At 59.5% G+C, this 44,934-nt stretch carries 42 protein-coding genes; 21 read left to right on the top strand and 21 right to left on the bottom strand.

Annotated elements, in window-relative coordinates; all coding sequences use genetic code 11:
• Positions 1-2: 2 nt before the first annotated feature.
• The 8 genes from fabD to VJV58_RS12760 all read left to right on the top strand — a co-directional run bounded on the left by fabD (position 3) and on the right by VJV58_RS12760 (position 7,220).
• The gene (gene fabD, locus VJV58_RS12795) at positions 3-872 is read left to right on the top strand and encodes an ACP S-malonyltransferase (protein ID WP_324137716.1); all 870 of its coding nucleotides are present in this window, start codon (positions 3-5) and stop codon (positions 870-872) included.
• A gap of 15 nt (positions 873-887) precedes the next feature.
• On the top strand, positions 888-1,625 hold the full coding sequence (gene fabG, locus VJV58_RS12790; protein WP_324137715.1) for a 3-oxoacyl-[acyl-carrier-protein] reductase: 738 nt from the start codon (positions 888-890) through the stop codon (positions 1,623-1,625).
• 296 nt (positions 1,626-1,921) lie between these two features.
• Positions 1,922-2,161, top strand: a complete 240-nt coding sequence (locus VJV58_RS12785; protein ID WP_006610957.1) for an acyl carrier protein — start codon at positions 1,922-1,924, stop codon at positions 2,159-2,161.
• Positions 2,162-2,258: 97 nt separating this feature from the next.
• A complete protein-coding gene (gene fabF / locus VJV58_RS12780) occupies positions 2,259-3,530 on the top strand; it encodes a beta-ketoacyl-ACP synthase II (RefSeq protein WP_324137713.1) in 1,272 nt (423 codons plus the stop codon).
• A 119-nt stretch (positions 3,531-3,649) separates the two neighbouring features.
• Complete coding sequence (gene mltG / locus VJV58_RS12775; protein WP_324137712.1) at positions 3,650-4,906, top strand: endolytic transglycosylase MltG; 1,257 nt, start codon at positions 3,650-3,652, stop codon at positions 4,904-4,906.
• A gap of 141 nt (positions 4,907-5,047) precedes the next feature.
• Positions 5,048-5,935 carry a YicC/YloC family endoribonuclease gene (locus VJV58_RS12770; protein ID WP_324137711.1) on the top strand — a complete coding sequence of 296 codons (888 nt, stop codon included), beginning with the start codon at positions 5,048-5,050 and terminating at the stop codon, positions 5,933-5,935.
• Between the two features lie 2 nt (positions 5,936-5,937).
• A complete protein-coding gene (gene gmk / locus VJV58_RS12765; RefSeq protein WP_324137710.1) occupies positions 5,938-6,597 on the top strand; it encodes a guanylate kinase in 660 nt (219 codons plus the stop codon).
• 338 nt (positions 6,598-6,935) lie between these two features.
• Complete coding sequence (locus tag VJV58_RS12760; RefSeq protein WP_324137709.1) at positions 6,936-7,220, top strand: hypothetical protein; 285 nt, start codon at positions 6,936-6,938, stop codon at positions 7,218-7,220.
• A gap of 467 nt (positions 7,221-7,687) precedes the next feature.
• Here the strand turns inward: VJV58_RS12760 and VJV58_RS12755 are convergent, their stop codons facing one another.
• From VJV58_RS12755 to lptF, 8 genes are all read right to left on the bottom strand, one after another.
• The gene (locus VJV58_RS12755; RefSeq protein WP_324137708.1) at positions 7,688-8,908 is read right to left on the bottom strand and encodes an ABC transporter substrate-binding protein; all 1,221 of its coding nucleotides are present in this window, start codon (positions 8,906-8,908) and stop codon (positions 7,688-7,690) included.
• Between the two features lie 72 nt (positions 8,909-8,980).
• A complete protein-coding gene (locus tag VJV58_RS12750; protein ID WP_324137707.1) occupies positions 8,981-10,039 on the bottom strand; it encodes an alcohol dehydrogenase in 1,059 nt (352 codons plus the stop codon).
• An 11-nt stretch (positions 10,040-10,050) separates the two neighbouring features.
• Positions 10,051-10,917 (bottom strand): 16S rRNA (adenine(1518)-N(6)/adenine(1519)-N(6))-dimethyltransferase RsmA, encoded by an 867-nt coding sequence (gene rsmA, locus VJV58_RS12745; RefSeq protein WP_324137706.1) that lies wholly within the window; start codon positions 10,915-10,917, stop codon positions 10,051-10,053.
• Complete coding sequence (pdxA, locus tag VJV58_RS12740; RefSeq protein ID WP_324137705.1) at positions 10,914-11,918, bottom strand: 4-hydroxythreonine-4-phosphate dehydrogenase PdxA; 1,005 nt, start codon at positions 11,916-11,918, stop codon at positions 10,914-10,916. The genes rsmA and pdxA overlap by 4 nt, the downstream gene beginning before the upstream one ends.
• Before the next feature lie 3 nt (positions 11,919-11,921).
• Entirely contained in the window at positions 11,922-12,857 is a 936-nt protein-coding gene (locus VJV58_RS12735; protein ID WP_414641487.1) for a SurA N-terminal domain-containing protein, read from the bottom strand.
• 93 nt (positions 12,858-12,950) lie between these two features.
• Complete coding sequence (locus VJV58_RS12730) at positions 12,951-15,431, bottom strand: LPS-assembly protein LptD (RefSeq protein WP_414641486.1); 2,481 nt, start codon at positions 15,429-15,431, stop codon at positions 12,951-12,953.
• Positions 15,431-16,528 carry an LPS export ABC transporter permease LptG gene (gene lptG, locus VJV58_RS12725; protein ID WP_324137704.1) on the bottom strand — a complete coding sequence of 366 codons (1,098 nt, stop codon included), beginning with the start codon at positions 16,526-16,528 and terminating at the stop codon, positions 15,431-15,433. Before lptG ends, VJV58_RS12730 begins: the two co-directional genes overlap by 1 nt.
• Positions 16,525-17,694, bottom strand: coding sequence for an LPS export ABC transporter permease LptF (gene lptF, locus VJV58_RS12720; protein ID WP_324137703.1), 1,170 nt, complete (start codon positions 17,692-17,694; stop codon positions 16,525-16,527). The genes lptG and lptF overlap by 4 nt, the downstream gene beginning before the upstream one ends.
• 333 nt (positions 17,695-18,027) lie before the next feature.
• On the opposite strand from lptF, the gene VJV58_RS12715 reads away from it, so the two are divergent.
• The 3 genes from VJV58_RS12715 (at position 18,028) to VJV58_RS12705 (ending at position 20,660) form a co-directional block, all read left to right on the top strand.
• Positions 18,028-19,530 (top strand): leucyl aminopeptidase, encoded by a 1,503-nt coding sequence (locus VJV58_RS12715; protein ID WP_324137702.1) that lies wholly within the window; start codon positions 18,028-18,030, stop codon positions 19,528-19,530.
• On the top strand, positions 19,527-19,979 hold the full coding sequence (locus tag VJV58_RS12710) for a DNA polymerase III subunit chi (RefSeq protein WP_324137701.1): 453 nt from the start codon (positions 19,527-19,529) through the stop codon (positions 19,977-19,979). The genes VJV58_RS12715 and VJV58_RS12710 overlap by 4 nt, the downstream gene beginning before the upstream one ends.
• 123 nt (positions 19,980-20,102) lie before the next feature.
• Entirely contained in the window at positions 20,103-20,660 is a 558-nt protein-coding gene (locus VJV58_RS12705) for a hypothetical protein (RefSeq protein ID WP_324137700.1), read from the top strand.
• A 141-nt stretch (positions 20,661-20,801) separates the two neighbouring features.
• On the opposite strand, the gene VJV58_RS12700 is transcribed toward VJV58_RS12705, so the two are convergent.
• Both VJV58_RS12700 and VJV58_RS12695 read right to left on the bottom strand, forming a co-directional pair.
• Positions 20,802-22,667: an ABC-F family ATP-binding cassette domain-containing protein gene (locus VJV58_RS12700; protein ID WP_324137699.1), complete on the bottom strand. Its 1,866-nt coding sequence runs from the start codon at positions 22,665-22,667 to the stop codon at positions 20,802-20,804.
• Positions 22,668-23,121: 454 nt separating this feature from the next.
• Positions 23,122-23,370, bottom strand: coding sequence for a sulfur globule protein precursor (locus tag VJV58_RS12695; protein ID WP_324137698.1), 249 nt, complete (start codon positions 23,368-23,370; stop codon positions 23,122-23,124).
• 279 nt (positions 23,371-23,649) lie between these two features.
• Between VJV58_RS12695 and ndk the strand changes: the two genes are divergently transcribed.
• Both ndk and VJV58_RS12685 read left to right on the top strand, forming a co-directional pair.
• Entirely contained in the window at positions 23,650-24,072 is a 423-nt protein-coding gene (gene ndk / locus VJV58_RS12690) for a nucleoside-diphosphate kinase (RefSeq protein ID WP_324137697.1), read from the top strand.
• Between the two features lie 60 nt (positions 24,073-24,132).
• Positions 24,133-24,954 carry a YjbE family putative metal transport protein gene (locus VJV58_RS12685; protein WP_324137696.1) on the top strand — a complete coding sequence of 274 codons (822 nt, stop codon included), beginning with the start codon at positions 24,133-24,135 and terminating at the stop codon, positions 24,952-24,954.
• Between the two features lie 21 nt (positions 24,955-24,975).
• Here the strand turns inward: VJV58_RS12685 and ppx are convergent, their stop codons facing one another.
• The 4 genes from ppx to VJV58_RS12665 form a co-directional block, all read right to left on the bottom strand.
• Complete coding sequence (gene ppx, locus VJV58_RS12680; protein WP_324137695.1) at positions 24,976-26,478, bottom strand: exopolyphosphatase; 1,503 nt, start codon at positions 26,476-26,478, stop codon at positions 24,976-24,978.
• A 12-nt stretch (positions 26,479-26,490) separates the two neighbouring features.
• Entirely contained in the window at positions 26,491-28,689 is a 2,199-nt protein-coding gene (locus tag VJV58_RS12675; RefSeq protein ID WP_324137694.1) for an RNA degradosome polyphosphate kinase, read from the bottom strand.
• Between the two features lie 141 nt (positions 28,690-28,830).
• On the bottom strand, positions 28,831-29,508 hold the full coding sequence (locus VJV58_RS12670) for a DnaA ATPase domain-containing protein (protein WP_324137693.1): 678 nt from the start codon (positions 29,506-29,508) through the stop codon (positions 28,831-28,833).
• Between the two features lie 36 nt (positions 29,509-29,544).
• Positions 29,545-30,087: a CDP-alcohol phosphatidyltransferase family protein gene (locus VJV58_RS12665; RefSeq protein WP_324137692.1), complete on the bottom strand. Its 543-nt coding sequence runs from the start codon at positions 30,085-30,087 to the stop codon at positions 29,545-29,547.
• A gap of 143 nt (positions 30,088-30,230) precedes the next feature.
• On the opposite strand from VJV58_RS12665, the gene purM reads away from it, so the two are divergent.
• From purM to VJV58_RS12650, 3 genes are read left to right on the top strand one after another with little or no spacing between them, the layout of a single operon-like run.
• A complete protein-coding gene (purM, locus tag VJV58_RS12660) occupies positions 30,231-31,304 on the top strand; it encodes a phosphoribosylformylglycinamidine cyclo-ligase (RefSeq protein ID WP_324137691.1) in 1,074 nt (357 codons plus the stop codon).
• A 4-nt stretch (positions 31,305-31,308) separates the two neighbouring features.
• Positions 31,309-31,959, top strand: a complete 651-nt coding sequence (purN, locus tag VJV58_RS12655) for a phosphoribosylglycinamide formyltransferase (protein WP_324137690.1) — start codon at positions 31,309-31,311, stop codon at positions 31,957-31,959.
• 25 nt (positions 31,960-31,984) lie between these two features.
• Entirely contained in the window at positions 31,985-32,914 is a 930-nt protein-coding gene (locus tag VJV58_RS12650) for a 2-dehydropantoate 2-reductase (protein WP_324137689.1), read from the top strand.
• Positions 32,915-32,997: 83 nt separating this feature from the next.
• Here VJV58_RS12650 and VJV58_RS12645 read toward each other — a convergent pair whose 3' ends face one another.
• The 3 genes from VJV58_RS12645 to VJV58_RS12635 form a co-directional block, all read right to left on the bottom strand.
• The gene (locus VJV58_RS12645) at positions 32,998-33,201 is read right to left on the bottom strand and encodes a cold-shock protein (protein WP_324137688.1); all 204 of its coding nucleotides are present in this window, start codon (positions 33,199-33,201) and stop codon (positions 32,998-33,000) included.
• A gap of 324 nt (positions 33,202-33,525) precedes the next feature.
• Complete coding sequence (gene rnd, locus VJV58_RS12640; protein ID WP_324137687.1) at positions 33,526-34,674, bottom strand: ribonuclease D; 1,149 nt, start codon at positions 34,672-34,674, stop codon at positions 33,526-33,528.
• A gap of 179 nt (positions 34,675-34,853) precedes the next feature.
• Positions 34,854-36,332, bottom strand: coding sequence for a protein adenylyltransferase SelO (locus VJV58_RS12635; RefSeq protein WP_324137686.1), 1,479 nt, complete (start codon positions 36,330-36,332; stop codon positions 34,854-34,856).
• 217 nt (positions 36,333-36,549) lie between these two features.
• Between VJV58_RS12635 and aspS the strand changes: the two genes are divergently transcribed.
• The 3 genes from aspS (at position 36,550) to VJV58_RS12620 (ending at position 41,251) form a co-directional block, all read left to right on the top strand.
• The gene (aspS, locus tag VJV58_RS12630; protein ID WP_324137685.1) at positions 36,550-38,322 is read left to right on the top strand and encodes an aspartate--tRNA ligase; all 1,773 of its coding nucleotides are present in this window, start codon (positions 36,550-36,552) and stop codon (positions 38,320-38,322) included.
• A 51-nt stretch (positions 38,323-38,373) separates the two neighbouring features.
• On the top strand, positions 38,374-40,683 hold the full coding sequence (locus tag VJV58_RS12625; protein WP_324137684.1) for an NADP-dependent malic enzyme: 2,310 nt from the start codon (positions 38,374-38,376) through the stop codon (positions 40,681-40,683).
• A 115-nt stretch (positions 40,684-40,798) separates the two neighbouring features.
• Positions 40,799-41,251 carry a DoxX family protein gene (locus tag VJV58_RS12620; protein WP_324137683.1) on the top strand — a complete coding sequence of 151 codons (453 nt, stop codon included), beginning with the start codon at positions 40,799-40,801 and terminating at the stop codon, positions 41,249-41,251.
• On the opposite strand, the gene VJV58_RS12615 is transcribed toward VJV58_RS12620, so the two are convergent.
• Together VJV58_RS12615 and VJV58_RS12610 are read right to left on the bottom strand one after the other, a co-directional pair.
• Complete coding sequence (locus tag VJV58_RS12615) at positions 41,236-41,805, bottom strand: dihydrofolate reductase (RefSeq protein WP_324137682.1); 570 nt, start codon at positions 41,803-41,805, stop codon at positions 41,236-41,238. The genes VJV58_RS12620 and VJV58_RS12615 overlap by 16 nt on opposite strands.
• 15 nt (positions 41,806-41,820) lie before the next feature.
• On the bottom strand, positions 41,821-42,759 hold the full coding sequence (locus VJV58_RS12610) for a polysaccharide deacetylase family protein (RefSeq protein ID WP_324137681.1): 939 nt from the start codon (positions 42,757-42,759) through the stop codon (positions 41,821-41,823).
• A gap of 277 nt (positions 42,760-43,036) precedes the next feature.
• On the opposite strand from VJV58_RS12610, the gene VJV58_RS12605 reads away from it, so the two are divergent.
• Positions 43,037-43,582: a CreA family protein gene (locus VJV58_RS12605; protein ID WP_414641485.1), complete on the top strand. Its 546-nt coding sequence runs from the start codon at positions 43,037-43,039 to the stop codon at positions 43,580-43,582.
• Positions 43,583-43,633: 51 nt separating this feature from the next.
• Here VJV58_RS12605 and VJV58_RS12600 read toward each other — a convergent pair whose 3' ends face one another.
• Positions 43,634-43,909, bottom strand: a complete 276-nt coding sequence (locus tag VJV58_RS12600) for a DUF6719 family protein (protein WP_324137680.1) — start codon at positions 43,907-43,909, stop codon at positions 43,634-43,636.
• The gene (locus tag VJV58_RS12595) at positions 43,906-44,058 is read right to left on the bottom strand and encodes a hypothetical protein (protein ID WP_324137679.1); all 153 of its coding nucleotides are present in this window, start codon (positions 44,056-44,058) and stop codon (positions 43,906-43,908) included. The genes VJV58_RS12600 and VJV58_RS12595 overlap by 4 nt, the downstream gene beginning before the upstream one ends.
• Before the next feature lie 99 nt (positions 44,059-44,157).
• Here VJV58_RS12595 and VJV58_RS12590 point away from each other — a divergent pair.
• Positions 44,158-44,934 (top strand): ArgE/DapE family deacylase (locus tag VJV58_RS12590; RefSeq protein WP_324137678.1); only part of this gene is annotated, 777 nt, incomplete at its 3' end.

Genomic DNA, 44,934 nt, shown 5'->3' with positions numbered 1-44,934 from the left:
CCGTGTTTGAAGAAGTTGATGCGGCGCTCGGGGAGAAACTGACCGATATCATCTGGAACGGGCCGGCAGAGGCCCTGCAGCTTACCGAAAACGCCCAACCGGCGCTGATGGCGGTTTCGCTGGCGAGCCTGCGCGCGCTGGAGACCGAGGCCGGCTTTTCAGTCAGGCGGGATGCGGCCTTCGTGGCGGGGCATTCGCTGGGCGAGTACTCGGCGTTGGCTGCGGCCGGCAGCCTCAACATCTCTGATACCGCGCGGCTGTTGCGCATCCGCGGACTTGCCATGCAGAAGGCAGTGCCAGTGGGCGTCGGCGCTATGGCGGCTCTTCTCGGCCTTGATTTTGAGGCTGCGGTAGCGGTCGCAAACGAGGCCGCGCAGGGGCAGGTCTGCCAGGCCGCCAACGACAATGGTGGGGGCCAAGTCGTCGTTTCCGGCGACAAAGCCGCGGTGGAACGCGCGCTCGAAATCGCCAAATCCAAGGGCGCTAAGCGCGCCATGTTGCTGCCGGTCTCTGCACCGTTCCACTGCCGGCTCATGCAACCGGCGGCGGAGGTGATGGCCAGTGCACTCGCCAATGTCACCATCAGACAACCGGCTTCGCCGCTGGTTGCAAACGTGGTGGCGTCCTCAATTTCCGATCCGGACGAGATTCGCCGTCGGTTGATCGAGCAGGTCACCGGCACCGTGCGCTGGCGCGAATCGATAACCTACATGGCAAGTCATGGGGTCACTCGCTTTTTCGAAATTGGTTCTGGCAAAGTGCTGAGCGGGCTCGTGAAGCGCATAGCCGAAGGAGCGGTCGGCATTGCGGTTGGCGGCCCGAATGATCTGGCTGCTGCCAGGGATGCGCTCGCCGCGATGCAGTCGGCCTGAGCGAGGGGGACGATGATGTTCGATCTGACTGGCAGGATGGCGCTCGTAACCGGCGCGACCGGCGGAATCGGCGGCGCCATCGCCGAAGCGCTGCATGCCCAGGGAGCGACCGTCGCCATTTCCGGGACGCGCCGAGAGGCGCTCGACACACTCGCGGGCAAGTTGGCTGAGCGGGTTCACGTGCTCCCTTGCAATCTCTCCGAGGCTGACGAGGTTGAGGCACTGGTGCCGTCGGCGGAAAAAGCGATGGGGCAGGTCGATATTCTCGTCGCGAATGCCGGCATCACACGGGACAATCTGTTCGTTCAGTTGCGCGACGAAGACTGGGATGAGGTCATCAATGTGAATCTGACCGCGACATTCCGGCTGGCGCGAGCTGCGACGAAGCTGATGATGCGCAAGCGCTTCGGCCGTATTATCGCAATCACCTCTGTCGTTGGCGTCACCGGAAATCCGGGACAAGGCAACTACACCGCTTCCAAAGCTGGACTGATCGGCATGATCAAGACGCTCGGGGCGGAATACGCCAAGCGCAATGTCACCGCGAACTGCATCGCGCCTGGATTCATCAAGACACCGATGACGGATGCGCTGAACGATAAGCAGCGGGAAACCATCCTCTCCAAGGTTCCTGCAGGGCGGCTTGGAACAGCACAGGAAATCGCGGCCGCGGCCGTTTATCTCAGTTCAAATGAAGCCGCATATGTCACGGGCCAGACAATTCACGTCAATGGCGGCATGGCCATGATTTGAGCTCACCGCCCGCCGTTTTTGGCGCGCTGAGACGTGGTTTCGGACCGTGGATCGACCATTATGGTCAAGGATGGGGAAGTATGATAACCGAACCCACCACTGGAGGGGCAAAGAACGCCTTGCAGGATTTTGAAACCCTGTATATTGGCGGTGCTGAGCCTGCGTCATTCGCCGGGTCTTGTCGGGCCTGACAAGGCAAAATCAGATTATGCGATTGCGAAGGAAAGTTTACCGGCCAGGATGGCTCGTATCGTCTTGGGGAACGGGTCTAATGGGCACAAGCACGAGGTTAAACGATGAGTGAGATTGGCGAGCGAGTTAAGAAGATCGTGGTCGAGCACCTTGGTGTTGAGCCCGAAAAAGTGGTCGACAATGCGAGCTTCATTGATGACCTCGGCGCCGATAGCCTCGATACCGTCGAGCTCGTGATGGCCTTTGAAGAAGAGTTCGGGTGCGAAATTCCGGATGACGCCGCGGAGACCATTTTAACGGTCGGGGACGCGACAAAATTTCTCGAGAAAAACGCGAAGAGCTGACGCCCCGCCCGGTGCTGACCGAGCCGGACGGACCCTCGGCAAGCGGTCCACTGGTTCGTAGTTGTGGTGCCGAGAATACCGGGCTGGAGTGCAGGATATGAGGCGGGTTGTCGTCACGGGCCTCGGCATGGTTTCGCCGCTCGGCTGTGGCGTCGAGCCGACCTGGAAGCGCATCCTCAACAGCGAGAGCGGCGCCCGGAAAATCGATACGTTTGACGTCTCCGACCTCACCAGCCAAATAGCCTGCCTGATTCCGCGCGGAGACGGCAGCGACGGCACGTTCAATCCAGATCAATGGATGGAGCCAAAGGATCAGCGCAAGGTCGACGACTTCATCATTTTCGCGATGTGTGCGGCACGCGAAGCACTCAACGACGCCAATTGGCATCCATCCACCGAAGAGGATCGCTGTGCCACCGGTACGATGATTGGTTCGGGGATTGGTGGCCTTTCGGGTATCGCAGATACCGCGCTCCTTTTGAACGAACGCGGACCCCGCAAGGTATCGCCTTTCTTCATTCCCGGGCGGCTTATCAATCTCGCTTCGGGCTACGTCTCCATCGCGCACGGTCTCAAAGGTCCGAACCATGCTGTGGTGACGGCGTGTTCGACCGGCGCACATGCGATCGGCGATGCCAGCCGGCTGATCGCGCTCGGCGACGCGGAGGTGATGGTGGCCGGCGGAACTGAGTCGCCGATTTGTCGCCTGTCGATGGCGGGGTTTTGCGCTTCACGTGCGCTGTCCACCGGCTTCAACGACACTCCGGAAAGAGCCTCTCGTCCCTACGACCGGGATCGCGATGGATTCGTCATGGGCGAGGGTGCCGGCATCGTGGTGCTTGAGGAATACGAGCATGCGAAGCGGCGCGGGGCACGAATCTATGCCGAAGTGATCGGATATGGATTGTCGGGCGATGCGTATCACATCACCTCGCCGAGTCCCGATGGTGACGGAGCGTTCCGCAGCATGAATGCCGCAATGAAGCGGGCTGGCATCGGTTCCTCAGAGATCGACTACATCAATGCGCACGGAACTTCGACGCAGGTAGGCGACGAAATCGAACTCGGCGCAGTGGAGCGACTATTGGGCAACGCCGCTTCCAAGGTTTCGATGTCATCAACCAAATCGTCCACCGGTCATCTGCTCGGCGCCGCCGGCGCAGTCGAGACGATATTCAGCATCCTGGCCATTCGCGATAACATCGCACCACCAACGATAAATCTTGAAAACCCGTCGGTGGAAACGGCCATCGATCTGGTACCATTGACGCCGCGCAAGCGCGAGATCAACATCGCGCTATCGAATTCATTCGGATTCGGCGGCACCAATGCTTCGGTGATCATGCAGCGCGTGGCTAACGGACGCTAATCGACGAGAGTCCACCGTTTCGCCGTATTCGGTGCTAAATCCTAGCCTTGGGCGTACACTACAGGTCGTTCGGCAGCCTCGCTGGCCGCGATACACCGACAGGATCTCAGGTTGCACTGATGAGTGAGAGGCCGCCCATTTCGCCACGCAGCCCGCGCGCCGCGCTGGAGCCTGAGCAGGTTCCGCCGCCGCCAAAACGATCGCAGCGCGCCCGCAACACGTGGGTGGTGGTAGGCAATGCCGTAATCACTCTTGTGCTTATGGTCATGATCGGTGTCGGTGGCGCGTACATTTACGGCAGGCAGAAGATTGAAGCTCCCGGCCCGTTGAAGGAAGAAAAAATCGTCAATATTCCTGCTCGAGCCGGAATGACCGATATAGCCGACGCGCTGCAACGTGAAGGCGTGATCGATAGCAACAGGTGGGCATTCATCGGGGCCGTATTTGCCTTGAAGGCGCGTTCGGAACTCAAGCCCGGCGAGTACCTGTTTCAGAAGAACGCCAGTTTGCGCGACGTCATCGGCACCATCGTCGAAGGCAAGGTGGTGCAGCACGCGGTCACTATTCCCGAAGGTCTGACTTCCGAACAGATCGTGGCCCGGCTGTCGGATAATGACATCTTCTCGGGCTCCGTTCGTGAAATCCCACGCGAAGGCACGATGCTGCCGGAAACGTACAAATTCCCGCGGGGCACCAGCCGCGAACAGGTGATTGCACGGATGCAACAGGCGCAGAAGCGCGCGATTGCGGAAATCTGGGAGCGCCGAAGCCCAGACCTTCCGATCAAGAGCCCGGAACAACTGGTCACGCTCGCCTCGATCGTAGAGAAGGAAACTGGCAAATCGGATGAACGCAGCCGGGTTGCTGCAGTGTTCGTCAACCGGCTGCGGCAAAAAATAAAGCTGCAGTCGGATCCAACGATCATCTATGGATTGGTCGGCGGCAAGGGCACGCTTGGGCGGCCGATCAAGCGCAGTGAGATCCAGCAGCCATCGCCGTACAATACTTATGTGGTTGATGGCCTTCCGCCCGGGCCAATTGCCAATCCAGGCCGCGCCTCGCTGGAAGCCGCCGCCAATCCGGCCCGTACTCGCGATCTGTTCTTTGTCGCGGATGGCACCGGCGGCCACGCATTTAGTGATACTTACGACCAGCACCAGAAGAATGTTGCCAAGCTGCGCGCGATCGAAAAACAGATTCAGAACGATACCGTCGAGCCGGCCGACGAGCCGCCGGCCGCGAGCGCGCCCGCCGATACCAACCCCACAGCCACGACCACGAAACCGGTACCGTCGAAGAAGCCGGCTCGTGTGACCCCGGCGCCCCGGCAGGGGGCTGCGGAATCGATCATCTCCGCGCCGGTGGTTCAGCGCTAGCCGGCTGCCAACGTGACGGCAAGAATCCCACCTGATTCGAGCCCGTTCCGTTCGCGAAACCGGTATCCACGCTTGCGCAATACGCGATAAAGTCGCGCACGTTGTTTGCGAATCTCATTTAGGGGCGGAGAAAATCACGCGATGGCGTTGTCGAGCATGACCGGTTTTGCACGAAGCCATGGTGCCAGCGGGCCATACGCGTTCGAATGGGAATTGAAATCGGTCAACGCCAAGGGATTCGATCTGCGCATGCGCCTGCCGCCCGGATGGGACGAACTCGAACTGTTCGCCAAGAAGCGCGCGGGCGAGGTGCTATCGCGCGGAACCGTGTACGCCAATTTGAATGTCAGGCGCAGCAATCCCCTCTCAGTGGTCCGTATTAACGAAGAGGTTCTGGCATCGATCGTCAAAGTGGCAGGCGTGTTGGCCGGCAAGATTGATGCGGTGGCGCCGAGCATTGACGGGCTGCTGGGCATCAAGGGGGTTATCGAGGTCGTTGAGCCTGAAAGTAACCAGGATGAGGATAACGCCGCGAAGGCGGCCGCGGGGGCGGCATTCGATCAGGCGCTTCTAGACCTGGTCGAGATGCGCCAGCGGGAGGGAGTGACGCTTGGGCAAATCCTGTCCCAGCGAATGGATGAGATGGAGCGCCTGGCCACGAAGGCTGAGGCTGCTCCCGGTCGCAAGCCCGAGGCGATCAAGGCCAGGCTGGTCGACCAAATCGCGACATTGCTGGAAGCCTCCGACCGCTTCGATGCTGACCGACTCAATCAGGAAGCGCTTCTGATTGCCGCCAAAGCCGACATTCGCGAAGAGCTCGATCGCATCGCATCGCACATCTCGCAGGCGCGCGAGATGATCGCCAAGGGCGGCCCGATCGGGCGCCGGTTGGATTTTCTGGCGCAGGAATTCAACCGTGAGGTCAACACCTGTTGCTCGAAATCAAACGATGTCGAACTGACCAACACCGGCCTTGCGATGAAAAACGTGGTCGAGCAATTCCGCGAACAGGTCCAGAATCTGGAGTGATGATGAAGGCTGGCGGCCACGGCTTCGATGGAGTTGAGCGGCGCGGACTCATGTTCGTGCTGTCATCACCGTCGGGCGCGGGAAAGACCACGCTGTCGCGTATGCTGGTAGCAGAGACGCCTGCGTTGCAAATGTCGGTCTCGGCGACGACGCGACCGAAGCGGCCGGGTGAGGTCGAGGGCAAGGACTATTATTTCGTCAGCCAAGGCCGGTTCGACGAGATGATTGCCCACAGCGAACTTCTCGAGTGGGCGACTGTTTTTGAAAACCGCTATGGCACGCCGCGTGCGCCGGTCGAGGCCGCTTTGTCGGCGGGCCATGACGTGTTGTTCGATATCGATTGGCAGGGCACTCAGCAACTGCGCAGTCGCTCGCCGAGCGATGTCGTCAGCGTGTTTATCCTGCCGCCCTCGGCGCAGGCGCTCGAACAGCGGCTCCACACTCGTGCACAGGATTCCGATGAAGTGATTCGCAGCCGCATGAAGAAGGCGGGTGATGAAATGAGCCATTTTGACGCGTACGATTACATCATCGTCAACGACAACATTGGAATGGCATTCGAAGCGGTCAAATCCATACTTCGCGCCGAGCAACTGAAGCGCGAACGGCAGATAGGCCTGTCAGGCTTCGTTCGCGGGTTGCAGCAGCAGCTGGAAACTTGAGGCTCGATCAGCTTGGAGCACGCCCGGTGAGCTGCGAGAACGCCTCCGCAATTCTCCTGTTTGTTTCAGCGCGGTCGGGATCGCGTTCAATACCGCCTCGGCGCGAGGGCAAATGCGCATCCGATCTGTCAGAAATCGCGAAGCGGGCGTCATCGCTGCGCTCCCAGTTGATCGCTCGTCGCACTCGGGGTTGTCTTCCCGCGGCTCCGAACTTCAGAACGATACTGGCGATGATGGCCGCAAGCGCCGATGCGGCCGCGATAGCACCTAGCAGCATCGGAATCGACCTGGATTGATCGTGCGGCGCCCGTTCCACGGGAGTGGGCGGCGTCTCCGCAATGGCGGGCATTGGAGCCGCCGCCGAGTTTGAGGCCAGCCTGGGAGCGGGACTGTCCGTCCTCGTTGCGCTCACTGTGTTCTGCGTTTCCGCTGCAGCGACCCGCGAAGTTACAGCGGAGGGATCGGGCCAGCGGGAGCCCACGACCGATGGCTGCTGCACCAGTGCATCCGCCGGAGCAGGTTGGCGCGGCTCGGCCGCCGACGCCTCAGCCTGCATCGCCGCGACTGGCGCATCGGTCCGGATCGGCGGTTCGACCCGTGATTGCGGGGATAATTCGGCGTGAGCGTCGGCGATAGAACGTTGCGGCGCAGTCTCGGCTTGGGGTCCGCTGCTCCTTGCCGATCGGAAGGAGCGCGCGTGGCTCAGGGATGCCTTTTCGCCTTGTTCACGGACATACCAGCAGTGACGCTTTGTGGCTCGATCGATGCGATAGTACCAATGGCTTCCATCACTAACTGGCGCGTTTGGAGCGGAAAGGCAGTCATCTGCCGCGGGGACCGCGCCTAGCGGTACGGGTGCAAGGGTGCCCGCGAGAATACTGGCGAATACTGCTGACACAAATTTCGCGGCTCGGTTTGACATGTGCGGCTCCGGTGATGCGCGAGGCGTTACGCTCCAAACTTCCGAGAAAAGTTGGGTCGCAATGAGCCGCAATTCCGGAGAGCATGAGGCTTAATTCGGGCTCGCTTTTACGGCGAGCCGGCTCATGACGTGATGGAATCAGGGACGGCCGCTGTCGTTCGGGTTAAGTCAGTCGCTTGCAAGCACGTCGCTGAACAGCACGTATCTCGACCCGTCAAAGCGCACCAAGCGCATCTGCTTGATCGGGCGCAGGTCGGTCGGGGTCGTCTTCAGGCGGATGCCCGGCAACAGCAGAGGCAACTCCATATCCAGATGCGACGCATGCTTCATGATGTTTTCGCGGGTGAGATTGTCGCCGCACTGCTTCAGTAGCTGCACCACCGCATAACCGATGTTATAGCCGTACGGCGCGTAGTAGTCGCTCTTGCTGATGCGAGGGTTATACTTGTCCATCCATACGTTCCAGGCTTTCATTGCCGGATCGTCTTTCCACTGAGGGTCGGCCGGATCTTTTTGATAAGCTGCGGAGATGATGCCTTTTGCCGCGTCAAATCCCGCAGGCTTGATCGCCCCGGCAATCGAAGAGCCGATGCTCACCACGATTTCCTGCGGATGCCAATCGATGTCGTAAGCCTTTCGAATGGCCTGCGCCGAAAATTTCGGGATCGTGATAATGAAAAATACGTCGGCGCCGGACGACTTCAGGGTGACCACCTGCGAATCCACTGTGGGATCGGTGGTGTTGTAGGTCTGGGTCGATACGATCATGCTCGAGGCCTTTTCGCCGAGCCCCCGTTTGAAGCCGAGCAAATAATCGCGACCGAGATCGTCGTTCTGCGCCAATATCCCGATCTTCGCATCGGGCTTCACGGACAGAATGTATTTGGCGTAGATTTCGCCTTCCGACGCATAATGCGGCGTCCAGCTCATGGTCCATGGGTAGTGTTCCGGATCATTAAAGACCGTCGCACCTGAACCAACGAAGAGATGAGGCACCTCTTTCTGGTTGATGTATTTGACGACGGCCATATTCGGCGCCGTGCCTACTGGATTGACCAGAAACAGCACCTCGTCGCTTTCGATCAGACGCCTGATTTGTTCGACCGTTTTCGACGGGCTGTATGCGTCGTCGAGACTGATGAAATTGATCTTGCGGCCGTTAACCCCGCCTTGTTCGTTGATCATCGTGAAATAGGCGGTGGCGGAAACCGCGCCAGCCGAATAGGCCGAGGCGGGGCCGCTATAAGGCGTCGTCGTCCCGATCTTGATTTCGGTATCGGACGCGCCTGGGCTGTATTTCTTTTGCGCCAGCGCCGGAGCGTTGAAGACCAGAGCGCACGCCAATAGCGCGGCAGTAGCAAGAGTCGAACGGTTGCCCGAGAAAGCCATCGATGTCCTCCCAACTAAGCGAGGCTTACTTGGCGCTCTACCTCTTTTGTCGAGGCTTACGAGTGCTGTGCCTCAATTCTTCAGAACCACGCGGCCCACGACTTTTCCAGCCCGCAATTGGTCTATCCATTTTTGTACGTCCGCCATTGGTTCCTCTGTCATGGGCGTCGGCTTGATCTTGCCGGCACGGGCCAGCGCCATCAGCTCGTAAGCCTCTGCGAGTGTTCCAACCATAAAGCCTTCAATAGTCATCCGCTTGTAGATCCATTGTACCATCGGCAGGCTGAAATTGCCGCCCATCAAGCCCGATACGACGATCTTGCCGCCACGCGCGAGCACGGAAACCGCGAACGCCATGGACTTCTCATTACCCGCGAAGTCGACGATCTCGTCGAATCCACCTTCGGTTTCCTTGATGATCCGTTTGGCGATGTCGGGCTCGGCCGGATCGTAGGCGAAGTCTGCGCCATTCTTAAGCGCCGCCTCCCGCGCGGCCTCGCTCAGATCCGCTACAGAAATCTTTTGCTTGAACATGGCCTGCGCGAAGGCCAGACCCATCATGCCGACACCACCGAGCCCGATCAGCAGGAGGTTACGCTGGCGAGGCCGATCAACCAGTCGCTTCAGGGCTCCGTAGGCGGTCACGCCGGAGCACATCAGCGTCGCCGCCTGGTTGACCGGCAGGGGATCATAGTCGAGCAGGTATTTTGCGTCGGGCACAAGCACGTGGCTGGCGAAGCCGCCATCGATGGCGACTCCGAGAAAACGTTGCTTGAGGCAAAGATTTTCGTCGCCATTGGCACAGTCGCGACATTGACCACACCCGATCCAAGGAAACACCGCTTTCTTCGCCCCGATCAGATCTTTTGGGACATCCGGTCCGACCTCCTCGACGATCCCGGCGATCTCGTGCCCAAGCGTGAACGGCAACGTCATCCCCCGAGTTGTGTCTAGTCGCTTGCCGCCGCCGAGGTCGGCATAGCCGTCCTGGATGTGCAGGTCGGAATGACACAGGCCACAACGCTCGATGCGGACGAGAACCTCCGTGCCTTGCGGCTTAGGTGTTTCGACGATGGTTTCGCACAATGGCGCGTCGAACTTGACCAATGATTGGCGTCGCATCAGCGCCATACTGCGTCTCCTCAAGTAATGTTCGGTTTTGTTTTCCGTATATCGGTCAATTCACGCGCCATAGCAACGAAGCCACTGACCGGAATGGTCTCGGCGCGTCGGGTCGGATCGACATCCGCGGCGGCAGCCAGCCGGGTGGCGTCGACTGCAAGCGATTTGAGGCTTTGCCGGAGCATTTTTCGACGCTGGCCGAATGCCGCCGCAGCGACCTGCTCGAGCGCACGGCGATCGCAGGGCTGCGGAGCCAGGCGGGGAATCAGTCGCACCACAGACGAGGTCACCTTTGGTTGTGGCACAAAGGCGCTTGGAGAAATGTCGAACAAAATCTTTGTTTCAGTGCGCCAATTCGCGAGAACCGCAAGCCGCCCATAAGCTTCCTCCTTCTCGCGCGCAACGATGCGCTCGGCCACCTCGCGCTGAAACATCAGCACCATCATATCGTACCAGGGCGGCCACGGCTCGATCGAAAGCCAGTCAACCAGCAGCGCCGTGGCGACGTTGTAAGGGAGGTTCGCAACGATCCTGGCTTTGATGCCACCGAGCATCGGTGCTGGATCGAAAGTCTGAGCGTCCGCACATACGATTTGCAGCCGTCCAGGATATCGTTTCGAGATAGCTTCGAGTGCCGGAAGGGCCCGCTGATCGCGCTCGACCGCGATCACGCGGCGCGCGCCGAGGGCCAGCAGCGCGCGCGTGAGCCCACCGGGACCCGGGCCGACCTCCACGATGGTGGCATCTTCCAGAGGACCTGCCGCACGCGCAATTCGCGCGGTGAGATTGAGGTCGAGCAAAAAGTTCTGACCGAGCGATTTTCGCGCGGATAGAGCGTGCTCGCGAATGACATCGCGCAGCGGAGGTAGATCGTCGATTGCGCTCATGCCGGCAGTGTCGCCGCCATCCGGGCCGCCAGCCGCAACGCAGCGATCAGGCTGGATGGATTGGCGCGGCCGGTACCCGCAATATCAAAAGCCGTTCCATGGTCCGGCGATGTGCGAATGAACGGCAGTCCCAACGTTACATTGACGGCCTCGTCAAATGCCACCGTTTTGACAGGGATCAGCGCCTGATCGTGATACATGCAGATCGCGCAGTCGTACGTCTTGCGCGCGGCCTCGTGGAACATGGTATCCGCCGGCAGCGGTCCGCGGATATTGATGCCTTCGCTGCGCAGAGTTTTAACGGCCGGCGCCACGATGGTCTGGTCCTCACTCCCGAGCGAGCCGTCCTCGCCGGCGTGGGGATTAAGTCCGGAAGCGACGAGCCTGGGATTGACGAACCCAAATCTGGCTTTCAGATCCGCAACCACGATACGGGCTGTGGTCACGATCAAATCGCTCGAGAGCTGCGAGATGGCTTCACGCAGCGGAAGATGGATGGTCACGGGTACGACGGCGAGAGCAGGGGACCACAGCATCATGACCGGCTGGGGCACGCGCCTCCCAACCGCAGCAAGTTCTGCGAGAAACTCCGTATGTCCAGGATGCCGGAAGCCGGCGCGGTATAGAATGTTCTTTGCAATCGGATTGGTGACTACGGCAGCGGCCCGCCCAGCGGCTATATCCTCTACGGCCAGACGGATTGAGGCTATCGCCGCATCTGCACTGGTGCTGTCCGGACGGCCAGGCTCGGCCGTAGCACGGTAGCCAGTGTCAACGACCGGCAGCGCATCTGCGAAAGCAGCAACCGCATCTTCAGGCCGTACATTGGCAGTTTTGATATCCACCCCGATCGCTTTCGCTCGACGATCCAGGAAATCCCGATCTCCGAGGAGGTAAAAGGGTGGAAGCTTCAGTTCTTTCCGACGCAGCCACGCGGCGAGGGTGATGTCAGGCCCTATACCTGCGGGTTCGCCTGAAGTCAGGGCAAGCGGCTTTGCCATGCGTCAGCGGTATTCGATCATCGCGGCTTTGCGAATTTCGTTCAAATACCATTTCGACTTGGCCTCGAATTTCTGCGAGTACATCTTCTCGCGGACTTCCCTTTTCTTGGGTGTATCGACCGTCGTCGGATTGCGGCCGCAAAGCGCAACCATCTCGATACCCTGTTTGGTGACCTCGGGCGCGGTCAAATGTCCGATCGGGGTCTTGTCGAGCAGCTCCCGTAGAACTGGGGGTATGTCGGCCGAGGTCTTGGTCACGGTCTCGCGTATCGCAGCGTTTGGCATCGACTTGAAGAAAGCATTCGCCTCCGCGCAGCTTTGCACCCGGTTTCGCAGCGCTTCAGCCTCTTTCTGCCTTGCCTCAATTGCAGCTGGCGCAGATCCTCGCGGGACAACCAGAACGATCGGCTGCATCTTATATTCGAAGGCGGCGCCCTGCTGCTTGTCGTCGGCTCCATCCACCTTAACTGCCGCCGCGACATCCTTCTCGCCGACTTGAAGGCTTTCCTTATATCGTCCACGCACCAAACTCGTCCAAACCATGTCAGCCTTGATGCGAGCCTTCAGCGTGTCAGGCCGAATGCCCTGGGCTTCGAGGGATTTGGTCAGTTGGTCCGGCGTGATGCGCATTCTCTCGCTCATCGACGCATAGGATTGATCGATGTCGGAGCCCGTCGGGTCCACACCGAATTTTTTCGCTTCCTTGATCTTCAGTTTTTCGTCGATCAGTTCGTTGATCACCTGCTGCCGGTCCGCAACCTTGTGAGTGGTCAAATAGTTCAACTTGCTGCGCTGTTCGATATCAAAGCTGGTGATGGGATCACCATTGACCATCACGGCGACGGATTGAGCCTGCGACGTCGAGGCGCAGATCATCAATGCTAGTGCGGCTACACAGCTTTGGATCAGACGAGAGATCAGAGGAGAGACGGTCGTCATGGTCATATTCGCATTATCAACGGGATCGAATTGCAACGTTAAAGGAAATCTATCTTCAGCAGCGGCCTTCAACAATTAGCCTGATCGGAAGTGCTACTGAAGCGCGGGGCCGGCCGCAGCGCTGGAGGAGTTCGCAAGCGTCCGCAATCCGATCTGCAGCATAAAGGCGTGGCTGAGGACCGGCGGCGTTGTGCCCGCAGCGTAGTTGTAGGAGGTGACGTAGTTAGCCGCCAGCACGAAGCAATCGTCCACATATCCTGCACCGACGATGTACTGATTGACCTTGTTCGCTTCGAGATCCCATCGCGCAGCTCCCGTGACTACCCAGTTGGCCGCCAGCTTCATCGAGGCGCTACCCAATAGTCCTTCGCGGCGGGTAAGATAACCCAACTCCGGCTGCTGGGCGTAGTTGCCGTACAGCATGCTGACCGACCACCGATCAAAAGCTGCGCGGCCTTCAGCCTCAAAACGGTTGACGTTAAGTGTCGCCTCGTCGAGCCTAGTGCGAACGCTGAAACTATACGTGCGGTTGGGCGAGTAATTGACCCTAGCGACGTAGTCGGATCGCGTATTCTGCAGGCCGGAATCAAGACCGGTGTTGGTCATGTCTGCGACCGCGAATGAATTCAGGCCAAACAGTTGATAGGACTGTCCGAACAGCACATTGACGGCACCGCCGCGGTCGAATTGCGTAGTCGCCTGCACGCCAACATTGGCGCGACCGCCGCCCTCGACCCGATCGTAGCCCGAGAACTTGTCGACGCTGAATAGATTGCTGGCATCGAACACCATGCTTTGCGCGTCTTCATTCGGAAGCTTGCCGGCATAGGATTCGTTCGGACGAATGATGACCTGTGCAATCGGTTCGACCGTCGTCGTGCCCCACGGTTGAACGTTGATAAAGGGGTATCGGTATTCGAGGCCGACCGTCGGCATCGCACGCAAGGCTTGGGTGTCGCCTACCGGGAGGAAGTTGGAAACGCCCGGCTGGTTCGAGATCGAGGAGTCAATCGCATCCGCGCGGATGCTCGCAAATGGCGTCCAGATTTGTCCGGCGGAATCGGTAAACGAGCGCCGCCACTGTGCCTCGGCCGTCAGCCGCGTGTAAGTGCCGGGCATTCCCCGAAGCAGGCATTGCGAGGGTAGGCGGGCCAGCGGATCGGCGGAAGCCGTCATGCACAGACTTCCGGTATTCGCTAATGTCGTGATCGGGTCGAAGGCCGCCGTCTGGCGCGTCAGACTCGTAAAATTCGTTTTGTAGCTGAACTCTCCGCCGAAGATCGGATTGTTCAGGACGTTCGAATAATCAAGTACCGGATGTATCACGGGCACCTGGGCCTGGTTACCGGAATAGCTCAAATAATAAATCGTGCGGAGGTCGAAGAAGCTGCGGTTGCCCACGCCCGTGAGGTAAAGCTGGGAGATGGCTTCCGTCGGCAGCGTGAGGAACGAGCCGAGCGGATCTCTGTATTGAGCAAGCCTGTAATCGGAGAAAAAGGCGTAGTCCGAGAGCAGCACGCCATCCCAGCCCCACACCCATTTATCGTTCAGTGCGAACTGACCCTTGGTGTCAATTCCTCCGCGGAATTGCCGATCACCGGGCTGTCCCGCGAAATCCCCAGGCTCCAGCTGATCGATGCCATAGGCGCGGATTTGGTATGAACCGCTCAACAATCGCTGACGAAATTCGCCCTGAAACAATACGCCCTGTTTGGTGGTGAAGCGCGGACTGAAGGTGGCGTCGTAATCCGGGGCGATGGCCCAGTAGAAGGGCGTTTCAACGCCGTAGCCGTAGCCCGATGCCGTGGAGAAGCCCGGCATCAAGAACCCCGTCTTCCGCTTAACCGTCGGATCGGGTGTCGAGAAATAGGGCACGTAAGCGATCGGAACGCCGAAGAATTCCAGCTGCGCGTTCTCGAAATACAGCATCTTTTCGTTTTGGTCGTGAATGATGCGCGCACCTTTGACCTGCCACAAAGGCGGCTTCTTCGGATCGTCCTTACAGGGAGCGCAGGCGGTGTAGACTCCGTTTTCAAAAACGGTGTAGTTGCCACTCGAGCGGTCAGCACGCGTCGCAGCCATCCGCGTCGCATCGGCGGTGTCGACCCGAAGCGAATCCACGAATCCGTCGCGATAATCGTCGCTCAGATCCATGATGTTCGCGTAAGTGATCTTTCCTTCGGCATCGGTCATGCGGATGTTGCCTTCCGCATGCAGCCGCTTCGTCTTCTGATCGTAGATGACCTTGTCGGCTTCGACGCTTGTGCCGTTGTAGAACATCTGTACGTTGCCGACTGCCGATACGCGCGAATTGTTGTAGTCGTAATCTACCTCGACCGCCTGGACGAGCATCCGTCCATCATTGGCGGGGTGCGGCGCGACTGGTCGCGGAGGCCTCGGATTGTAAGTGAAGCTTTGCGCCGCGGCCGGTGTCGGAGCGCCCAGCACCACCGCAAACACCAATCCAAATACCAGTGCGGTGCTGAGGGCAATCAGGCGAGCACAATCGCGGCGCACGGGGGTGCGCCGGCCGAGCACAGGCAGCCGTCTCTGGCGGGCGGCGACAGCAGCCACTACCCGTCCTCCTGGTACAGCAAGGCCAAAAAGCCGGTGAGGCCGCCCACGAGCACGGGCAGCCACGCCGCAGCGATCGGATGCATCAAGTCAGCCTTGCTCAAATCCTCAGTTACTTTCGAAAGAACATAGAGCAGAAAGCCCGCCCCCACGCCACTCAAAACCATCTTTTGCACGCCGCCGAAACGGAAGAAGCGCAGGCTCACAGCGGCTGCGAGCATGACCATCGCGGCCAGCAAAAACGGCTGCGCGATGAGTTTGTGGTATTGCAGACGGTAGCCGGCCGTGGCGAAGCCGGAGCTTTCGGACGACCGGATGTAGCTCGGCAGTTGCCAAAAAGACACAGTCTCCGGTGTCGAGAAACTGTTGCGGACCTGAGCCGGCGTCAGGCTGGTCGCAAGCTCAAAGCTGTCCTGGTCGACAGGGGGAGCATCGAGCGCATAGCGGCGCGCGGATTTGAAAAGCCATCGCCCTTCCTGCAGCGTGGCCTCGCGCGCTTCGATTCGCTCCTTGAACTGGGCGTCGCTATCGAATCGAAACAACGTCAATCCGGTCAACCGCACGCCCTGCTGCTCGCTACGCGCGGCGTTGATGATGACCTGTCCATCGCTGTTGACCTGGTTGATCCAGAAACCGGACGCGTCCTGAACGCCGCCCCCCGGCGCGGAGCCAAACAACTCGGCTTCCATTCGCTTGGAGAGCTCCCGAAGATTCGCAGACATCGGATTGTAAACGGCGGTGGCGAAAATTCCGATCATGATCGCGCTGGCCAGCGCCGGCGCGATGAACTGCCAAGCGGAAACGCCGGCGGCGCGCGCTACCACCAGCTCCAGCCGTCGCGAAAGCGCGAGATAGCAGGTCATGGCCCCGATCAGGATGCAAAACGGCATCATCTTTTCGAGCAGTTGGGGCACCCGAAACAGGGAGGTCTCTGCCACGGTTATCGCCGACGCGGACACCAGGCCAGACGTCCTTCGGACCATTTCGATGTAGTCGACCAATACCAGCAGCACGAAAATGCTTGCGAACACGCCGATGGCCGAGACCACAAAACGGCCGGCAAAATATCGACCCAGCGTATTGGTAATCATGCTCATGCGGTGACGGGCCGCCCAAACAAGCGTGAAAGACGCGCATTGGTTTTGTTGATGGCTTCGATCAGCGCGGCCGGCGGTTCGAGCACGACGCCGCCAACGATGATCCAGATGCTCGCTGCGATCGACGCCACCAGCATCAGGTACTGTAGGACGGGGGCGAGCGATGATTTCACTGCCAAAACAGAGCAGGCAAACCCTGCCATTCGTAATCCGAACACCGCGAGAATGGAGCCGCCGATTGAAAAATTGCGACTCTGGCGCGTGGTGCGCGGTGCGCCAAGAAATGCAAACGTGAGCACTGCAAATGCGAATGGGTAGATCGGCGCCATAAAGCGGTCATGCAGTTCGGCGCGGAATTGACCGGGCAATTGCAAGTAAACCGGGTCATTGGCGGCGGGCATGAGCAATTCCCAGAGGTAGCGTTCGCGGATGCCCAATGTGACGTCTCGCCCTTGATTCGAGAACTTCGACATATCGAAAGCATAGCGGCCGAATGCCACCAAAGCCGGGTCCCGCTTTCCGACTTCGAAGCGCTGCAGATTTCCGTCTTCAAGAATCAAAAACGATCCACCCTCGTTCTTGAGGACCGTTCCATGGTCGGCGATGATGCTGACCCGTTCCTTTGGATCGCGACGATCATCGACGAAGATGCCGACGAGCACGCCCCCTGGCCGCCGCTCCCGAATCCGGATCGTCAGGTTGGGATCGAGTTGCGCAAACCGACCCGGCTGTAGGATGTTGGTCAATACGTCTGCGGTGATTTCGGCATCCCAGCGCTTCAAGCGCCGCATGCCGTCGGGTGCGAGATAGGATGCGATGACAGCGACCATTACCGCGACCACCGTCGTGGCGTAGAAGAACGGTCGGAACAGCCGGAACGGCGAGAAGCCGGCCGCATTCATCACGATGATTTCGGAGTCGGTCGCGAGTTTGTTCAGTGTATGCGAGATCGCAATCATCAGCGCGATCGGCGAGATGATCAGCACCAGCGCCGGGATCACCAGGCTGGTGACGCCGAGAAAGGTCAGGATGGTCTGACCCTGGCTGGTCATCAGGTCGATGCCGCGTAGCGCCTGCGTAATCCAGATCACCCCTGTCAGGCTGACCAGAACCAGCGCAAACGACGCGAGCGTCGTGCGAAAAATATACCTGTCGATTGACCCCATCGCTACCGCACGATCCCGCCCTGCGAACAGTCACGACCAATCCCGAATGTGGGACCCCCGATGGTCGAGCAGCTAGTTCACGCAGCCTGCCATTCTCACACTAGCATCCCCTTGATCCGTCAACAAAATGGCTGCCGCATGGCACCCTCGGAACAAGGTTAAGAATTCATGCTATGTGGCCACCGCGCCACGCCGGACGCTTGGCAGCGTGGCCGCCGACAGTCCATAGTGCGTCGCTAAGCTCCTGAGGGCGCGCAATCGCACCAAGCGAGCATTCCGGGCACCGTGCGCGAGTTTCCGACCAGCGACAGCCCCTGATTGGAGGATTTGCCTATGCCCGACGCCCTCACGGTGGGTTTTGTTCCTTTTTCTACTGCCCGGCGCGGCATTCTGGTGGTTTTCTGCGACGATGCGCTGAAATTTGGACCGGCAACCCGCAAGATACTGGGCCGCGCGGCCGGGCTTGCCGATCGGGCCGCGGCGACCAACCAGTTCAAGGGAAAAAGCTGTTCAACTCTCGACATTCTGGCGCCGCAAGGACTGCAGGCCTCGCGCCTGATTGTGGTGGGCGCCGGCAAGCTTTCGGCCCTCAAGGAGGAGGACTTTCTCAAGCTCGGTGGCACGGCTGCCGGCAAACTCGGGGCCACCAAGGAGGCAGTGACTATCATCGCCGAATTGCCGAGCGGGCCGATGGAGCCAGATCAGGCCGCCGCCTTAGCCGCCGGCGTGCGGCTGCGGGCCTATCGATTCGATCGTTACAAAACCAAAAAGAAGGATGGCGAGGATACTGCGTTGCGTGGCGCAATCTCGGTCGCTGTCAGTGACGTGGGCGCCGCGCGCAAGGCTTTCGCCGCTCGCGCACATGTCGTCGATGGCGTCATCATCGCGCGCGAACTCGTGAACGAGCCCCCCAACGTACTCTACCCCGAGGAATTCGCCCGGCGCGCCAGCAGGCTGCGAAAGCTTGGCGTCGAAGTCGAGATTCTCGATGTGAAGGCGATGAATAAACTCGGGATGGGCGCGTTGCTCGGTGTTGCGCAGGGCTCGGCACGGCCCGGCCGCACCGTGATCATGCGCTGGAACGGCAGCAAGCGCGGTGATCAGCCCGTGGCCTTTGTCGGAAAAGGAGTGTGCTTCGATACCGGGGGGATTTCGATCAAGTCGGCCGGTAGCATGGAGGACATGAAAGGCGACATGGGCGGCGCGGCTTGCGTGGTTGGACTGATGCACGCGTTGGCAGCCCGCAAGGCGAAGGTCAACGCAGTGGGCGCCATTGGGCTGGTCGAGAACATGCCGGACGGCAATGCCCAGCGCCCGGGCGATATCGTGACCTCGATGTCAGGGCAAACCATTGAAATCATCAATACCGACGCCGAAGGCCGGCTGGTTCTCGCCGATGTGCTCTGGTACGTGGCAAAGAAGTTCAAGCCGAAGTTCATGGTCGATCTCGCAACCCTTACCGGCGCCATCATGGTTGCGCTCGGCACCGAATATGCCGGACTTTTCTCCAACAACGACGAACTAGCCGGCCGCTTGACCGAGGCCGGGCTTGCAACTGGGGAGCGGGTCTGGCGCATGCCACTCGGTCCCGAATACGACAAGCAGATCGACTCGCAGTTCGCTGACATGAAAAACACCGGCGTCCGTCACGGCGGCTCGATCACCGCAGCGCAGTTCCTGCAACGGTTCGTTGACGAGACGCCGTGGGCGCACCTCGATATCGCCGGAACCGCGATGGGCGCGCCGAAGACCGAAATCAATCAAAGCTGGAGTTCAGGTTATGGCGTTCGCCTCCTCGACCGGCTGGTGGCGGAGCATTACGAAGCCAAGCGATGACCGAAGTGCTGTTTTACCATCTGCAAGACATGACGCTCGAAAGCGTTCTGCCGCCATTACTCGAAAAATCGCTGGAGCGCGGCTGGCGAGTCGTCGTGCAGTCGACATCGCGGGAGCGCGCCGATGCGCTCGATGGACATTTGTGGACCTATCGAGATGATTCATTCTTGCCTCACGCGATCTGGAGCGCAGGCGATGCCCAGGACCAGCCTATCGTGCTGGCCATCGAAGATATCAACCCGAACGGCGCCGAAGTCAGGTTTCTCATCGACAATGCGGCTTTCCCCGCGGATTCCGAGCGCTACGAGCGAATGGTGGTAGTCTTTGACGGGGAAGACGACGACGCACTCGCCACGGCCCGAACCGCCTGGACCGATTGCAAAGCGCGCGGGTTTGACGTCACTTATTGGCAGACCGACGAGCGGGGCAGATGGCAGCGGCGAGAGTGAGGACTGGTCCGCAATTAAGATAATCCACGCTTTCAACAGGCGAGCTTGGATAAAGCCACGGTCGTGCCGCAAACTGGTGGTGGGACAAAAGCTTAACGGGACGGCTTCGGAATCGACTCGATCGTGCAACACAACGGCTTTTCTCGAAAACCTCTGCTGGCGCTGCTGCTGTTTGCGCCGTTAGTCGCCGGCTGCTCGGGCGCGTCGGATCTTATCTCACGCGATGCCGAATGGTTTTCGCGTCCTGGCAGGTTGTTCATCAAAAATATTTCGATTGACGCGCCGCCGCTCACGCCCAACAAGCCCGTGACGGCAGAAGACTTGGTCAGCGCCGAGGGATTTTGTGCGGGAATGGTGCCTCCGGGTGGCAGCCCTGCGGACGCCAACGCCGCGACCGATGGTGCATCAGCAGCGCCGATGCCGTCGACATCGGGAACGGTGGCGCTTGGCCACACCGAATGCGATGTCGTCCGCGGCATCGGTGCGCCGGCGAATGTCAGCCTTTCGAACAATGCACGCGGCGACCGGGTCGCCGTCATCACGTATGCAGAGGGCCAGCGGGCCGGCATCTACACCTTTACGGCCGGACGCCTGACGTCGATCGAGCGCGGCCCCGAGCCGGTTGCCTCGCCGAAGACCGCAAAACCAAAGGTGGCCAAGAAGAAAGCGGTGGCAACGTGAGCGTCGCCTCGGTTTAGAGCGTTTTCGAGCGAAGTGGACGCCGGTTCGCGCGAAGAAAACGCGTCAGAAGAAGCTAGCTCACGCTTCGCTTCCCGCAACTCGAGAGGACGTATTGAAAATTGCGCTCTCGGCCGAGCGCGATCAGCCGGTTTCCTCATATTGCGAACTCGCGGCCAGCCACGCTTCTTCCGCGCGCTGTAATGCTCGCTCGGCGGCAGTCCGGGCCTTCGCCAATTGCCCAGCCTGCTTCGGATCGCGCGTGAATAAATCGGGCAGAGCCAAAGCCGCATCAATCTTGGCAATGATGCCGTTGATCCGCTCGATCTCGGTCTCAGCCTCGGAAATCCTTTGCTTCAGCGGAGTAGTGCGTTTTTCGGGCTTGCTGCGCTGAGATTTGTCGGAGGCATCGACCTCACGATCGCGCGAGCTGGCACGCATGCCGCGCGCGGATAATACCATTCGCCGATAATCGTCAAGATCACCTTCAAAGCTCGTCACCGTGTGATCGGCCACGACCCATAGCTGATCGGCACACGCCTCGATCAAGTAGCGATCATGCGAGACCATGATGACGGCACCCGGAAATTCGTTTATCGCCTCCGCAAGCGCGGCGCGGCTGTCGATGTCGAGATGGTTTGTCGGCTCATCGAGTATGATCATATTCGGACCAAAGAAGGTCGCGAGCCCCAACAACAGCCGAGCTTTTTCGCCGCCCGAGAGATTCTGGACGGGCGTATCGCCTGCCTTTCCCGAAAAGCCGATCGCCCCCGTTCGTCCGCGCACTTTGGTTTCCGGCGCGTCCGGCATCAGCCTGCGAACGTGATCGTAGGGGGTGGCATCGACATCAAGTTCATCGAGCTGGTGCTGGGCGAAGTATCCGACCGCAAGTTTATCTGCGCGGGTGACATGCCCGGCGAATGGCGCCAGCCTGTTGGCGAGTAGCTTGACGAGCGTCGACTTGCCGTTGCCGTTTGATCCAAGCAGCGCAATGCGGTCATCATTATCGATACGTAGCGTGACGCGACTGAGTACCGGCTTCTTTCGATCGTAACCGACGGTTACATCGTCTACCGCGATGATGGGCGGCGAAAGCATCTTCTCAGGAACAGGGAATGATATTTCCCGCACGTCCTGAGTCACCAATGCGGTGACCGGTTTCATCCGTTCCAGCATTTTCACGCGCGATTGCGCCTGACGGGCTTTGGAGGCCTTGGCCTTGAAGCGATCGACAAAGGCCTGCAGGCGCTTGCGTTCGTCTGCTTGCCGCTTGGCGTGTTTGGCGTCGAGCATTTCGCGGATAGCACGCTGTTCTTCGAATGAAGAGTAGGTCCCCTTGTACAAGGTCAGCTTGCCACGCTCGAGGTGAAGTATCTGATCGACCGAGGTGTCGAGTAGGTCGCGATCATGGCTGATGATGATTACGGTACGGGGATAATTCGCGAGATGATCCTCAAGCCACAACGTCCCCTCGAGATCGAGGTAATTCGTCGGCTCATCCAACAACAACAGATCGGGAGCGGCGAATAAGGTGGCGGCGAGTGCGACGCGCATCCGCCAGCCGCCCGAGAACTCCTGACATGCCCGCGCCTGGTCCGCGGTGCTGAACCCGAGGCCGTTGAGGATGGCAGCGGCGCGAGCGGGCGCCGAATGGGCGTCGATATCGACAAGTCTGGTGTGGATGTCCGCGATCCGGTGCGGATCATTGGCGGTCTCGGCCTCGCGCAGCAAGGCATCGCGTTCGAGATCCGCCTTGAGGACGATCTCGATCAGGCTTTCCGGCCCGTTCGGGGCCTCCTGGGCAAGGCTGCCGACTCTCCACCGAGGCGGAATCGTGATCGTCCCGGTCTCCGTCGGCAATTCTCCACGGATCGCGCTGAACAGGGTTGATTTACCGACGCCGTTGCGGCCAACGAAGCCGACGCGCGCGCCCGGCACGATCTGGGCCGAGCCATGGTCGATCAGAAGCCGTCCGGCGATCCGGACCGATAGTTCGGTGATTGAAAGCATGCCAGCTTGTCACCGGACTGGCGGCTAAACGCAACCCGTATCTGCACGAATAAGTCGTCTGGTGCGCGGCGAAAGGTTAGCTGGAGCTCTTGTAGTTCCAGCTGTCGCGCCGGCGTAGTTCGTCCATGAGACTTTGAAGGCGAGGGGACAGGCGCGACGATTCCGGGCGGAAGCTCTGCCGCAGCGCCTCAGCCAGGCCGTCGCAAATCGACCGCATGATCTGGCGATCCATCACAGGGTTGCTTTCGCTAAAATGCCGATTCATGACAGATGTCGCTCGTGTCTCGCGTGGACAGTGCAGCATCAAGTCTTCGGCTTGAAGAATGTTTCCCGGCGCTGGCCGATTGCATGCATTGTAGTTAAATTTGAATGAATGGCAGAAGCCGCTCGCGTCGCTTAACGAAAAGCCCCGGCGCGACCCGCCGGGGCTAACTCGGTCATTAGACGATCGAGCTTAGTAGCAACGATTGACCAGTCGCCAGCGGGGACCCCATGGGGTCGGGACCAAGCGGCGCACATAGCACCCGCCGTAACCATAAAAAGCTGGGCCGCCAACGAAGAAGCGCGGGCCACCCCAACCCCAGCCCCCATGATGGAAGCCATGGCCGTGAAAACCGCCAAATGCAGAGGCGGAGGTCGGTGCCAGGCCGGCCGCTGCGAGAGAAGCTGCGGCAACTGCAACAAGCGAGAGTTTGCGTAACATCGTCGTCTCCTCGGAGTTCGGACGCGACCGGCGTCCTTGTTGATTTGCTCCCGGGACGTCCGCCAAAGGGCAGGCGGCGCGATCGGTAAACGTAACGCTATTCCCGCGAAGCTGAACGAAGCCGGGACGTTCGCTTCAGAGTGGGTTAATGTTCGTGAATTTGTTGTAATCCGGAGCTTGCCACGTGCTCGGACGATCCCACTGGCCGATCGCTTGCTGTTCGCTCGGGGCGTCGATATAAGCGCCCGCAATTCCCATCAGCTTTGCAAGGACGATATCATGTCGATTGAGCGCACCTTTTCGATTATCAAACCGGACGCGACCGCGCGCAACCTGACTGGCGCGATCAACGCCCTGATCGAAAAGGCAGGACTTCGAATCGTCGCCCAGAAGCGCATTCGCATGACCCGCGACCAGGCTGAGACTTTTTACGCCGTCCACAAGGCGCGACCATTTTTCGGCGAGTTGGTTGATTTCATGATTTCCGGTCCCGTTGTGGTTCAGGTCCTTGAAGGCGAAAACGCCGTGCTCAAGTACCGCGATGTCATGGGTGCAACCGATCCGGCCAAGGCAGCCGACGGCACGATCCGCAAGCTTCACGCGAAGTCCATCGGTGAAAACTCAGTGCACGGCTCCGATGCGCCCGAAACAGCCGCCATTGAGATCGCCCAATTCTTCTCCGGCAACGAGATCATCGGCTGATTGTATGCGCCGCATGCACTGATCGTCGCGTAAATGCTCGTCTTTCTGTAGGAACGCGATTTGAACTGGCTGCTGCACATCTTCGATCCGGCGAATATCGGGGTGTTGGCCGCGCAGTTTCAGCAGGAGCTCCAAGAACCGGCATTTTGGGTCGCCGTCGGCAAGATCATCTGGATCAATGTATTGCTGTCAGGTGACAACGCGCTGGTGATTGCATTGGCATGTCGCGGACTGGAGCCGCGTTACCGCCTCTGGGGCATGGTCATTGGCGCCGGCGCCGCCGTTTTCCTGCGCATTGTCTTCACCGGAGTTGTTGCGTCGTTAATGGCATTGCCCTTCCTCAAATTGGTCGGCGGCCTGGCGCTGATTGTGATAGCCGCGAAACTCCTGGTACCGGAAAGCGAGAACGAGCAGGGCATAGAATCCTCGTCGCATCTGTGGGCCGCGGTGCAAATCGTAGTTGTCGCGGACGTCGTCATGAGTCTGGACAACGTGATCGCTGTCGCTGCCGCCGCCAATGGCAGTGTGCCGTTGCTGGTGCTTGGATTGGCGATCAGTGTCCCTCTCATTGTTGGTGGGGCGGCGTTGATCATGGCGATTCTTAATCGCCTGCCGATCTTGATATGGGCTGGCGCCGCACTGTTGGGCTGGATTGCAGGCGACGTTATTGCCACTGATCCAGCTATCCAGCCGAAGCTACAGGAGCTTTTCGCTTCCTGGTTTGGCACGAATCTGGACGCATTACTGGCGTGGTTCGGAATGGACACGCGGGGTGGGGCAGGTGCCGAAGTCGCCGCTGCGTTAGCCGGCGTGACTATCGTGCTCGTCGCAGGATGGATTTGGCGAACACGCACCTTGCAGGGCACGAAGCGTGCGACGTGATGAGCGGAGCCGATCCAGCCCTTAGCGCCTCACGATTGAGCCTGATCTGCCGACCAGTCGTGCAAGCTGTTTGAAACGGCTGCCGACGCGGTCGGCGACCAGATCGACAAGTCTATGCTCAAACACCAGCATCAGCTTGCGGCCGCTGGTTCGAAAATGGGTCGCAGGCAACACGCCGGGTCGCGCCGCCGAAATCAAATGAGCTACGCGAAAAGCAGCGCCCAGCACACGGGCGCGCTCTAGCATGGGTGACGACACCAGTTCCTGAATAGCGATCGGCGGTTCGTTCTGCTCGCTCAAGCCGGCGTAACGATAAAATACCGACAGCGCCACAAACGCTCGGCCTTGATGGCTGATCGCGCCGAAATTGCCATGAGTGATCAGGTTGAGTGTCTGCTCGCCGCGATAGTCAGGATGAACACGCCAGCCGATATCCGATAGGAGGCAGGCGGCATGACGCAGGCGCCGATCTTCTTCGTTCTCCCGCAACTTTATCACCCGCACCAGACGATCGGTCCATTCGATCAGCTCCTGGGCGTGACGCGCCGAACGCGACAGCAGTTCGTTTAAATCCCGCGCAGCACAGATAAATCCATCTCGTGACCGTTCGCTAGCTGGCAACTTTTCGTACAGCAGGCCTTCGCGAACGCCGAAGGTCGAAAACACAATCATCTTCGGCTTCGCAGCGCGGATGATGTTTTCGAGCACCAGAGCCGCATAGGCCAGTAATGGCCGGCGTGCGTCAGCAACGACTTCGATATTGGCCAGCATATTGGCAGACGCAAGTCGCCGAAGGCGCCGAGCGAAATCGAGCGCGTCGGTTGCGGGTATCGAATAGTCGTGCATCACCCGCAATGGATAGCCGCTCTGGATAATGTGAATGCGGGCAAGTGCCCGCCATGTTCCTCCTACGGCATAGAAGCTGCGCCCGCGAGCAGCGCGGAGCTGGGGCGCCGCGGAAAGCTCTGTCTTGACGATGCGCTCGGCGCGCTTGAGCGATTTATGTGACAAGTCCTGCAGTGCCAGACTTCCGAGAGGCAAAGTAACACCCTTCCCGACACGGCTGCCGCGCACGTCAGTCAGCTCCAGCGATCCGCCGCCGAGGTCGCCGACGACGCCGTCGGGCTTGTGCACGCCCGATATGACTCCGAGCGCGGACAATCTCGCTTCACGTGATCCGGAGAGGATTTCGATGTGGACGCCGCAGATGCGTTCGGCCCTTGCGATGAAATCGGGGCCGTTGGAGGCATCACGGCAGGCCGCCGTGGCGATCGCGTGCACTCGGCCGACTTTCATCACTTTGCAGAGCGCTCGAAAGCGCCGCAGCGACGTCAGCGCCTTTTTTACGGCGTCCGGAGCCAACAGTCCGGTGGTTTGAACCTCGCGGCCAAGGCCGCACAGCGCCTTCTCGTTGAAGATCGTGATGAGGCTGCGCGTCATCGATTGGTAGACGACGAGGCGTACGGAGTTCGAACCAATATCGATTACGGCGACGCTGGAGGCGCGCTTGCCCGGCGATTTCACCGCAACGATCCTTCAGGAAGAATGCTGACGCTCAGTACGGCGCGTGAGGCGGCGCGGCGAAGATTCCTTGAGCGACTTTCCACGGCCTGACAAACTCGGATTCGTCATGAAATAATTGTGCAGGTTGAAAGGCTCCTCGCCCTTCGCCGCCTTCATACGCGTTGACGAACCATCCGGCAACAATTGCCAGCTCTGCTCGGTGTCCTTGAGATTAGCCACCATGATCTGCTCGAGAACCTGCTGATGCACCGTGGGATTTGTCAGAGGGCACAGGATCTCGACGCGCCTGTCGAGGTTGCGAGGCATCATGTCGGCCGAGGAGATATACACAGCCGCCTTCGCGCTGGGCAGGCCCTGGCCCATCCCAAAGCAATAGATCCGGCCATGTTCGAGGAAGCGCCCGATGACAGACTTGACCCGGATGTTTTCTGAAAGTCCGGCAAGGCCTGGCCTCAGGCAGCAAATCCCGCGCACGACCAACTCGATCGACACTCCAGCCTGTGACGCCTCGTACAACGCATCTATGATATCTGGATCCACCAGCGCATTCATCTTCATCCAGATCGCGGCCGGCCTGCCGTGGCGTGCGTGATTGGTTTCTGCGTGGATGTGTTCGATCACCCGCTTGCGCAGCGTCAGCGGCGATACCGCCATCTTCTCGATGTCGCTCGGCTCGGCATAGCCGGTGATGTAGTTGAACACCCGCGCGGCATCGCGGCCGATGGTCGGGTCCGAGGTGAAATACGACAGGTCAGTGTAAATGCGAGCGGTCACGGGATGATAGTTTCCGGTCCCGGTGTGCACGTAAGTCGTGAGGCTGCCGGCCTCACGGCGGACAATCAGTGACAGCTTGGCGTGCGTTTTAAGTTCGAGAAACCCATAAACGACCTGGACGCCCGCACGTTCGAGGTCGCGCGCCCAGCGGATATTTGCTTCTTCATCGAACCGGGCCTTGAGTTCGATCAGCGCCGTGACTGATTTTCCCGCTTCAGCAGCTTCGGCCAGCGCGCGAACGATGGGCGAATTGTTGGAAGTCCGATAAAGCGTCTGCTTGATCGCCACGACATCTGGGTCCCGGGCGGCTTGTTGCAGAAACTGCACCACGACATCGAAAGACTCATAGGGGTGATGAACGATCAGATCCTTTTGGCGGATCGCGGCGAAAATGTCGCCGCCGTGATCACGAACACGTTCGGGATGACGTGGAACGTAGGGTGCGAACTCGAGGTCGGGTCGGTCCAGCCGCGTCAGTTGCGACAATTCGTTCATTGCCAGCACACCGTTGACCAGCAGCACCTCATCATCGGTGGTGGAAAGCGCCTGCTGCACGAACAATCGCAGCCCTTCCGGCATGTTGGCTTCGATTTCGAGTCGGATCACCGAACCGCGTCGCCGCCGCTTCAGCGCGGTTTCGAACAGCCTGACCAGGTCTTCCGCTTCTTCCTCGATTTCGAGTTCGGAGTCCCGGATGATACGAAATGCTCCCTGACCTTTCACCGTGTAGCCCGGGAATAACCGGCCGATGAACAGGCTTGTGGCCTGCTCAATCGTAATCAGCCGCACCACTGCATCCTTACTGACGGGCAAGCGAATAAAGCGGTCGATCTTGCCCGGCATTCTGATCAGCGCATTCATCGGCTTGCCATCCGAGAGGCGCGCCAGATGGAGCGCGATCGTAAATCCGAGGCTCGGGATGAAGGGAAAGGGATGCGCAGGGTCGATCGCGAGCGGCGTCAGCAGCGGGAAAATATTATGGAGGAAATGATCCTCGATCCAGCTTCGCTCGGCTTTGGTGACATCGCGGCCATCGACTAGCGCGATACCGACATCGTTCAGGATGTTGCGCAGATCGCGCCAAATTGCCTGCTGATCATTGGCGAGCTTTGAAACGGTTTCGTTGATAAGGACAAGCTGCTCGGCTGGAGTAAGCCCATCGGGGCTGCGCTCCGTGATCCCTTCGCGAACTTGGGCTTTTATTCCCGCGACCCGGACCATGAAGAATTCATCAAGGTTATTGGCGGAAATGGACAAAAATCGCACGCGTTCCAGCGCGGGATGGCCGGAATTGACCGATTCCTCGAGCACCCGGCGGTTGAAATGCAGCCAGGAAAGCTCACGGTTAATGAACCGCTCGGGGCTATGGGCGATCGTCGGACCGGCCTGGACCTCGAGTTCTTTTTCTTTGTTTACAACGAGTTGCGCGGATTCCATGAAGTTTCAATCTATCGAAGTCCGTTGCCGGCCCGGGTCTGTCAGAGCTCCCACCAAAGGTGTGTTATCGCCATGACCTTTCAATGACATTGACGTTCGCCGGGTCCATGCGAGCAGAATGATAATGAGGCGCAACAGCAATCACATCTTACGCAACAATTCAGCCGCGAGCGCTCGGGTAACAGGCCGACCCAGCCGCAACGCTTCGGTATCCAGGATCGCAACGGCTCGCCTTGCGGCCGCATAGGACCGCTCTATTCGGGTCGCCAGGTAGCCGACAACGCTTTCGTCGACGGCCATTTGGCGATCGGCGCAGAACTTCACGATCAGGGAACGAAACAACTGATCGTCCGGCGGCAACAACGATATCGTCGGCAGCGCGCGCAGTCGCGAGCGCAGATCGCGCAATTCGACAGGAAATGCCGAGGGCGGCTCACGCGCGGTGATCAGGACGAAAGCCTCTTCTTCTCGCGCCAGATTTATCAGATGGAACAGCGCCCGCTCATCGAACTCCGAGGAATTCAAATCTTCGACGACAAGCGCACCGGTCGCCAGCGCGTCTGGAACGAACGACGCACTCAGCAAGTGAGCCGATGTCGACCGCGCGCCCGCTTGCTCGGCCCAGATAGCCGCTAGATGACTCTTTCCGGATCCTTCCGGCCCAACAACCAGCATGATCCGGTTTGGCCACTCGGGCCAACTATCGATCAGCGCCAGCGCTGCGGCATTGGCCGGGCCTTCCAGAAAATTATCCCGGGTCAGACTCTCCGAGTGCGACAGCGCAAGCGCAAGCTGACGGGGTTCAACGCGGCCTGACACTACAGTTACTCCATGCCGGAACCGACCGGCGCGCTACTATGCGGTTTCGATCGTGCTCATGTGGCGCACCCACTCGACGAGATAGAGGGACACGGAAACCAAAGTAAAGATAGTTACAAAACCCATCAGTATCAGATCGTACGGACCTGAATTGAAACCGAAGCCAAGGGCAGCGAGCACCAGCGCGGCGAACGCCACCTGCGCTGCCGTGTTCAGTTTTGATACCATCAAAGGTTTCATCGGGATCGGCTTGCCAAACAACCATGACACGATCACGGCGGCGACAATCATGATATCGCGCGAGACGACCAGGATGACGATCCAGCGTGGGACCGCGCCCCAGATTCCCAGTGCGACGTAGATCGAGACGAGGAGGGCCTTATCGGCGAGCGGATCGAGCAAGGCTCCCAATTCGCTTGCCATATTGAAACGCTTGGCCAGAAAGCCGTCGACCGCATCACTGACGCCGGCGATGATGAAGATCGCAAATGCGATTTCCATCTGGCTGGAAGCGATAGCCCAGATAATGAACGGCACCAGCAGAATGCGGCCCAGAGTAATTATGTTTGGAATGCTCACAAGGACGCTTCCCGGCTCCCGGCCTTTCTGAAAATCCGGTCTTTTCAGACTAAACCGGTTCGTATCTCAATAGTAGCCGCTTGCGAGCCATTGCACATGAGCAGAAACCGACGTAACCAGCCGCCATCAGTTGGAATAGGGCCATGGTTAACCGCAAAAACGGGCTCACTTACGCGGATTCTGGCGTCGATATCGAAGCGGGCAATCGTCTGGTCGATCTCATCAAGCCGCTGGTCCGCGCCACGGCCCGGGCTGGAGCCGATGCCGAGATCGGCGGGTTCGGCGGCTTGTTCGATCCAAGGGCCGCCGGATTCAAGGACCCGGTTCTGGTAGCCGCCACCGACGGTGTCGGCACCAAGGTCAAGATCGCGATAGAAACCGGATTACACACCGGCATCGGCATTGACCTGGTGGCGATGTCGGTGAATGACCTCGTCGTCCAGGGCGCCGAGCCGCTGTTCTTTTTGGATTATTTCGCATGCGGCAAGCTCGACCCCGAGGCTGCCGCTGCAATTGTTGCCGGGATCGCCGAGGGATGTCGCGAAGCCGGGTGCGCGCTGATCGGCGGAGAGACCGCCGAAATGCCGGGACTTTATAAGGACGGCGACTACGACTTGGCAGGTTTCGCGGTCGGTGCCGCCGAACGCGGCACGCTGCTGCCGCGACGCGACATCGAGGCAGGAGATGCGGTAATCGGGATGGCGTCCTCGGGCGTTCATTCGAATGGCTTTTCGCTAGTTCGCAGAATAATCGAAGGCTCCGGTTTGAGTTTTGAGGCGCCGGCGCCGTTTTCGCCTGTTATGACGCTTGCTGGCGCGCTGTTGATTCCGACACGGCTTTACGTCAAATCATGCCTGCGCGCGATTGGCGTGAGCGGGGCGGTAAAGGGGCTTGCCCACATCACCGGCGGCGGTTTGACGGACAATATTCCTCGCGTGCTGCCTCAACATCTCGGCGTCGGAATTGATCTGCCGCGCCTGCCAGTGCTGCCGGTTTTCAAATGGCTGGCGGAGCAGGGAGGTATCGCCGAGCTTGAACTATTGCGCACCTTCAACTGCGGCATCGGCATGATCGCCATCGTGCCGCCGGATGCAATCGAGGAAGTCACCGACATTCTCACCGAGGGCGGCGAGAGCGTTACGGTGTTAGGTGAGGTAATCCAAGCCAAACGTGACCACCGCGTCGTCTACAACGGCCATCTCGACCTCTCATGGTGAGTCCATGAAGCGCCGTGTGGCAATCCTGATTTCGGGACGTGGGTCGAACATGGCGGCATTGATCCGGGCCGCCGCAGCCGCTGATTACCCCGCCGAGATTGCCCTCGTCATTTCCAACCGCCCGGACGCCGGCGGACTCAAAAAAGCGGCGGCGAGCGGAATCGCGACGACTACGATCGAAAGCAAGTCGTTCAACAACGATCGGTCGGCGTTCGAGGCGGTTCTGCAGTCCACGCTCGATCAACACAGGATAGACCTGATCTGCCTTGCCGGTTTCATGCGGTTGTTCACGGCAGAGTTCGTTCAGCGCTGGTACGGTCGCATGCTCAACATTCACCCCTCGCTACTGCCCGCGTTTCCAGGTCTCGAACCGCAGGCGCAGGCGTTGCGGGCGGGGGTCAAGATTTCCGGAGCAACGGTCCACTTCGTTATTCCGCAGACGGACGCGGGCCCAATTCTGATGCAAGGCGCAGTCGCGGTGCATGATGACGATACAGCGGAGGCGCTGGCCGCGCGAATTCTTGAAATCGAGCATCGCATTTACCCGGCGGCCCTGCGGCTGGTCGCGGGCGGACAGATGCGATTCGAAGGCGGCATCTGGAAAACGTCAGCTGATGCCGCCCCGGCTGTTTTGATTTCGCCGGCTGTGAGCTGAGTATTTCGGCGCGCATGGAGGCAAGATGGCCAAGATTGCGGTGGTCGGCTGCGGTGCAATGGGGTCGGTTTACGCCGCGCTTATGGCGGACGCCGGTCACGAGGTTCATGCCGTAACGCTCTGGCCGGATCACGCCGAGGCCATGGCCACAAAGGGCCTGCGCTGCGAAGGCGCCAGCGGTGACCGCACCGTGCCAATTCACGCTTCGACAACAACGGACGGCATCGGGAAATGTGATCTCGTCATCATCGCCACCAAGGCTTTCGACGTCGAGGCGGCCGCGAAATCCTGCATTCCCCTGCTCGGTCCGGAGACGATCATCCAGACCATTCAGAATGGGCTGGGATCTCCGGAAATCGCCGCACCCATTCTCGGCGAGGATCGCCTCGCGGTCGGCGTCGTCGGGGGTTTCGGAGCTTCGATAAAGGCGCCTGGCCACGCGCATCACAACGGCATGGAAATGATCCGGTTCGGCGCCTTTGCCGGATTGCCCAAGCAGCTTCTGCACGCCTCAGCCAAGATCTGGGAATCGGCCGGCTTCAAGGTCGCCCTATTCGACGACATCAAGCAGATGGTCTGGGAAAAACTGATCATGAACGTGGCCTTCTCCGGGACCTCCTGCGTCACCGGGCTGACCGTTGGCGAAATCCTTGCTGATACCGACGCCTGGACCGTGGCGCGAGGTTGCGCGGAAGAAGCGATCACGGTCGCGAAGGCGTCCAACATCAGGCTGAACGTTGGCGATCCGATCGAACATATTCGCAAGTTGGGCGGTAAGATTCCCGATGCCCGACCTTCGATGCTGCTGGATTACAATGCGGGTCGCCGATGCGAAGTGGACGCGATCAACGGTGCGATTCCCCGCGTGGGTAAGCCGCTCGGTGTAGCGACGCCGATCAACGAAACCGTAGTCGGGATCATCCGGGCGCGAGAACGTCGAATGCTCGCAACTTGATGCGATTTAACAAGGGGGAAAATAAAATCCCCCGGCAATGGCCGGGGGTGCATCAGGATTGCTTGCGCGGATCGTGACGAAGATTAGGAGACCTTCAGGTTTTCCGCGGAGGTTTTTCCGCGATTTTCCACGAGGTCATATTCGATAGTTTGATTTTCGTTGAGGGTAGAGAGTCCGGCGCGCTCGACCGCCGAGATATGGACGAAGACGTCCTTATCGCCGACCATCGGCTTGATGAACCCATACCCTTTTGTCGGGTTGAACCACTTGACGGTGCCCTTTTGCATCGCCTGTCTCCTGGTCTAGACGTAAAAAAGACGCGGCCACGGATTTTTCGTGCCACGCCACAAGCGGCCTTCCGGATGTCTGCTCAATTTCTTGGTCGCGAAACGCACAGTCGATCGGCCTAGATCCGATTGTGGCCGGGATTGCAACACGAAATTTCTGGCTTAGCAAGCTTTTGGCGTGTCCCAACAACTGACTGCCGCCACATTGTCCCAAGCACCTGTGGCAACGGCGCAACCTATCGACTGATCGCCGTTACCGGAGAACCGATGCCTTATCGGGAGCGCAGAGGCGGTCTTTTTACGGCCTGCCGAAGTGCCGGCGGTCTAGGTTCGATCCACCCTGACCACGCGTCCCTTTTCGATCGCAAGCGCCAGACGGCCATGCTTCAAGGACAACGCCGCCTCGCCGAACAACTCGCGTCGCCAGCCGTGTAATGCGGCCACGTCAGCCTCATCATCTGCGGCGATCCGCTCGAGATCGTCGACGGTAGCTATGACCTTGCTCGCCACCGCGTGGCGCTCGGAGGTCATGCGCAGCAAAACCTTCATCAATTCGACGATCGCGGCGCCATTTGAGTTGGCGCGCGGCTTTTCCAGTTTGGGCAAGCCGGCAGGGTCCCGCGCGAGTCCGCGCTGCACTGCGGCCACGATATCGGCGCCCCATTTCGACCGATCAAAACCCTTCGGCAGCGAGCGCAAATTTGCCAATCGCTCAAGAGTCGCGGGTGCATGGGTCGCAATATCGCCCACTGCGTCGTCCTTCAGAACGCGGCTTCGAGGGACGTCCCGACTCTGCGCCTCCTGCTCGCGCCAGGCAGCGACTTCCATGAGCACAGCAAGCTCCTTGGGCTTGCGCACCCGCGTCTTCAGCCGTTCCCATGCACGTTCCGGATGGAAATCGTAAGTCTTGGGCGAGGTCAGAACCTCCATTTCTTCGCTCACCCAATCGCTGCGACCGCGTTTCTTCAGGTCGGCGTCGAGTGCCGTGAACACGTCACGTAAATGGGTGACGTCAGAAACCGCATAGTGCATCTGCTCCGCCGTGAGCGGCCGGCGCGACCAGTCGGTGAAGCGATGGGTTTTGTCGGGCCGATGGCCCGTGATGCGCTCGACCAGCTGATCGTAAGCGATCGAGTCTCCATAGCCGAGCACCATGGCAGCGACCTGAGTATCGAAGATCGGGTGGGGGACAATGCCGGCTTGGTGCCAGACTATTTCGATGTCCTGGCGGGCGGCATGGAAAACCTTCAGCACCTTCTCGTTTGCCATCAGTTCAAAGAACGGCTTGAGATCGATGCCTGGCGCCAGAGTATCGATGACCACCGCTTCTTCGGCGCTCGCCATCTGTACGACGCAGAGCAGGGGGTAGTAGGTCGTCTCGCGCAGGAATTCGGTATCGACAGTGATGACGGGGTGCTTGCTGAGACGCGCGCAAGCCGCGGCCAGTTCCGCAGTGGTGCTAATCAAATCCATGAACAGTCCATGACACTTCTCGGCACGGCGTTCTGCCGAAAGCGCAGATATGTCAAGGGCCATGCGGCCAATTCGAGGCTTGAAATGCCGCCGTGGGTCGACGAAGGCGCACCGTATGAGTCCATTGATCGCCGTTACAGCGATTTCCGGTTGGCCAGATGCAAAAAGCGATTGACGATTCAGGTCCCGCAAAACGTCTGCAGAACGCGTTGGTGCGGCTGCGGCGGCTGCGCGTACTCCGCGAAAGCCGGCTGGTCTTCATACGGCTTTGAAAGCACCGTGAGCAGTCGTTCAAACGGCGCGAAATCGTCATGGCTCACGGCGGATTCGAGTACCGCTTCGACCCGGTGGTTCCTCGGAATGAACAGCGGGTTTGTCGATAACATCGCGTTCCGCCTCCCGTCAGGGCTCAGCGGCTCGTCGGCGGTTCGCTGTCGCCAGCGCACGACCCATTCGTCATATGCGCTGGGATCGGCGAATAAATCCCGAACGCTGCCATCGTGATCGGGACCGAGCGCGGCATCGCTCAAGCGTCTGAATGTAAGCGTAAAGTCGGCCTGGTTCTTGGCCATCGTGTCCAGCAGGTCTTGCGCGAGCGCCTGGTCGCCGTCGCGCGCCGTAGCCAGCCCGAGCTTATTTCGCAACCCGGACTGATAGGCCGCATTGAAAACTTCCGCGAATTCAGCGAGCGCCGACTGCGCTTCCTCGATCGCTTTGTCCTGCTGATCGGAAAACAGCGGTAACAGGCATTCAGCAAGCCTGGTCAGGTTCCAGAGCGCGATCCTGGGCTGATTGGCGTAGGCATACCGGCCGAGCTCGTCGATCGAACTGAATACCGTCGCCGGATCGTAGTGGTCCATGAAGGCGCACGGACCATAGTCAATGGTCTCGCCCGATATTGAAGTGTTGTCGGTGTTCATTACGCCATGGATGAAACCGACCAATAACCAGCGCGCGACCAGCTCGGCCTGTCGCGCGATAACGCCCTCCAGCAGGGCGTGGTAGGGTCTCTCGGCCGTGGCCACTTGCGGGTAATGCCTTGCTATGACGTGATCGGCCAGTTTCCGCACCCCGTCCGTATCGCCGCGCGCGGCAAAATACTGGAAGGTCCCGACACGAACGTGGCTCGAAGCCACGCGGGTTAGGATTGCCCCGGGCAATTCCGTTTCGCGAAGTACGCTCTCCCCGGTCATCACAGCCGCGAGCGAACGCGTCGTCGGTATTCCGAGCGCCGCCATGGCTTCACTGACGATGTATTCGCGTAAGACCGGACCAAGCGCGGCGCGGCCATCGCCGCGGCGCGAAAACGGCGTCGGGCCCGAACCCTTCAGTTGAATGTCGCGGCGGACCCCATCGGCATCGATCACCTCGCCAAGCAGGATGGCGCGCCCGTCACCTAGCTGGGGCACGAAATGACCGAACTGGTGGCCGGCATACGCCATCGCGATCGGGTCGGCGCCCGGGGGAAGCTGCTTTCCCGCAAGGATCTCGGTTCCCTCAGGGCTCGCGAGCCGATCCGGATCAAGCCCCAGGTGCAGCGCCAGCGGCCGGTTCAGCTTGATCAGCCTCGGTGAACTGACCGGTGTCGGCGCGACCCGGGCAAAGAAATTCGCCGGGAGCTCCGCGTAAGTATTCTGGAAGGGGAAATGCACAGTCATGGCCCAAACATAAGCATGCACTGGAATTAGACAATCGGGACGAAGCGCCCCCGTAAATGAGTTGGCTCGGGCATTTTTCCGCGCCAGAGCGGGTTTCTTTGGCCCGTTTGGTGGCGCATTCGGTTGCCGCGCCAGAGAGCCTCGGCTAAACCCTCACCCTCTTTCCGGGGCGGTTTCGCCCCCGATTCGATCCTGAACACCTGTTTTTGGAATATCCATGCATCGTTACCGGTCCCACACGTGCGGCGCGCTCCGCGAGAGCCATATTGGCCAGACGGTTCGGCTGTCAGGCTGGTGCCATCGTATTCGCGATCATGGTGGTGTGCTTTTTATCGATCTACGTGACCATTACGGTCTGACCCAATGCGTGGCCGATCCGGATTCCCCTGCGTTCAAGGATGCCGAAAAATTGCGTTCCGAATGGGTTGTGCGGATCGACGGGAAGGTGCGTCGGCGTCCTGCGGGCACCGAAAACCCGGAACTGCCGACCGGGGCGGTCGAGGTTTACGTCAGTGAAATCGAGGTGCTGGGCCCGTCGGGTGAACTGCCGCTGCCTGTGTTTGGTGAGCAGGAATATCCGGAGGACATCAGGCTCAAGTACCGCTTCCTCGACCTCCGTCGCGAGAAGCTACACCAGAACATCATGACGCGCGGCGCGATCATCGATTCGATGCGCAAGCGAATGAAGGAGCAGGGCTTCTTCGAGTTTCAGACGCCCATTCTCACGGCATCGTCGCCAGAAGGTGCTCGCGATTTTCTGGTGCCATCCAGAATTCATCCGGGCCGGTTCTATGCTCTGCCCCAGGCGCCGCAGCAGTACAAGCAGCTCCTGATGATGTCCGGTTTCGATCGCTACTTCCAGATCGCGCCCTGTTTTCGCGATGAAGACCCGCGCGCTGACCGGTTACCCGGCGAGTTTTATCAGCTCGACGTCGAGATGAGCTTTGTCACTCAGGATGACGTGTTCGCGGCGATGGAGCCCGTCATTACGGGTGTGTTCGAGGATTTCGCCAAAGGCAAACCGGTTACCAAAGGCTGGCCGCGGATTCCGTTCGCGGAAGCGTTACGCAAATACGGCAGCGACAAGCCTGATCTGCGCAATCCCATCGTGATGCAGGATGTATCCGAGCACTTCCGTGGTTCCGGTTTCAAAGTGTTCGCGCGCATGCTGGAGGAGCCGAAAAACCAGGTGTGGGCGATTCCCGCACCTGCCGGCGGCTCCCGCGCGTTTTGTGACCGCATGAATTCGTGGGCGCAAGGTGAAGGGCAACCTGGGCTCGGCTACATCATGTGGCGTGAGGGAGGCGAGGGCGCGGGTCCTCTCGCCAACAATATCGGCCCCGAGCGAACGACGGCCATCCGAGCTCAGCTCGGATTGAAGGAAGGCGACGCAGCCTTTTTCGTGGCCGGCGATCCCGATAAGTTCTGGAAATTCTCCGGTCTGGCCCGCAGCAAGCTCGGTGAGGAATTGAACCTCATCGACAGGGACCGTTTTGAGCTCGCCTGGGTCGTCGACTTCCCGATGTATGAATACAATGAGGAAGACAAGAAGGTCGACTTCTCGCACAATCCGTTCTCGATGCCTCAGGGCGGCCTCGATGCTCTGAAAAGTCAGGACCCGCTGACCATCAAGGCTTTCCAATACGACATCACCTGCAACGGATACGAGATCGCTTCCGGCGGCATCCGCAACCATCGGCCCGAGGCGATGGTGAAGGCCTTCGAGATCGCCGGCTACGGCGAGAAGGAAGTCGTTGATCGTTTCGGCGGCATGTACCGCGCTTTTCAGTACGGCGCGCCGCCGCATGGCGGCATGGCAGCCGGTGTCGACCGCATTGTCATGCTTCTTTGCGGCACCACCAACTTGCGCGAAATCTCGCTGTTTCCGATGAACCAGCGGGCCGAAGACCTGCTGATGGGAGCGCCGTCGGAGGTCACCGTGAAACAGTTGCGCGAGCTTCACATCCGGCTCAATCTGCCGCAGACCTGATGAATGTTGAGGCCTGAATTCGGGCCGACAGCGTCACGCGGGGGGAAATCCATGACGTCCTATTCCGATGATTTGCATTCCGCTGCCCTCGCTTATCACCGGCTGCCGAAGCCGGGTAAGCTCGAGATCCAGGCGATCAAGCCGCTCGCCAATCAGCGCGATCTCGCGCTCGCCTATTCGCCGGGCGTGGCAGCTGCTTGCACCGCGATTGCCGAAAACGCGGCGGAAGCCGCGTCCTTGACGACGCGCGCCAACCTTGTTGCGGTCGTTTCCAACGGCACCGCGGTGCTCGGACTTGGCAATATCGGCCCGCTCGCGTCTAAGCCGGTGATGGAAGGCAAGGCGGTTCTGTTCAAGAAGTTCGCCGGCATCGACGTATTCGATATCGAAATCGCCGCCGACACGATTGAACGCGTGGTCGAAACGGTGGCGGCGCTGGAGCCTACCTTCGGCGGCATCAATCTTGAGGACATTAAAGGTCCTGAGTGTTTTGAAATCGAGGCGCAGCTCAAAGCGCGCATGAAGATTCCAGTGTTTCATGACGATCAGCACGGCACCGCCATTATTGTCGGCGCCGCCATCACCAATGCGCTGCTGCTCAACGGGAAGAAGCTTTCGGAAGTAAAAATCGTCACGTCCGGGGCTGGAGCAGCGGCGATCGCCTGTCTCAATCTTCTGGTGTCAATGGGGGCGCAGCGCAAAAATATTTGGGTTTGCGATATCGACGGCGTGGTGCACGAGGGGCGTAAAACGCTGATGGATCGTTGGAAGTCGGTCTATGCCCAAAAGACCGACAAGCGCGTGCTGGCGGAAGTCATTGGCGGCGCGGACATCTTCCTTGGCTTGTCCGCGCCGAATGTGCTGACGCAGGACATGGTCAAGCAGATGGCCGACAAGCCATTGGTGATGGCTCTGGCCAATCCAAACCCGGAAATCATGCCGGACGAGGCCCGCAAGGCGCGCCCAGATGCGATGATCTGCACCGGGCGCTCCGACTTTCCGAACCAGGTCAATAACGTCCTGTGTTTTCCCTTCATCTTTCGTGGCGCCCTCGACGTTGGCGCAACAGCCATCAACGAGGAGATGAAAAAGGCCGCAGTCGATGCGATCGCGCAGCTCGCGCGTGACCCGCCGGTGGATGCGGGCGCGCAAGGCCTCGACAGCAGCGAAGTACAGGGGTTCGGTCTCGGTTCGCTAATCCCGAGCCCGTTCGATCCGCGGCTGATTTTGCGGATCGCGCCGGCGGTGGCGAAAGCGGCCATGGAATCCGGCGTTGCCTCCCGCCCGATCAACAAACTTGAGGATTACATCGCACAGCTGGAGCGTTTCGCGTTCCGCTCCGGGCTAGTGATGAAGCCGGTGTTCGCGAAAGCGAAGACCCAGCCGGTTCGCATAATATACGCCGAGGGCGAGGACGAACGCGTACTGCATGCGACGCAAGTCGTCCTGGAAGAAAAGCTGGCGCGCCCGATATTGGTCGGACGTCCTTCGGTGGTCGAAGCGCGGATCAAGCGGTTTGGATTAGCCATCAAGGCTGGCCAGGATTTTGATCTCGTCAACCCCGAGGACGATCCGCGCTACCGCTCCTACGTCCAATCGTACATCGATTCGGCTGGCCGTCACGGCGTCACGCCCGATGCCGCTCGCACCATGGTCCGGACCAACGCTACCGTGATCGCAGCCCTTGCCGTGATCCGAGGCGAGGCCGACGCGATGATCTGCGGCGTCGAGGGTCGCTACATGAGTCATCTCCGCCATGTGCGCGAGATCATCGGCTTCCTTCCGGGGGTCAGCGATTTCGCGGCGCTTGCGCTGATGATCACGACCCAAGGCGCTTATTTCATCGCCGATACGCAGGTGCGGCCTAACCCGACTGCCGAAGAACTTGCAGAAATAGCTGCTTTGGCCGCACTTCATGTGCAGCGCTTCAATCTGAAACCGAAGATCGCGTTCGTGTCGCACTCGGATTTCGGCAGCTATGATACCGAATCCTCGCGCAAGATGCGCCGCGCAACCGTGCTGCTCAAACAAAGCCATCCCGAACTCGAGGCCGATGGGGAAATGCAAGGGGATACAGCACTCTCGGAAGCCGCACGGAAGCTGGTTCTACCGCACTCGAAGCTGGAAGGAGTAGCCAACATCCTGATCATGCCGAACCTGGATACGGCTAACGTCGCTTATCAGATGATCAAGGTCCTGGCCGATGCCCTTCCGGTCGGGCCAATTCTGATCGGCCCCTCGCGTCCGGCGCATATTCTCACGCCCTCGGTCACCGCGCGCGGCGTGCTCAACATGACCGCCGTTGCGGCCGTCGAAGCCCAGGAACGAGCCGGCCGCCAGCAGCCATCCCTGTTTGCTTAGCTGCCAATTCCGTTTAGCGTCTGGCCATGCTTCGAGAGCGTTTGAAAAGGCGCGCCCGAGCGCGCATAATCGCGTAGCGATTTGCGAGCATTTTTTGCATCAGTGAGGCCGAAACATGCCAGCATTTATTACTTTCGGGCGGATCATATTCTCGGTGCTGTTTATTTATTCGGGCCTGACGAAGCTTTTTACGATCGCTGCGACGGCCGAAGTGATCTCCGCAAAAGTCGTGATTCCCGCTTTGGTTGATCCCTATGCATCACAACTCGAGGCGATGACCGGAATGCCTGCGCCACAAATGCTCGCCGTTGGGGTCGGCGCCTTTGAAGTCATCAGCGGATTGATGATCGCACTCAATTTCGGCGCCCGGTTCTTCGCTATATTGTTGATTATCTCCGTCGCCGTCTCGACGTTCTATTTTCATGATTTCTGGAATCAGCCGGCGCCGGAAAACGCTAGAACCATTATCGATGCGTTGAAAAATCTGTCGATCATCGGCGCGCTCTTCTTGATCGCAGGCTACGGCCGAACACCGCGTACGATAGAGCCTATTTATCGCGATCTCTGACCTGCGCGCCGCCATGGCGTGACGCTGACTTCGTCAGCGGCGTCCAGAATTTGGATTGTGCCGGGTGTGAGACCGTGAGCGGCGAGGACTTGTTCGGGGGACCGCTCCGGTACGCCCGGGAAACACGGTTCGCCCTCAGGCAAGCGCACCCGCGCCGCCCGCGACAGCCAAAACGTGTCATATCGGTCCATGAACATTCCGAACACGACGGGGCCGCCGATTATGGCCGCCGTGCCGGAATTCACGCCGGCGAAATCGCAGGCGTCTTCAAACGAAGCTCCGGCGGGATTCCACAGCGTTGCTTTGGGATTGGAAGCATCCGGCGCGATCGCGTCAATCATCCCGGTCAATATGATTCGCTTGCGCCGGGGCGAGTTCGGTTGGTCTTCGTAGGAATTACGGCCGTGCACGATCAGATCGGCATGATCCAGCGCGGCGGTGAAGAACTGCTTGTCGGCCTCGAACTTTAGTTCATCTGGCATGACGCGAGCGGCGTTCGCCAGCATTCCATCCGCCGAGACGATGACATAGCCATCGATACGTAAGGCCGGCATCCTGCGCGAGCGACCCTATTCGGAAATCGTCTGCACTACACTGGAGACCGGCCGTGAACTCACGGTGGGGAGTTTCGAATCCTTCAGGATTTCCTCGTCGTATTGCGGGAGCGTTTGCACCGGCGACTTGGCAATCATTTTGACGACCTTGAAGCCGCCTGCCTTCAGCCTGTGCAGCAATTCCGGCAGGGCTTCCGCCGTGTGCTTCTGAAAGTCGTGCATCAGGATGATGCCTTTGCCCAGTTTGTCGACCTTCCTCATAACCGTGTCGATGACGGTCTGCGGCTTGCTAGCCTTGAAGTCGAAGGAATCGAGGTCGCAGGAAAAAATCGCTATGTTTCGGCTGCCGAGATAGGTCACCATTTCGGGCGGATGCTGTAGCGCCGGGAAGCGGAAGAATGGCGATGGCGCAGCCCCCAGTGCCCATTTGACCGCACTGAATCCCTTTTCGATCTCTTCCTTGCGCTGGTCCTCATTCAACTTCTTGTTGCTTAGATTTGCATGCGACCAAGTATGCGCGCCGATGGTATGGCCGGCAGCGGCAACCTGCTTCAGGATTTCGGGATGGTAGGTAGCGTGCTTGCCGATCGGAAAGAAGATGCCGGTGGTACATTCATCTGCGAGCGTCTTCAGGACGGACGGCGTGTTGACGGGCCAAGGACCGTCATCGAAGGTCAGGACCACCTCGTGGTCACGCAGGAAATCGAGTTGCTTGAAGTGCTCGAAACCAAAGCCAGGTCCACCCGTGGTATCAATCTCAACGGTGCGGCCGATCCCAAGGGCATTCGGATTCGCGCAAGCCGCTTTCGCCGTCGGTGGGGCCGGCGCCGGAATCGGGGCGGTCGCCGCTTGCGGAGCGGCCGCGCTTTTCGCGCCAGCTGTTTGAGACCACGCCGCGCTTGAGGCCAGCAGTGAAACTGCGCCTGCGACGATCAATGCTGTGGCAATACGCATTATTGTTCCCCTTACCCGATCCTGCGCTGCGGCCTGCCTCTCGCTCGTGGGTCCGAACGATTTCCTGCCTTCATGATGGTAGCCTAATTGGACCTGCGCCGCCACGGCAACAGCCGTCATGGGCGGTGAACAGATTTGTCTCCGAAGGTTAATTCCAGGCGAAAAACGTGGCGGGTAAGCAACCTGAACCTGACAGGTGCAGATCGTTTAGCTGTAGTTGCCTTACTGTGGAACTCAGTAATGCCTACATCATTGCAAGTGGGCAACGGAGAACGACATGACACCCAAAGCCTCGAATTCGCGGGAGAACAAGTGGAAATCTCTGGCTTTGGTAGCGATTGCGGCGATGCTCACCGCTTCGGCGGCTGTGGCTGCCGATGAGCCCGACCTGATCTTCCGCCGGTCGACTGTCTTCAAGTGGCTCACACCGAATGACAAGCTCGCGACCTACGGAATCGACGATCCCGAGGTCGAGGGGGTCGCCTGTCATTTTACGGTGCCCGAAAAGGGCGGAGTCAAAGGTTGGCTTGGGGTCGCGGAGCAAGTATCGGATATCTCTTTGGCGTGCCGACAGATCGGGCCGATTCATTTCAAGGGAAAGATGGAGCAAGCCGACGACATGTTTCGGCAGAGACGTTCGCTGTTTTTCAAGAAGATGCAGATTGTCCGTGGTTGCGACGCCAAGCGGAACGTGCTGGTTTATATGGTGTATACCGACAGACTGATCGAAGGGTCGCCGAAGAATTCAACATCCTCAGTGCCGATTATGCCGTGGGGCGCAAGCGACACAACGATCCAAAAGTGCGGTGACTTCATTCAGTGACGTTTATCGCTAAGGTTTGGGCGATCGCGCGAGTTCTAAACGCTTCCCGTTTCATCTTCGCGGGCCGAGCCGCGGAATGCATTTTTGCGCCCTAGCTATTCCGCTAGCGGTCATTCTAGTGCCGGAGACCTCCTTGATCTGACCGGCGGGGCACGATCCGTCGTCGACGAGGATACGCTGGCCCAGCCTTAAACTTACGATATTCTGCTCGCGCGACACTTGTTCCGCTGTCGCTAGTTGTGGGAACGCGCCGATTGCGAGAACGACAACCAGCAGCAACGAGCCAGGCCGGATATCAACTATGTTTGCCGTCGCGACCGGTTTCATTTGTTTTGAATCTTCAATCCATTCGGCCCGACGTTGATCTGAAGGCCTTCCGGTTCCTTTTTGGTCTGGTAAAGATTGTAACCGAGCACGCCTACAGCAACGATCAGTGCGCCAATGATGAGATACAGGATATTGCGGTTGCCGGGCATGCTGTTTCCCTCCGCACCAAAAATCTTCGCCACAACCTATTGGCACCCACGTGATTCTAGAAGTGACAACTCTACAGGCGACCACGGGAATGGGACTCAATGAACGCGCTCGATAAGAACCAAAGAATTCTCGATGCCGTCGATAGCCGTTTCGACGCGCAGCTTGCCACCACAAAGGAATTCGTCGCGATTCCCTCCACCCGCGGCGCCGAGGGGCCCTGCCAGGATATGATCGGCGATCTCTTGCGGCAGCGAGGGTACGAGGTCGACGACTGGCATATCGAAATTGACGAGTTGAAGAATTTGCGCGGTTTCGGTCCCGTCGAGCACGATTTTTCCAAGGCGCGCACCGTGGTCGGCACCTACAGGCCTACGAAGATCGCAGGGAAGTCGCTCATCCTGCAGGGCCACTGCGATGTGGTTCCGGCGGGGCCGCTCGAGATGTGGGAGACGCCGCCGTTTTCGCCGGTGGTAAGGGACGGCAGGATGTATGGTCGGGGCGCTTGCGACATGAAGTCCGGCACCATCGGCGCACTTTATGCTCTGGATGCGATCAGGGCCGCGGGCTTCAAACCAACGGCGCGGATTCATTTCGAATCGGTGATAGAGGAGGAGAGTACTGGCGTTGGCGCGCTCTCAACCCTGCAGCGCGGATATCGCGCCGATGCCTGTTTCATTCCCGAACCGACGTCGGGCAAGATGGTGCGCTCGCAGGTCGGGGTGATTTGGTTTCGATTGAAAGTGCGGGGCCATCCTGTGCACGTGTTCGAGGCCGGTGCCGGCTCGAACGCCATCGTGGCAGGCTACCATCTCATCCACGCGCTGCAAAAACTTGAGTCAGACTGGAATGAGCGCGCCAAGGCCGATCGCAACTTT

Source organism: Bradyrhizobium sp. (genome assembly GCF_035273305.1).
Classification (GTDB): Bacteria; Pseudomonadota; Alphaproteobacteria; order Rhizobiales; family Xanthobacteraceae; genus Bradyrhizobium.
The sequence above is the reverse complement of the archived record's forward strand: the minus strand, read 5'-3'. Positions and strand labels throughout refer to the sequence as shown.

What these genes read in the sequence shown, in the direction of transcription:
- fabF (WP_324137713.1), top strand. Translation starts at nt 2,259, where the DNA reads ATGAGGCGGGTTGTCGTCACGGGCCTCGGCATGGTTTCGCCGCTCGGC.
- VJV58_RS12610 (WP_324137681.1), bottom strand. Translation starts at nt 42,759, where the DNA reads ATGCGTATTGCCACAGCATTGATCGTCGCAGGCGCAGTTTCACTGCTG.
- VJV58_RS12770 (WP_324137711.1), top strand. Translation starts at nt 5,048, where the DNA reads ATGGCGTTGTCGAGCATGACCGGTTTTGCACGAAGCCATGGTGCCAGC.
- purN (WP_324137690.1), top strand. Translation starts at nt 31,309, where the DNA reads ATGAAGCGCCGTGTGGCAATCCTGATTTCGGGACGTGGGTCGAACATG.
- VJV58_RS12675 (WP_324137694.1), bottom strand. Translation starts at nt 28,689, where the DNA reads ATGGAATCCGCGCAACTCGTTGTAAACAAAGAAAAAGAACTCGAGGTC.
- VJV58_RS12735 (WP_414641487.1), bottom strand. Translation starts at nt 12,857, where the DNA reads ATGACGACCGTCTCTCCTCTGATCTCTCGTCTGATCCAAAGCTGTGTA.
- VJV58_RS12750 (WP_324137707.1), bottom strand. Translation starts at nt 10,039, where the DNA reads ATGGCGCTGATGCGACGCCAATCATTGGTCAAGTTCGACGCGCCATTG.
- VJV58_RS12620 (WP_324137683.1), top strand. Translation starts at nt 40,799, where the DNA reads ATGCCAGCATTTATTACTTTCGGGCGGATCATATTCTCGGTGCTGTTT.
- VJV58_RS12700 (WP_324137699.1), bottom strand. Translation starts at nt 22,667, where the DNA reads ATGCTTTCAATCACCGAACTATCGGTCCGGATCGCCGGACGGCTTCTG.
- VJV58_RS12715 (WP_324137702.1), top strand. Translation starts at nt 18,028, where the DNA reads ATGCCCGACGCCCTCACGGTGGGTTTTGTTCCTTTTTCTACTGCCCGG.
- fabG (WP_324137715.1), top strand. Translation starts at nt 888, where the DNA reads ATGTTCGATCTGACTGGCAGGATGGCGCTCGTAACCGGCGCGACCGGC.
- mltG (WP_324137712.1), top strand. Translation starts at nt 3,650, where the DNA reads ATGAGTGAGAGGCCGCCCATTTCGCCACGCAGCCCGCGCGCCGCGCTG.
- VJV58_RS12785 (WP_006610957.1), top strand. Translation starts at nt 1,922, where the DNA reads ATGAGTGAGATTGGCGAGCGAGTTAAGAAGATCGTGGTCGAGCACCTT.
- VJV58_RS12710 (WP_324137701.1), top strand. Translation starts at nt 19,527, where the DNA reads ATGACCGAAGTGCTGTTTTACCATCTGCAAGACATGACGCTCGAAAGC.
- gmk (WP_324137710.1), top strand. Translation starts at nt 5,938, where the DNA reads ATGAAGGCTGGCGGCCACGGCTTCGATGGAGTTGAGCGGCGCGGACTC.
- VJV58_RS12615 (WP_324137682.1), bottom strand. Translation starts at nt 41,805, where the DNA reads ATGCCGGCCTTACGTATCGATGGCTATGTCATCGTCTCGGCGGATGGA.
- aspS (WP_324137685.1), top strand. Translation starts at nt 36,550, where the DNA reads ATGCATCGTTACCGGTCCCACACGTGCGGCGCGCTCCGCGAGAGCCAT.
- VJV58_RS12645 (WP_324137688.1), bottom strand. Translation starts at nt 33,201, where the DNA reads ATGCAAAAGGGCACCGTCAAGTGGTTCAACCCGACAAAAGGGTATGGG.
- ndk (WP_324137697.1), top strand. Translation starts at nt 23,650, where the DNA reads ATGTCGATTGAGCGCACCTTTTCGATTATCAAACCGGACGCGACCGCG.
- rnd (WP_324137687.1), bottom strand. Translation starts at nt 34,674, where the DNA reads ATGGATTTGATTAGCACCACTGCGGAACTGGCCGCGGCTTGCGCGCGT.
- VJV58_RS12760 (WP_324137709.1), top strand. Translation starts at nt 6,936, where the DNA reads ATGGCGGGCATTGGAGCCGCCGCCGAGTTTGAGGCCAGCCTGGGAGCG.
- VJV58_RS12635 (WP_324137686.1), bottom strand. Translation starts at nt 36,332, where the DNA reads ATGACTGTGCATTTCCCCTTCCAGAATACTTACGCGGAGCTCCCGGCG.
- VJV58_RS12600 (WP_324137680.1), bottom strand. Translation starts at nt 43,909, where the DNA reads ATGAAACCGGTCGCGACGGCAAACATAGTTGATATCCGGCCTGGCTCG.
- VJV58_RS12625 (WP_324137684.1), top strand. Translation starts at nt 38,374, where the DNA reads ATGACGTCCTATTCCGATGATTTGCATTCCGCTGCCCTCGCTTATCAC.
- VJV58_RS12595 (WP_324137679.1), bottom strand. Translation starts at nt 44,058, where the DNA reads ATGCCCGGCAACCGCAATATCCTGTATCTCATCATTGGCGCACTGATC.
- VJV58_RS12605 (WP_414641485.1), top strand. Translation starts at nt 43,037, where the DNA reads ATGACACCCAAAGCCTCGAATTCGCGGGAGAACAAGTGGAAATCTCTG.
- rsmA (WP_324137706.1), bottom strand. Translation starts at nt 10,917, where the DNA reads ATGAGCGCAATCGACGATCTACCTCCGCTGCGCGATGTCATTCGCGAG.
- pdxA (WP_324137705.1), bottom strand. Translation starts at nt 11,918, where the DNA reads ATGGCAAAGCCGCTTGCCCTGACTTCAGGCGAACCCGCAGGTATAGGG.
- VJV58_RS12755 (WP_324137708.1), bottom strand. Translation starts at nt 8,908, where the DNA reads ATGGCTTTCTCGGGCAACCGTTCGACTCTTGCTACTGCCGCGCTATTG.
- VJV58_RS12650 (WP_324137689.1), top strand. Translation starts at nt 31,985, where the DNA reads ATGGCCAAGATTGCGGTGGTCGGCTGCGGTGCAATGGGGTCGGTTTAC.
- lptG (WP_324137704.1), bottom strand. Translation starts at nt 16,528, where the DNA reads ATGAGCATGATTACCAATACGCTGGGTCGATATTTTGCCGGCCGTTTT.
- VJV58_RS12695 (WP_324137698.1), bottom strand. Translation starts at nt 23,370, where the DNA reads ATGTTACGCAAACTCTCGCTTGTTGCAGTTGCCGCAGCTTCTCTCGCA.
- lptF (WP_324137703.1), bottom strand. Translation starts at nt 17,694, where the DNA reads ATGGGGTCAATCGACAGGTATATTTTTCGCACGACGCTCGCGTCGTTT.
- purM (WP_324137691.1), top strand. Translation starts at nt 30,231, where the DNA reads ATGGTTAACCGCAAAAACGGGCTCACTTACGCGGATTCTGGCGTCGAT.